Raw genomic sequence first — 48,108 nt, forward strand, 5'->3', positions numbered from 1 at the left:
CTATCTCAACGAGGTCGTGAACTTCGGTCACGGCCACTAACCCAAGCTACTTCTCAAGAGGACTATTCAAATGGAAGCTGAAGCCGCGAAGCTTATCGGCGCTGGCCTCGCCACCTCGGGCATGATCGGGGCCGGTATCGGCCTGGGCACCCTGTTCGGCAACTACCTGCAAGCCGCAATCCGCAACCCGGCCGCCGCCGCCAGCCAGCAGACCATGCTGTTCCTGGGCATGGCCCTGACCGAAACCATGGGCCTGTTCGCCTTCGTGGTCTCGCTGATCATCCTGTTCGCCTAAGCCTGCGACCGAGCGCCCCATGGCGATGCAATCTCACGACGACGCTGCCGCGACGGGTAACGAACCCGCCGCGCCCGGCCATGAGGCCGGGGCCGCGGGCGCTCACGAAGGCGCGGCGGCTGGACACGAGTCCAGCGGCCTGCCGCAATTCGACTTCTCCCAGTGGCCCGGGCAGATCGCCTGGTTCCTGATCATGTTCTTCGTCGTGATGGCGTTCATGCGCTTCTTCACGACGCCGAAGCTGGGCGGAACCATCGAGGCGCGCGAAGGCAAGATCGCCGGCGACATCGCCGACGCTCGCCGCATGAAGGACGAGGCCGACACCCAGGCCCAGACCGCCGCGGCGGAGACCACCCTGGCCCACGCCAGGGCGCGGAAGGTGGCGGCCGACGCTCGGGCCAAGGGCCAGGCCGAGATCGCCGCTCGCCTCGCCGAGGAAGAAGCCAAGCTGGCGGTCGTCGCCGCCGAAGCCGAGGCGCGTATCGGCAAGGCTCGCGACGCGGCCATGGCCAATGTCGCCACGATCGGGCGCGAAACCGCCCAGGCGATCGTGGCGAAGCTCACCGGCAAGGCCGCCACTCCGGCCGAGCTGGCCGCCGTGGCGAAGGGATAGACGATGGAACTGCTGCTCGACACGCACTTCTGGGTCGGCGTCGCCCTCGTCGTCTTCCTTGGCATCCTGGTGTTCGCCGGGGTGCACAAGTTCGCCTGGAAGGCGCTCGGCGACGCCGGCGCCAAGGTCCAGGCTCAGCTCGACGAAGCCGCTGCCCTGCGCAACGAAGCCCAGGCGCTGCTGGACGACATCAAGCGCCAGCGCGATGCGGCCGAGACGACCGCGGCCGAAATGCTGGCCAACGCCCAGGAAGACGCCAAGCGCATGGCGATCGAAGCCCAGGCCAATCTCGAAGACCAGATCAAGCGCCGCGGCGCCCTGGCCGAACGCAAGATCGCCAACGCCGAGGCCCAGGCCGCGGCTGAGGTCAAGGCCGCCGCCGCCGAGTTCGCCGCCCAGATGGCGGAGGACGTCCTGGTCAAGCGGCTGGTCGGCGCCTCCAGCGATCCGCTGGTCGACGGCGCGATCAAGCAGCTGGCGACCAAGCTGCAATAGGCTCGCCGGATCCAGATACGAAAACGGCGGGCCTCGCGGCCCGCCGTTTTTTATTTGGTGCGGCTATTCGGCCGGGGAAACCTGCCGCTTCCTGCGCCGCAGCAGGCGGCGGAGCGGCGAGATCACGCGGGGATGGGCGTGGTGCAGGCGCACGAAGTGGCGCCGCGCCTTGAACGAATTGCGCAGGATGACCATCAGCCCGACCACGATGACCGGAATGCCGCCGGGACCCGGGATCGGGGCGATCAGCACGCCGAGCAGGACGATCAAGGCGCCCAGGGCCACGAAACCAGCGCGCACGAGTCGCGCCGCGAATTCGCGGTTGGCGTCGTCGGGCGCGCGATGAGCGCGCATGCTGGGCATGGCGTAGGACACGTACGTTCAACCTGGGTGTAGCGCCCGCGCGCCGTTCTTGGGGAGGACCGGCGGTCGGGCTTACTTCGATATGAGAACGTACTAGGGAGTCGTAAAGACGACCCTGCAGTTAAATTTCGTCCATTCGTTGCTATTCAGCTGCAATCGGCGCCGGAGACACACCTGCGAGTTCCGGTTTCCACGTCAAGCGGGGTTTCCGGGCCGCCAGGGTCTCGTCCAGCCGCCGCAGGGGCGCGAGGTAGGGCGCCCCCCTGAACCGATCGACATCCCCCGCCTTGGCCGCCTGGGCCAGCAGGACCAGGGCGTGGCAGAACCGGTCGAGCTCCTGCCTGGACTCCGTCTCGGTCGGTTCGATCAGCATCGCCCCGTGCACGACCAGGGGGAAATACATGGTCATGGGGTGGAAGCCCTCGTCGATCATCGCCTTGGCGAAATCGAGGGTGGTGACGTCGGTGCCCTCCAGCCAGGCGTCGTCGAACAGGGCCTCGTGCATGCACGGGCCGTCCGGGAAGGCCGGGGTCATCACGGCCGAGAGCTTGGCCTTGATGTAGTTGGCGTTCAGCACGGCGTCCTCGGCCACCTGGCGCAGGCCGTCGGAGCCATGGCTCAGCATGTAGGCGTAGGCGCGGACGAACATGCCCATCTGGCCGTGGAAGGCGCTCATGCGGCCGAAGGCCTGGGCGGCGTCGCCCTCGGCGCCCTCGACCAGCTTGAAGCCCTCGCCGTCGGAGACCACCCAGGGGGCCGGCGCGAAGGGCGCCAGGGCCGCGGACAGCACCACCGGGCCCGCACCCGGCCCGCCGCCGCCATGGGGCGTGGAGAAGGTCTTGTGCAGGTTGATGTGCATGGCGTCGACACCCAGGTCGCCGGGGCGGACCCGGCCGACGATGGCGTTGAAGTTGGCGCCGTCGCAGTAGAAATACGCGCCCGCCTCATGGGTCAGGCGGCCGATCTCGATGACGTCGCGCTCGAACAGGCCGCAAGTGTTGGGATTGGTGACCATGATCGCCGCCACGTCGGGCGAGAGCTTGGCCGCCAGGTCGGCGATATCGACCCGGCCGTCGTCGGTCTGGGCGATCTCCACCACCGAATAGCCCACGAAGGCCGCCGTGGCGGGATTGGTGCCGTGCGCCGAGGTCGGCACCAGGACGGTGCGGCGATGGCCCTGGCCGTTGGCCTCGTGCGCCGCCTTGATGGTCAGCAGGCCGCAGAGTTCGCCGTGTGCGCCGGCCTTGGGCGACATGGCCACCGCAGGCATGCCGGTGAGAGTCTTTAGCCAATGAGCCAGGCGGTCGATCAGGGCCAGGGCGCCCTGGACCGTCGACTGCGGGCTGAGCGGATGCAGGTCGCCGAAGCCGGCCAGCCGCGCCATCTTCTCGTTGAGGCGCGGGTTGTGCTTCATGGTGCACGAGCCCAGCGGATAGAGCGCCAGGTCGATGGCGTGGTTCTTCTGGCTGAGCCGGACGTAGTGGCGCATGGCCTCGGGCTCGGAGAGCCCCGGCAGGCCGATGGGCGCCGTGCGCACCAGGTCGCCCAGGTCCGACGCGTCGTGCTCGGCGGGCGCGAGGTCGACGCCGGTCTTGTTCCAGCCGCCCATCTCGAAGATCAGGGCCTCGTCCTGCAACAGGCCGCGCCCGCCGCTCAGCGACCGGTGGGAGGTCTCGAGGACGGCCTCGGGACGGGTCGGGCGGCCCACATTGAGCATGGTCATTGGCCGGTCCTCCGGGCGAGGGCGTCAGCGAAGGCGGCGATGTCCGTCGTGGTGGTGGTTTCGGTGGCGGCGACCAGCAGGACGTCGTCCATGCCGGCCTCGGGCGCCAGGCGCGAGAACGGCACCCCGGCGACGATCCCGTCGGTCAGCAGGGCCTCGACCGTGGCCGCTGCGTCGCCCCTCAGGCGAATGGCGAACTCATTGAAGAACCGCGGCGTCAGGATCTCGACGCCCGCGACCTTGGCGAGCGCGTCACGCAGCTCGCGGGCCTTGGAGTGGTTGAGCTCGGCCAGCTCGCGCAAGCCTCGTTCGCCCAGCAGCGACAGGTGGATGGTGAAGGCCAGCGCGCAGAGGCCCGAGTTGGTGCAGATGTTCGACGTCGCCTTCTCGCGGCGGATGTGCTGTTCGCGGGTCGAGAGGGTCAGCACGAAGCCGCGCCGGCCCTCGGCGTCCACCGTCTCGCCGCACAGGCGGCCGGGCATCTGGCGGACCAGCTTCTCGCGGCAGGCGAAAAGGCCGACATAGGGGCCGCCGAAGTTCAGGCCGTTGCCGATCGACTGGCCCTCGGCCACGGCGATGTCGGCGCCCATCTCGCCGGGAGACTTCAGCAGGCCGAAGGAGACGGTCTCGGTGGTCACCACGATCAGCAGGGCCCCGGCGGTGTGTGCGGCCTCGGCGATCTTGCTGACATCGGTCACCACGCCGAACACGTTGGGGGTCTGGACCACCACGCAGGCGGTCTCGGCGTCGATGGCCTCGATCACCGCGGCTTCGGCGTCGATGGCGGCCGGCAGGCGGGTGATGTCCATGCCCTCGGCATGGGCGATGGTCTGGGTGGTGGCGGCGTAGTGCGGGTGCAGGCCGCCCGAGACCACCGCCTTCTTACGGCGGGTGACCCGTTGGGCCATCATCACCGCCTCGGCGCAGGCCGTGGAGCCGTCGTACATCGAGGCGTTGGCGACCTCGAGGCCGGTCAAGGCGGCCACCTGGGTCTGGAACTCGAACAGGACCTGCAGCGTGCCCTGGGCGATCTCCGGCTGGTAGGGCGTGTAGCTGGTCAGGAATTCCGAACGCTGGATCACGTGGTCGACCGTGGCCGGCACGTGGTGGCGATAGGCGCCCGCCCCGCAGAAGAAGGGTCCCGCCCCCGCCGGCCGGTTCATGGCCGCCAAGCTCGAGAGTTCCCGCTCCACCTCCAACTCGCCCGCATGCAGCGGCAGGTCGAACAGGTCGGCCTTGCGGGCGGCGGCGGGAACGTCGGCGAACAGGTCGTCGATCGATCCGACGCCTATGACACCGAGCATCTCGGCGCGGTCGGCGGGGGTAAGCGGGAGATAGCGCATGGGTCTTACAGGGTCCCCAGGAAGTCTTCGTAGGCGGCGCGGTCCATCAGGGCCTCGTACTCAGCCTTGTCGGCGATCTTGATCTTCGCGAACCAGCCGGCTTTTTCCGGTTGGTCATTGACCGTCTCGGGCGCGTCGCCCAGGGCGGCGTTGCCCTCGACCACCTGGCCGGAGATCGGGGCATAGACGTCGGACGCGGCCTTGACGCTCTCGACCACCGCCAGGCCGTCGCCAGCCTTCACGGTCTTGCCAGCCTCGGGAGTCTCGACGAACACCACGTCGCCCAGCTGGTCGGCGGCGTAGGCGGTGATGCCAATGGTGGCCACGTCGCCCTCGAGGACGACCCATTCATGGTCCTTGGTGAAACGCATCTGGGCGGTCCTTCTCAGAGCTTGCGGATATAGCGGTGGGGAACGAAGGGCATGGCGGTGACTTCCGCCGCCTGCGGCTTGCCCCGGACGATGACTTTCAGCTTCGTGCCGGCCGCGGCGAGCGCGGGGGGCACGAAGCCCATGGCGATGGGCTTGCCCAGCGAGGGCGAGAAGCCGCCGGAGGTGACGACCCCGACCACGTTCCCAGCCTCGTCGGCGATTTCGGCGCCCTCGCGGGCCGGGGCGCCTTCCAGCACGGTCAGGCCGACCCGCTTGCGGCTCACCCCCTCGGCCAGTTCCTTGGCGATGCGGGTGGCGCCCGGAAAGTCGCGGGCGTCGCGGCGTTTCTTGGAGACGGCGAAGCCCAGGTCGGCCTCGATAGGGCTGACGGTCTCGTCGACGTCGTGACCATAAAGCGGCAGGCCGGCCTCCAGGCGCAGGCTGTCACGGGCGCCCAGGCCGATGGGCCGGACCCGCTCGTCGGCGCACAGCAGGTTCCAGACCCGCTCGGCCTCGGCGGCTGGGACCGAGAGCTCGTAGCCGTCCTCGCCGGTATAGCCCGAGCGCGAGACGATGACGTCGGTCCCGAAGGCTTCGAACGAGGCCGAGTCCATGAAGACCATCCTAGCGGCCTGGGGCGCATGCTCAGCCAGAACCTCGGCGGCCTTGGGCCCCTGCAGCGCAATCAGCGCCCGGTCCTCCAGGCGGTCGATCCGCACCTGGCCGGCCAGCTCGTTGTCGATGACCTTGAAATCGTTGTCCTTGCAGGCGCCGTTGACCACCACGAACAGGCCGTCGTCGTCGGGCCGGGCGGCCATCAGGTCGTCGATGATCCCGCCCTTTTTGTTGAGCAGGACAGAATAGCGCTGCTTGCCGGGCTTCAGCCCGATGAAGTCGCCGGGGGTGATCTCCTCGAAGGCCGAGAGCGGCGAGACCCCGCGCAGGCGGGCCTGGCCCATGTGAGAGACGTCGAACAGGCCGGCGTTCTCGCGGGTCCAGAGATGCTCCTTCAGCACCCCGTCCCTGTACTGCACGGGCATGGAATAGCCGGCGAAGGGCACCATCCGCGCGCCGGCGGCGATATGCGCGGCGTTGAGCGGTGTGGTCTTCAGGGTCTCGTCGGACACGCTTGGACTCCGGCTGATGATTTCGCGCGCGCACGGGAAGGCTTCCCGCAACGCATGCGCCCCCGCTGTCCCTGATGCCTGAGAGATTTAGAGCCCTCCACGTGTCGGAAGACCCCCTGCTCCTTCGGCGAGCGCCCTCGAACGGGGGCGCCTACTTTCCAGCGTTCATCAGCTCTGCGCGGTCCTTTTGCCTGAGCGTTTCCGGGGCGGTTGCGCCTTCGGCTCCGGACCCCGAAAGGCCCGATCTCTCCCGCGAGAGTCGAGGCGGAACCTGTTCGAACAGGGCGCCCAAGTCAATGCGCCAAGTCGCGCCGGGCCCTACATCCGGTCGGGCGCTTCGATCCCCAGCAGGTCCAGGGCTTGCTCGAGTTGGCGTAGCGTCGTCTGGGCGAGCGCCAGGCGCGAGGCCCGGACCGTCGGCTCGGCGGTCATGATCGGGCAGGCCGCGTAGAACTTGGAGAAGGTCTGGGCGAGCTTGTAGGCGTGCTCGGCCAGGAAGTTCGGCGCCTTCTTGTCATAGGCGTCGGCCAGAGCCTGGTCGAAGGCGTCCAGCAGCAGGACCAGGTCGCGCTCGGCCGGCTCGGAGATGGTGATCTCGCCGGCCTCGACGCCCTCGTCGGCCGCACGGCGCAGGATCGATTTCACCCTCACCGCTTGATAGAGCAGGTAGGGACCGGTCTTGCCCTCGAAGCTGGAGAAGCGGTCCAGGTCGAAGACATAGGACGTGCCGCGGAAGTTCTGCAGGTCGGCGAACTTGAGCGCCGCCACCGCCACCTTGTGGGCGGTCTCTTCGAAGGCCTCGGGATCGAGTTCGGCGCCGAGACCCGCCTCGTGCAGCCGCTCGCGGGCCTTGTCACGGGTCATGACGATCATGTCGTTCAGCTTCAGCACCCCGCCCTCGCGGGTCTTGAAGGGCTTGCCGTCGGTCCCGTTCATGGTGCCGAAGCCCACGTGCTCCAGCTGGCCCTCAGCGGCGTAGCCGGCGATCTGGGCGGCGCGGAAGACGATCTCGAAGTGATCGGCCTGGCGTTGGTCGACCACATAGAGCACCTGGTCGGGGCCGAAGGTCGCGTTGCGGTCGACGATGGTCGCGAGGTCGGTCGTGCCGTACATGGCCGACCCCTCCGACGAGACCACGAGTAGCGGCGGCAGCTCGCGCTTGTCGCCCTGACGGGTCACCCGGATGATCCGCGCGCCCTGGTCGTCGACCAGCAAGCCCTTGGCGTCCAGTTCCTCGACCATGGGGGCGATCAGTTCGTCGACGTCGCTCTCGCCCTTCCAGAGGTCGAAATCGACGCCCAGCGCATGGAAATCGCGCTCCAGGGCCACCTGGGTGACCTTGGCGAAGTGCCCCCACAGGGCGAAGTGGCCGGCCTTGCGCGCCTGGAGTTCGGCGGTGAGCCTGCGGGCGCGATCGCGATAGTCCGGCTCCGACTTGCCGCGCGCGGCGGCCTCCGGATAGAGCCGGTCCAGGTCGGCGAGACTGACCTCGCGTTCGAAGGTGGCCAACGCCTCGGCTTCGACGGCCTCGCCGGCGTTGAGTGCGTCGACCGCCTGCTTCACCGCCGGCTTCTCGTCGGTGACGGCCCCGATCAGCAGGCCCATCTGATAGCCCCAGTCGCCGAAATGGGCGTCGCCCACCACGGTGTCGCCCCGGAACCGGTAGATGCGCTTGATCGATTCGCCGATGATCGAGGCCCGCAGGTGGCCCACATGCATGGGCTTGGCGACGTTGGGCCCGCCGTAGTCGACTAGGACCCTGCGCGGCGCGGCGACCGGCTCGGCGCCCAGCCGCGGATCGGCGGCGATCTCCCGGGCCCGCTGCGACAGGGCCGCGTCGCTGAGCTTGAGATTGATGAAGCCGGGTCCAGCGATCTCCACGCCGGCCAGGCGCGTATCGCCCGCCAGGCCCGCGACGACCTCGGCGGCCACCTCGCGCGGATTGCGCCGGGCGCGCTTGGCGGCCGGCAGGGCGCCGTTGCACTGGAAGTCGGCGAGATCGGGCCGGTCGGACGGCGTCACGCGGCCGAGTTCGGCCGGCAGTCCCGCCGCGGCGAAGGCGGTCCCGACCGCTTCGCTGAGGCCCCGCTTCAGATCGCTCATCGAGGTTCGGCGGCGCCCGCGACCGTGGCCTGGCCGGCGTTCACCCGGAAGCGTTTGCCGTCCCGGTTGAAGGCGGCCATCTGCGGCGTCACGTCGAAGCCGACCAGGATCTCGAAATTGCCGCCGCTGGTGGTGGCCGTGGCGCGCGGAATGGTGATCTGGCCGATCTCCTCGGTGGCGTAGATCCGGTCCTGGCCCTCGGCGAACTTCACCGGCAGATCGAAGTACTGCTTGGTGATGACGCTGTCGTTGCGCTTGGTCACCGCCACCCAGTAGCGGTAGCTCTTGGTGTCGGCGGTCGCCTGCGGGCCCCTGCCCAGTTCGAACAGCACCTCCATCGTCACCTTGATGGGGTCGCTGTCCTTGTATTGGCAGCCGGCCGAGATGCCCTGGATCTCGCCCGAATAGGCGACATTGGCCGAGGCTTCGCGGTTGTCCTTGAACTCCACATAGCGCGCGGCGTCGTAGAGCACCTTCACATAGGGGCAGGGCCCGGCGTTGCGCAGGGCCGGCAGCGGCGCCTGGACGTCGCTCCATTCGCTCTGGCGCTTCTTCTTCTTGGCCGCCTCCTGCTCCTGGCGCTCCTGGTCGTTGGGGCGGCGCTGGGCGGCGGCAAGCTCGGGAACCGCGGTGACGGCCAGGGAGAGGCCGGCGGCGAGCAGAAGGGAACGGCGCATTGGGGGTCGTCCAAACATGAAGGGCTAAGGGCCGTCTCCGGCCCCCGCGGTCGGTCTCCTACTAATGGCTATCGATTGAGGCCGCAACGCGGCTGGCGGCGAAGCCTGCGAGCCCCTAGTTTGTCGCCATGTTGCAAGAGCCCCGTCCCCGCCGTCCGCTCAAGGTCCTGCTGGCCACGCCGCGCGGGTTCTGCGCCGGTGTCGACCGCGCCATCCAGATCGTCGAGCGCGCCATCGAGAAGTATGGCGCTCCGGTCTATGTGCGCCACGAGATCGTCCACAACCGACATGTGGTGGACCGGCTGAAGGCCCTGGGCGCGGTGTTCGTCGAGGAATTGTCGGAGTGCCCCACCGACCGGCCGGTGGTGTTTTCCGCCCATGGCGTGCCCAAGTCGGTGCCCGCCGAGGCCAAGGGCCGCCAGATGCTCTATCTCGACGCGACCTGCCCCCTGGTCTCCAAGGTGCACGTCGAGGCGCAACGGCACTTCGACTCCGGCCGCGAGATCGTGCTGATCGGCCATGCCGGCCATCCCGAGGTCGTCGGCACCATGGGACAGCTGCCCGACGGCGCGGTCACCTTGATCGAGACCGTCGAGGACGCCCGGGCCTACACGCCGAAGAACGCCGCCAATGTCGCCTTCGCCACCCAGACGACCCTGTCGGTGGACGACACCGCCGAGATCGTGGCGGCGCTGAAGGAACGCTTCCCCGAGATCTCCGCGCCCCACAAGGAAGACATCTGCTACGCCACCACCAACCGTCAGGACGCGGTCAAGGCCGTGGCGTCTCAGGCGGAGGTCCTGCTGGTGCTGGGCTCGGCCAATTCGTCGAACTCCGTTCGACTGGTCGAGGTTGCGCGGCGCTCGGGCGCCCAGACCGCCCATCTGATCGATGACGCCGCCGGCCTGGACCTGTCCTGGCTGGAAGGGGTCTCCACCGTCGGGATCACGGCTGGCGCCTCGGCCCCGGAGGATCTGGTCCAGGGTCTGATCGACCGCCTGGGCGAAGCCTTCGAGGTCACGGTCGAAGACGTCGACACCGTACGCGAAACGGTGAGCTTCAAGCTGCCCCGGCTGTTGAGCGCCTAGGTTTCCAGAGCCTGGAAGGTTTTGTTGTAGCGTTTCAGGAAGGCGCGGCCGCGGCCGGCCCGCACCTCGTGGTCGATGTCGAGCTCGGCGGTGGCGGTGACCCCGTGCGGAGTCCGCTCGACATGGATGACGTCGCCCACCTCCAGTTTGAGGACGGCGCGCGTCTCGTCGTCAAAGACGGCCACGACATCGGGCCCTCTCTGCTCAAGCTTCAATGCGATCATTGGGAGCCTCCAACCGGGGCAATCTAGCACGAGCCGATCCATGGCGTCTTGACCGCTCGCTCTGCCTCCCGCATCCCGGCGCCTGCATGGCCGTCTACACCGACATCACCGACGAGGAGCTCACCGAGCTGCTCTCCGCCTTCGACCTCGGCGCGCCCGTCTCGCTGAAAGGCGTGGCTGAGGGCGTGGAGAACTCCAACTTCCTGCTGGAGACCGAGATCGGCCGCTACTTTCTGACGATCTACGAGAAGCGGGTGCGCGAGGCGGACCTGCCCTTCTTCCTGGGGCTCATGCACTGGCTGGCGGACCGCGGTTTTCCCAGCGCTACTCCCATCGCCGACCGGAGGGGCGAGACCCTCAAGCGCGTGCGCGGCAAGCCCGCCGCCATCATCAGCTTTCTGCCGGGGCTTTCCGTGCGCCGCCCCACCGCCGCCCACTGCCGCGAGGCGGGTGCGGGTCTGGCCTGGCTGCATCAGGCGGCCGAGGGCTATCCGAACCGGCGCGCCAACGACCTGGGCCAGGCGGCCTGGACGGGAATGTTCGAGGGGCTTGCGGGTGACGCCGAGGCGCTGAAGCCCGGTCTCGCCGCCACGATCCGCGCCGACCTGGAACGCATCGCGGCGAACTGGCCCGCGGGTCTGCCGACCGGCGTGATCCACGAGGACTACTTCCCCGACAACGTCTTCTTCCACGGCGGGCGGTTCGCCGGCGCCATTGACTTCTATTTCGCCTGCGTCGATGCGCTCGCCTACGATATCGCCGTGGCCTTGAACGCCTGGTGCTTCGAGCCGGACGGCAGCTTCAACATTACCTCCGCGCGCGCGCTAATCGGCGGCTACGAAAGCCGCCGGCCGTTGTCGGACGCCGAGCGCGCGGCCCTGCCGGTCCTAGCCCATGGGGCGGCCATGCGGTTCTTCCTAACGCGGCTGCACGACTGGGGGGCGACCCCGGCCGGCGCCCTGGTCAGGCCCAAGGACCCGCTGGAATACGAGCGCAAGCTGGCGGTCCACCGTTCCGCGCCGGACCTGGTGCTGTTCGGAGACCCCGCGTGACGCCCCAAGTGGTGATCTATACCGATGGCGCCTGTTCGGGGAATCCCGGCCCCGGCGGCTGGGGCGCGGTTCTGATCTCGGGCGACCATGTGCGCGAGATCTGCGGCGGCGAGCCCGCCTCCACCAACAACCGCATGGAGCTGATGGCCGCCATCCAGGCGCTGGAGGCGCTGAAGAAACCCTGCAAGGTCGAGCTGCACACCGATTCGACCTACGTGATGAAGGGCATCTCGGAGTGGATCCACGCCTGGAAGAAGCGCGGCTGGATGACCGCCGACAAGAAGCCGGTCAAGAACGACGACCTCTGGAAGCGCCTCGACACCGCCCGCCTGCGCCATGACGTCGCCTGGCGCTGGGTGAAGGGCCACAACGGCCACGAACTCAACGAACGCGCCGACGCCCTGGCCCGCCAAGGCCTGAAGGACGCCCTCCCCGCCTGACGGAAGCTCCGGCGGGCAAGCCGCCGGAGCCCTGTCCTAGAACCCCTTGGTGATCGCGATCCCATAGAGGCGCGGATCGAGCAGGAAGATGCTGCGCGTCGCGCCCAGGTTCTCGTCGGCGATGTCGAAGCCGACGATGGTGTCCTCGTCCTGAAGATTCTTCACGAAGACCTGGATGTTGAGGTCGAGGTCGGCATTGGCCAAGATCAGGCTGGCGTTGACGTTGTCCCAGGCCCGGATGCCGTCGAAGCTGGCGTTATTGTAGCGCATGAAGCTGTCGGACTGGCGATAGTAGTCGCCCCGTAGCGTGGCGGTCCAGGCGCCGGGCAGCTCCCAGCGATACTGGGCGCCGAGCGACACCGTCCATTTCGGCGCATTGGGCAGCTCATTGCCTTTCAAGTCCTGCAGCACCCCCTCGCCGACCCCGCCGGTATAGAGCGAAACGCCCGGTCCGTAGGTGTAGGCGCCGGCCGCCAGGGCCGCGGCCGTGGCCGGCGCATTGCCCGCCGCCACCAGTCCCGCCGTCACCGAGGCCGCGCCCGAGCAGACCCGGTTGGCCATGGTCGCGGGACCGCCCGGCGCCTGCAGGATGGAGGCCAGGCCCGCGGCGTTGACGATGCAGCCGCCGGTGGTCGAGTTCCCATAGACGTAGGCCGGATTGCCCTGGGTCCGATTGAAGGAGTCGATCACCCGGCCCTTCTCGATGCTGGTGTCGAGATAACCGATATTGGCGTTGAGCTTCACGCCGTCGATCGGCGCCCAGACCGACTCCAGCTCCAGGCCCTTGATCTTGGCGTCGATGTTTTCGTTGAACACCGATTTGTTGACGCTGCGGCCGATCTGGTAGCCCTGATAATCGTAGTGGAAGGCCGTCAGGTTCAGCAGCAGGCGGCCGTCCCACAGGGTGTTTTTGAGGCCGAACTCGTAGGCGTTGACGAATTCCGGCTCGTATTCCGTCTTCAGGCCCAGGATGACGACCCCGGGCGGATTGAAGCCGCCGCCCTTATAGCCCTTCGAATAGGACCCGTAGATCAGGGTGTCGTCGGTGAAGCTGAGGTCCGGCGACCAGTCGACGTTCAGCCGACCCGTGGTCTCTTTGAACTCCACGACCTGCGGCGCGGTGAAGACCGGTCCGCGGCCCGGCGTGAACAGGGTCGAGCCGGAGCCGCGGGTCCATTTCTCATCGTCGGTGTAGCGCAGGCCGAGCGTCGCGCGCAGGGTCTCGGTGGCCTGCCAGTAGAGCTCGCCGAACACCGCCTTGGACTTGAGTCGGTACTCGGTGCGGCTGACGAAGTAGTTGTGGCCCGAGAAGTCCGGCTCCTTCAACGGGTCGACATAGGCGGTCGGCACCAGCAGCTTGACCGCTGCGGTGGCGGCGTTGGCCGCCACATAGGTGAAGTTGAGCGCCTCGTAGTCGAGATAGATCCCACCGATATTGAAGTTGAGCGGTCCGTCGAACTTCGACTGCAACCGCACCTCCTGGGTCCACTGCTCCGAGTGGCCGATCACGCCGGACTCGCTGACCAGCCGGTCCACGCGCCCGATCTGCGGATCGTTCAGGAAGCCGTCCGGGGCGCGCGGACCGATGGGGAAGACCACGGACGAATAGCCGCCCGTCGAGTCGCCGCGGGAGTAGTTCTCGTTCTCGTTATAGCTGGTGAGCGAGGTCAGGGTCAGCGAGGGGGTCATGTCCCACTCGATATTGGCCTCATAGAGTTCGGTGCGGGGCCGATAGGTCGGACGGCCCAGCACCTCTACCTCACGCAGGTCGCGGGAGATCGTCTTACCCAGGAAAGAGTCCACCGGCTGCAGGCCGATCTGTCGCGCCAGGATGCCGGTGAAGGTGGAGAGCTGGTTGGTCGTTCCGAACGCGTTGGGATCGTAGACCGAGGCCGGCAGACAGCCCTGGGTCAGGCCGGCCTGGGCCGCGCCGGTGGGCACGCCGAGCACCGAGGTCAGGCCGACATCCTTGACGCAGAGCTGCTTGCGCGCGCCGCGCGTGTCGTCCTCCGAGAAGCTGTCCCACAGCAGGAAGCCGCGCAGGGTCTCGGTGGGCGTGAACGCCAGGGTCACCCGACCGGCCCAGATATCGCGGCTGTCGATGTCCTGACCGTTCAGGGTGTTGCTGGTGTAGCCGTCGCGCTGCAGGGCGAAGCCCGCGGCCCGCAAGGCCAGCCTGTCGCCGAGGGGCACATTGATGAAGGCCTGGTACTTCAGCGCCTTGTAGTTGCCGAACTCGGCGGTGATCGAGGCGTCGAACTCATCCGCCGGCTTGTTGGTGATGATGTTCACCACCCCGCCGGTGGCGTTGCGCCCGTAGAGCGTGCCCTGCGGCCCGCGCAGCACCTCCACCCGCTCGACATCGTAGAACTCCGCGTCGGCCAGCCGGTTGGCGGTGAGCGGCACGTTGTTGTGGTGGATGCCGACCCCGTCGTCGCCCGACAGGGAGATGAGCTGGGCGCCGACCCCGCGGATCTGGAAATTGGTCCGCAGCGCCCGACGGGTGAAGCTGAGATTGGGCACCGACTGCACGAGCTGGCCGCCGGTGTCGATGCCTTGGGCCTTGAGGGTCTGCTCGCTGAAGGCCGATACAGCGATCGGTACGTCCTGGACCGACTCCTCGCGCTTCTGGGCCGTGACGATCAGTTCGTCCAGCAGCGAGCCCTCGGTATTCTGCGCCTGGGCCCAGCCCGGCGTCGTGCAGGCCAGCGCAAGCGCCGACACAGACACCATCCATGCCTTGGTCATTTCTTCCCTCCCACATTTCTACGGCCCTCATCAGCCGGGGCCGGTTGCGTCCAACGCCAAACAAATTTGACGGAACGCTGAAATGTTGAGCCGGCGAACATTGTTCGGATAGCGATCTTGACCGTGCGGAAGGACACACCATCTAGTTCAAGATTAAACGACTGGAGGGGGCCTATGCCGCCAGCCTTGAAAGACCGTCCCGACGTCGCCGTGTTCAACGAGATCGGGATCATCGAACACCTGATGCGCCATTCGGTGAGCGCGCACCTGCCGCCCGGCGTGACCTACGCCCATTTCGAGATGCTGATGAGTTTCACCCGGTCAGGCGATGGCCAGACGCCGGCGGAGCTGGCGCAGGCGATGATGATGACCAAGGGGGCGATCACCAACATCCTGCAGAAGATGGAGGCGCTTGGCCTTGTCTGCGTGCTGGCCGATGTGAAGGACCGCCGCAAGAAGCGCGTCCGCCTGACCCGGGCCGGGGCCCAGGTCTACGAACAGATCCTGCGCGATATGAAGTGGAAGATGGACGCCCTGCGCGAGGGCTTTACCGACAACGAGTTCCGCCAGGCCCTGCCGTTCCTGCGCTCGCTGCGGACCTTCCTGGGCGAAATCAGCGAGCAGCCCGAACCCGAAGCCTCGATCCTCCGCTGAGGCCGATCACCTCGACATCGACCCCGGCCGGGAGGCTCTCGCCCTCGTCCAGTTCGGCGGCCCACTCCTTGCCGTCGATGAGCACCCGGCCCGAGCGCCCGTCGAAGGGCGCGGCGGCCTTGCCGCGGTGGCCGACCAGACGCGCGACATTGTCATTGATGTCGGCGACCTCCACGGTCCTTGCTGGCCAGAACCGGCGCGCCAGCAGGGTCGAGACGATGGTCAGGCCCGCGAACAGGCCGATCTCCTGGGCCGGCGTGTCGAGCACCCCGCTGAGCAGGCCCACAACCCCGGCCGAGGCCGTGGGCCATAGCAGCCAGCCCGAGCCGGTGGCCACCTCGACCGCGAGGATCGCGGCCCCCAGGGCCAACCAGACCCAGAGTGTGTGATCGGCGTAGATCTGGGCGAACATGTCCATGCTCCTCAGGCTCCGGTGGGCGGAACCGCCGGGCGGCGGGCTGCTGGCGGCGCGGGCGGCCTGGGCGGCGGCGGGGTGTCGCTCTTGATGAACTTCACCAGTTCGCCAACCCCTGCCAGGGAGCCGACCAGGGCCGACATCTCGGCGGGTACGATGACGGTCTTCTGATGCGGGCTCTCGGCCAGCTTGGCGAAGGCCTCGACATATTTCTGGGCGACGAAATAGTTGATGGCGTTGACGTCGCCGCGGGCGATGGCTTCCGACACCATGGTGGTCGCCTTGGCCTCGGCCTCGGCCTCACGCTCGCGGGCCTCGGCGTCGCGAAAGGCCGCTTCGCGGCGGCCCTCGGCCTCCAGGATCGCGGCCTGCTTGGCGCCCTCGGCGCGGGCGATGGCGGCGGACTTCTCGCCGTCCGCCTCGGTGATCACCGCCCGGCGCTCGCGCTCGGCCTTCATCTGGCGCGCCATGGCGTTGGTGATGTCCGGCGGCGGCATCAGGTCCTTGATCTCGATCCGCGCCACCTTGACGCCCCACGGGCTGGTGGCCGAGTCGATCACGTGCAGCAGGCGGGTGTTGATCTGGTCGCGCTGCGACAGCACTTCGTCCAACTCCATGGAGCCGACCACGGTGCGCAGGTTGGTCATGCAGAGCTGGGCGATGGCGTAGTTGAGATTGTCGACCCGGTAGGCGGCCGCCGCGGCGTCCATCACCTGGATGAAGACGATGCCGTCGACCTTCACCACGGCGTTGTCCTTGGTGATGACCTCCTGCTGGGGCACGTCGAGGACCTGCTCCATCATGTTCATCCGCTGGCCGATCCCCTCGATGAACGGCGCCAGGAAGGTGATGCCGGGCTTCAGGGTGCGGGTGTAGCGGCCGAACCGTTCAACGGTGAACTCGCGCCCTTGGGGCACGATCTTGATGGCGGCGAACAGGATCACCAGCGCCAGCACCAAGAATACGAGTGAAGCGGTAAGCTCCATGACAACCTCCCCGAGAACCTGAGGCGAAGCTTAACGCGGGCGGGCAGGCTCCGCCATGTCCGTTGAAGGCTCGGATTCGGCGACCGACACAGCGACCTTGGCGCGGGCCAGGCGCGCGGAGAGGTCCCGCCCGTGGCCGGCCACCGCGACCTGGGCGCGCTTCACCCCCGGGCCGCAGCGGGGGAACTCGCTGCGCCGGGCGACGAAGCCCGCGTTGAAGCCTTCCTTGATCTGGCGGTCCAGCCCGGCGTCGGGCTGTTCGGCCTCGACCAGACGGATCATCCGGTTGCGCCAATACTGGTCGCCGGTCCCGGAACAGGCCTGGCGCAAGGCGTGGCTCTCGCCCAGAACATAGGCCAGTTCCGCCAGGGCCTGGCGCCCTTCGGGGCTGCGCTCCTGGGCCAGGGCCGGCAGGGGGGCGAGGGCGAGTACGGCGAAAATCCAACGCATGGCCCCAGTTAATGCGGCCGGCGGCGGCTTGTCACGGGCGCCTTAATTCCGTCTGCTAGCCAGTGGACTTGAGCGGCCCTGGAGCCCGACCGATGCGCCTCGCCCTGTTCGCCATCCTCGCCTTCCTGGCCGCCGGACCCGCCGCGACCGCGCCGGCCAAGCCCGCCGCCGCCAAGCCCGCGGCCCCGAAAGCCGTCGCCAAGCCTGGCTTCGACGCCCGCGACCCGGCCGCGGTCGCGGCCTTGCTGGCCGGCGCCGGCGTCAAGACGGAGACCGCCCGCGGCGGCGAGGGCCAGGTCGCCATGAAGGTGGTCACCCCCGGCGGCGGCTTCGGGATGCAGTTCGCCAACTGCGACGCCAAGGGCAAGGCCTGCGCCGGGGTGGCCTTCTCCACCGGCTTCGATCGCCAGACGCCGACCCTGGCCCATATGAACCTCTTCAACCGCACCCAGTTCGCCTGCCGCGGCTTCACGGGCGAGGACGGCAAGCCCAATGTCATGTACTCGACCCTGCTCACCTCGCGGATGACCGCCGAGGACATGAAGCAGCACCTCGGTGTCTGGCAGGGCTGCCTGGGGGCGTTCGCCCAGTTCACCCGTGATCCAGCCGGCTTCCTGGCCGCCAACAGCTAGGCGTTCGTGGTCCAGGTCGCCGCGGCGAGCCGCTCCACCAGGAAATCGAACAGCACCTGTACGCGGGCCGGGCGCAGGCGCCCCGGCGGGCTGACCAGGTGCAGGGCCGGCCGCGGCGGGCTCCAGTCGCACATCACCGCCTCCAGCCCGCCGTCCAGCAGGTCGCGCCAGCAGATGAACTCCGGCTGCAAGGCCACGCCCAGCCCGGCGCGGAGGGCCGCGCCCAGGGCCTCCGAATTGTTGACCCGCATCTGCCCGCTGACCGTCACGGTCTCGTCTCCATCCGTGGCGTGGCTGAACCGCCAGGTCTCCGGGCTCTCGACGTTCGAGTAGGTGAAAGCCCGGTGGTGGGCGAGGTCGCGCGGATGGGCCGGCCGGCCATAGGCCTCGAAATAGCCGGGCGCGCCCACTAGCATGATCCGCATCTCGCAGATCCGCCGGGCCAGCAGCGAGGAGTCGGCCAGCCGCGCGATGCGGATCGCCAGGTCGTAGCCCTCGGCTACCAGGTCGATCCTCTCATCGGCCAGGTTGAGATCGACGGAAACCTCCGGATAGCGGGCCAGGAAGTCCGGCAGGATCGGGGCGAGATGCAGCAGGCCGAAGGACATCGGCGCGGCCAGCCGCACCTGGCCGCGCGGGATCGCCGACTGGGCCGCAGTCTCCATCTCCACCGCCTCGCCCTCGGCCAGGATGCGGTTGGCCCGCTCCAGCGCCGCGCGACCGCTCTCGGTCAGCGACAGCCGCCGGGACGTCCGGTGGAACAGGCTGGCGCCCATGCGCGCTTCCAGCCGGCTGACCGCCTTGGAGACCGTGGCCTTGGAGAGGTCCAGCTCGCTCGCGGCGCGGGCGAAGGCGCCGGTCTCGGCGACCTTGGCGAACACCGCCCAGGCCTCGAAGTCGGGAAGTTTCGACATGACGATTTCCGAAACGATTTGTTTCCATCGTTTCTATTTCGAAACCCTGGGGAGCGGCTACCTTTATCTCGACAGCGGCGCTCACCCACGGAGCGCCCGGGAGACAGACCGATGATCGACCATCGACCCTTTGAAACCCTCGGCGGCGCCAACCATGGCTGGCTCGACGCCAAACACCACTTCTCGTTTTCCGAATACCACGACCCCAAGCGTATGAGCTGGGGCGCCTTGCGGGTCTGGAACGACGACAAGATCGAACCCAATTCCGGCTTCCCGCCGCACCCGCACGCGAACATGGAGATCATCACCTATGTGCGCACCGGGGCGATCACCCACCAGGACAGCCTGGGCAATACCGGCCGCACCGAGGCTGGCGACGTCCAAGTGATGAGCGCGGGCACCGGCATCCGCCACGCGGAATTTAATGTCGAACCCGTCGCCACCACCCTGTTCCAGATCTGGCTGCTGCCGACCAAGGCCGGCGGCGAGCCCTCCTGGGGCGCGCGCCCCTTCCCCAAGGGCGACCGGGCCGGGAAGTTCGTCACCCTGGCCAGCGGCCTCGAGGGCGACACCGACGCCCTTCCGATCCGCGCCGACGGCAGGGTGGTGGCTGCGACGCTGAAGGCCGGCGAGAGCGCCGAGTACCAGCTGGGCGAAGGCCGCTACGCCTATCTGGTCCCGGCCACCGGCTCCATCGAGGTCAACGGCGTCACCGCCAAGGCCCGCGATGGCCTGGCCATCCGTGACGAGAAGACGGTCCGGGTCACCGCCCTGGAAGACGCCGAACTCGTCCTGGTCGACGCCGCCTAAGACCCCAGCCTCGCTCGTTCCTCCCCAGCCCGAGCGAGGCCCACGGCGGGCGGAGGCGTCGCACACACCGCGCCTCCGTCCTGCCGCCCCCGCAAAGAAGAACACCGTCAGTCCAGTTGACACCCCTCCCCCCGGACGCATCCTCGCGCCCGCAACAGGGGTGGGGAACGCCATGTCCATGAGCCAAGCCGCGGCGGGCGACCGTCACGTTTCGATAGACGCCGTGCGTGGGTTCGCCGTGCTGGGCATCCTGCTGATGAACATCGTCGGCATGGGGATGCCGTCCTTCGCCTATATCAACCCGACCTATGCCGGTGGACACACCGGCGCCGACCTGTGGACCTGGGCGGCCAACAACGTCCTCACCGACGGCAAGATGCGCGCCCTCTTCACCATGCTGTTCGGCGCCAGCGCAGTGCTGATCGCCGAGCGCGCCGAGGGCGGCTCGCCAGGCCCGCTACAGACCCATTACCGGCGGCTGTTCTGGCTGTTCGTGATCGGGATGATCCACGCCTACTTCCTGTGGTTCGGCGACATCCTGGTCTGCTACGCCCTGGCCGGGCTGGTCATCTATCCCTTTCGCAAGTTCGACGCCCGAGTACAGATCGGCCTCGGCGTGCTGGTGCTGGCCGCCCTGCTGCTGAAGAACGTCCTGGGCTCCCATGAGCTGGAGGCGCTGCACGCCGCGGCGACCGCGCCGGGCGCCACGGCCGCGGCCCTCAAGGCCTGGCAGGAAGGCTCCATGGCGATCATGGCGCCGCCGGGCATGGCGGCTCAGGAGCTGGCGGGCTTCGGCGGTGGGTTCATGGAGGCGCTCAGCGCCCGCGCCAACATGGCCATGATGCTGCAGACCGTGTTCCTGCCCTCCGACACCCTGCCCGAGGCGATCGGCCAGATGTTCGTGGGCATGGGCCTGTTCCGGGTGGGGTTCTTCACCCTGGGATGGTCGAGCCGGGCCTACGGGGCGATGATCGCCGTGGGCTACCTGATCGGCGCCCCGGTCACCGCCTGGCTGGCCTGGATGATCTGGGCGTCCGGCTTCGAGCCGCTCAAGCTGCACGAACTGGAGGTCTGGCAGTCGGCGACCCGGCCGTTCATCGCCCTGGCCCACGCCAGCCTGCTGCTGCTGATCATCCGCGCCGGGATTCTTCAAAGCCTGGTCGAGCGCCTCGCCGCCGCCGGACGGATGGCGTTCAGCAACTACCTGATGACCTCGATCATCACCAATCTGCTGTTCTGCGGCTACGGCCTGGGCCTCTACGGCAAACTCTCGCGCTTCGAGCAACTCGCCGTGGTGCTCGGCGTCTGGGCCTTCATCCTGCTGTGGAGCAAGCCATGGCTGGCGCGCTTCCAGTACGGGCCGTTCGAATGGTTGTGGCGCTCCCTGGTGCGCTGGCGCCTGCAGCCCTTCGTCCGGCCCGCGCCGGCCACGGCGACCGCCTAGGCGCCGACCGTCCCGGGCGTCCGCAGCTTCGAGGCCCGCTCCAGGGCGGCCTCTGCGTCGGCCACCAGCCGGCGAACGATCTCGCCGGCCGGGAGCACCTCGTGGACCCCGCCCGCCGATTGACCCATGGCGAAGCAGGATTTGTCGGGATCCAGGCCCTCGATCTGACCGCCGATCCCACCCATCACCCCGGCCCGGCTCGACAGCATGGCCTGCATCGGGAAGGCCTGGATGTCCTGCGGCCGGGTCTCCCATTCCTCGACATAGGGATTCTTGCGCACCCGCATGGGCTTGCCGGAGTAGGACCGGGTACGGATGGTGTCCTCGTCGGCCGCCTCCAGGATGGTCTGGCGGTAGAGTTCGCCCGCATGGGCCTCGTCGCTGGCGATGAACCGGGTGCCCATCCAGACGCCGACCGCGCCGAGCGCCAGGGACGCCGCCAGGCCGCGCCCGTCATAGAGGCCGCCCGCGGCCACCACCGGGATCTTCACCGCCTCCACCGCCTGGGCCACAAGCGGCATGGTGCCGACCAGGCCGGTATGGCCGCCGCCCTCCCCGCCCTGGCAGATCACCGCGTCGCAGCCGGCCTGCTCGGCCTTCACCGCATGTTTCACCGCCCCGCAGACCACCATGACCTTGAGGCCGGCCTTTTTGAGCTTTTCCATGATCGGCATGGGCACGCCCAGACCCGCCACGAAGCTGGAGGCGCCTTCCTCGATGATGATCTCCACCGAGGCGGTCAGGCTCTCAGGGCTAGCGGCCAGCAGGTCGACCCCGAACGGCTTGTCGGTGAGCGCCTTCACCTTGCGCATCTCGTCGCGGATGAAGTCGGGCGTACGGCCCGCCATGCCCAGCACACCGTAGCCCCCGGCGTTGGAGACGGCGGCGGCCAGCTCGGCGTAGGAGACGCCTCCCATGCCGGCCAGCATGACGGGGTGCTTCACACCCAGCAGGTCGCAGAGCGGAGTATGCAAGGCCATCGAAATCCTCCCGAATTTTATGCCGGGAAGGATGGCGCCGGGCGCGGGCGATGGAAACCATGACCCGACGTCACCGGCCGGCTCAGAAGATCGCGTAGCCGCCGTCGATCAGGAAGCTGTCGCCGGTGTGGAAGCTGGACGCATCCGAGGCGAGATAGACCGCCATGCCGCCGAAGTCGGCGGGTTTGCCCCAGCGACGGGCCGGCACCCGCTTGATGACCTGGTCGTTGAACTTGTCGTTGCCCTGGGCGCCGGCCGTCATGTCGGTGGCGATCCAGCCTGGCAGGATGGTGTTGGCGCGCACGCCATAGCGGGCATGCTCCACGGCGATGGCGCGGATCATCGAGATCACTGCGCCCTTGGTGGCGGCGTAGGCCTCGTTGCGCGCCGCGCCGTCGACCGCGGAGAGCGAGGAGATCGCCACCAGCGAACCGCCCGCCTTGTCCCCCGATCCGGCCCGCTCGACCATGTGCTTGCAGGCCTCGCGGAAGGTGAAGAACACCCCGTCGAGATTGACCGACAGCACCCGCCGATAGGTCTCTGTGGAGAACTCGGAGAAGGAGGGCGCCCCGCCGCCGACCCCGGCGTTGGCGATCACCGTGTCGACTCGGCCCATCTTGGAGACCGCCTCGACCATGCCGGCCCGGACGGCCTCCTCGTCGGCGACATCGATCACCTGGGTCAGGACGCGGACGCCGGCGTCCCTGAGCCGGTCCTCGGCGGCGGCGTTTTTCTTCGGATTGGAGCCCCAGATCACCACGTCGGCGCCGGCCTGGGCCATGGCCTCGACCATACCGAACCCGATGCCGCCGTTGCCGCCTGTGACCAGCGCCACCTTCCCCGTCAGATCGAATGGCTTATAGGCCATGGCCGCCTCCCTCGTATTTTTCGAACACTTGTTCGGGAGAAGGACCCCCTGACGTGGGGGCCGTCAAGCTGGGGCGAGGCGGAGCGGTTGACTTCCCTGCCGTCCGGGTCGCGCGATGGCGGCGGGAGGACCGCCGCCATGATCACGCTCTACGACCATCCGCTCTCGCCCTACGCTCAGAAGGTCAAGATCGCGCTGCGCGAGAAGGGCCTGGCCTTCGAGACCGTGTCGCCCGGCGGCCTGGGCGCCGGCGGGGCCCAGGGCGAGTTCGTCGCCGCCAGTCCGCGGGCCGAGGTGCCCGCCCTGGTGGATGGCGACGTCTCGGCGTTCGATTCCACTATCATCCTGGAATATCTCGAGGATCGGTATCCCGCCCCGCCGATGCTGCCCGCCTCCCCCGCTGACCGCGCGCGGGTGCGGATGCTGGAAGAGGTGATGGACACCCATTTCGAGGCCATCAACTGGGGCCTATCGGAGATTCGCTGGTTCCGCCGCGCCGAGGGCGAACTGGCCGAGACCCTGCTGGCCAAGGCCGCCAAGCAGACCGCGGGCTTCTTCGCCTGGTTGGAGGGCCAGCTCGGCGACCGGACCTGGTTCAACGGCGAGAGCTTCGGCTGGGGCGACCTGGCGGTGGTCCCCTACCTCAACGGCTCGGTCGGCCACGGCAATCCGCCCGCCAAGGGTTCGAAGCTGTCGAACTGGCTGGCGCGGGCCAACACCCGTCCCTCGGTCGCCGCGACCTCGGAGGAAGCCGCCGGCTCGGCGCGCGCCTCGGCCATGCCCAATGTGGCCGAGCTGGTGGAGAAAGGCCTGTTCAAACGGGAATACCGCGACCATCGCCTGGAATGGATGATCAAGAGCGGCGGCGCCGAGGTGGTCCTGCGCGGCCTGGAGCGCAAGAACATCCGCTTCAGCCCGGACTTCGGCTAGGGCGAAGACCATGCTTTGTTGCGCCGAACATTGAGGTGGAGACCGGGATGCTGCTCGAGGGTTTGAAGGTCGTCGAGATGGCGACCTGGGTGGCGGGGCCGGGCTGCGCCGGGATCATGGCCGACTGGGGCGCGGAGGTGATCAAGGTCGAGAGCCCCGACGGCGACGCCACCCGGGCCTTCTATCCCGACACCGCCGAGAGCCCCGGCAACCCGATCTTCTCCATGGAGAACCGGGGCAAGAAGGGCGTGGTGCTCGACATCGCCAAGCCCGAAGGCCGCCGCGCCCTGATCGCCCTGCTGCGCCAGGCCGACGTCTTCATCACCAATGTGCGGCCGGGCTCCCTGAAGCGTATGGGGCTCGACTATGAGAGCCTGAAGGGTGAGCTGCCGCAACTGATCTATGCCGCGGTCACCGGCTACGGGCTGACCGGGCCGGAAGCCGATGTCCCGGCCTTCGACATCACCGCCTTCTGGACCCGCAGCGGGGTGGCGCGCGCCATGATCCCGCCGGACCAGGAGCCCTTCCCCTCCCGCCCGGGCTTCGGCGACCACACCACAGCGCTGGCCACCCTGTCGGCAGTGCTCGCCGCCGCGCATGAACGCACCGCCACCGGACGCGGCCGGCTGGTGGAGACCAGCCTGATCCGCGCCGGCGCCTACGCCATCAGCTGGGACCTGTCGCTACAGCTCCGCTACGGCCAGGTCGTCACCGCCCAGCCGCGCGATGAGCGCCCGGTCGCCATCTCGGGCTTCTTCCGCACGGGCGACGACCGCTGGGTCTGCATCGTGCCGCGCACGCTCGACTGCTTCACCAACATGATGATCGCGATCGACCGGCCGGAGATCCTCGCCGACGAACGCTACGACCTGCCGATCGAGGACCTGGCGATCGTGCGGGAGGTCCGCGCCATGATTGACGAAGCCTTTGGCGGCATGACCCTGGCCGAGGCCTCCGAGCGCCTCACCGCGGGCGACCTGGCCTGGGCGCCCATGGCCACCCTGGCCGAACTGGCGGAGTCCGACATGGCCCGGGAGGCCGGCTGTTTCGAAACCGTCGCCGACGGCTGGGGCGGCTCGTTCCGCGCCCCCGCCGCCCCGGCCCGCTTCCCGGAAGGCGCACCGCCGGTCGGCCGCCCGGCGCCCAAGCTCGGGGAACACACCCGCGAGGTGCTGGAGGCCGCGGGCCTGAGGCCGGACGAGATCGAGGCGCTGCTTTAGCCGCCGGTCGTCACGGCCCGCCGGAAGATTGGCCGGCGCACGGCTTCAGCAAATCGAACCGCGTAGTCGGGATGCTCGGTGCCCATCCAGCGGTCCCAGTGGGTGAAGTAGAGGCCGTAATTGTAGCCGGCCTGGGCGTGGTGCAGGTCGTGGTGGGTGACGGTGCTCAGCCAGGGCAGCAGCGGCCGGCCGTCGCGGGTCGCGGGGAACAGCTCGTAGCCCGAGTGACCGATGGTGTTGCGCACGATCTGGTGCAGCATGAACAGGCCGGCCACCGGCCAAGCCGTCGGGACTAGGACCATCCAGACCGGTACGAACAGCGCGTTGATCGCCGCCTCACCCAGGTCGAAGCTGTAGGCGGTGAAAGGCGAAGGGTTGTTCGACCGGTGATGGCGCCGGTGGAAGACGCGGAACAACCGCCGGTCGTGGATCATCCGATGGGTCCAGTAGAACCAGGCGTCGTGGGCCAGGACCATGAGGCCGAGGCTCACCCAGAACCAGATGGGTCCCCAGGCCTGGGCGATCCGGGGTCCGGGAAGCCATCCCATCCGTTCCAGGCCGAAGGTCATCAGGCCGACCGTGGAGAAGATGGCGATCGAGCGGACCGAACAGCCGAACTCGGTTAGGAGTTGCCGGGCCGAGGGTGTCTCGTCGCGGATCTTCCGGGCTCTCAGCACTGGCGCCAGCAGAACCCAGAGCACCAGCCAGACGCCGACCGCGAAGACCACATAGCGGGTCAGGTCGGTGCGCATATTGGCCAGCCACTGGAAAATGACGGGCGGCAGGTCGAGTTCGGTCATGTGGCGATCCTCCGGCGAATGCGAGATGCCGCAAGACTGCTGAGGGGACGTCGCGCCGTCTCGCCGATTGCGAAAATGACCAGGGTTTTCAGGTTTCGCCGCGAATTTCGGGAATCGGCGAGTTTCCGGACTGACGCCAGGCGGTGGGGGTCACGCCGGTCGCGGCCTTGAACGCGCGATTGAACGGACCGAGCGAACCGAAGCCGAGATCGTAGGCAATGGACGAGACCGGCTTGCGCGCCTGATCGGGATCGCCCAGCGCCGCCTTGGCCGCCTCGACGCGCCGGGCGTTGACGAAGGCCGCGAAGTTGCGATGGCCCAGGACCCCGTTGATCAGCCGCCGAAGCCGATGCTCCGGCAGTGACAGATTGTCGGCCAGGGCGCCTATGGTCAGGTCCTCGCGCCGCCAGACCTCATCGTCATCCATGGCGCGATAGAGGCGAGCCAGGGCGGCCTCGTCGACGGCCTCGAGGCCTGGAGCGCCCTTCAACGCCTGAGCCGCGGCCGGCCGCTCGCCGCCCAGCAGGGCCGGGTCAAGCCGCAGCAGGGCGAGCGCCCCGGAGATCGCCAGGGCCGCCAGGGCGAAGGCCTGCACCAGGGGCATGGGCGGCTGACGCTCGCCGAAGGCCGCACCGAGGTCCCACGCCGAGATCAGCAGGACATAGGCCGCCGCCGCGCCCATGACCGGCGCCCGCAACCGCCGCCTCTGCTCGACGAGGTCGCCTCGCCAGCCACGCCAGATGACGAAGGCCGCGTGCAACACCAGCAAGATGGCGAAGAGCCCGAAGACGAGCCAGATGGCGCCGCGCACCGGACTGGGGTCGGGTGAGAACCGGCCCGCCAGCCCCAGGACGACGGCGACCACCGGCGGGATCAGCCGCTGCGGCGGCAGCTTGGCGTCGTCGCTGAACAGGGTGACGGCGAAGGCCCAGAACATGCCCGAGCCCAGAACCGAGAGCAGCCAGACCACGGCCTCGACCGGTCCCAGCCGTCCCTGAAGGACCTGGCAATTGGCCAGGGCATGGCCGATGGCGGTCGCGAAGAACACCGCCCCGACCCACCGTGCCGGCGCTGGCTGGCGCGACAGGGCCAAGGCCGCGCCGGTGACCGCGAAGACCCCGATCGCCGCGCCGCGCAGCAGACCGTCAAGGATCAGCGGATCGACCATCGGAGGCCCTAGGTCGCCGTCCAGCCGCCGTCGATGGACAGCGCCGCGCCGGTGGCCGAGGCGCCCATGTCGGAGACCAGGTACAGCAGCATGCCGGCCAGGTGGCCGTACTCGACGAACTGCTTGTTGGGCTGGGCCGCCAGGATCACGTCCTCCATGACCCGGTCCTCGGGGATGCCGCGGGCGATGGCCTGGTCGCCGATCTGCTTCTCGATCAGCGGGGTCTTCACATAGCCGGGGCAGATGGCGTTGGCGGTGATACCGGTGCGGGCCAGCTCCACGCCCAGGCCCTTGGTGAAGCCGACGACGCCGAACTTGGCGGCCACATAGGGCGCCTTGAAGGCCGAGGCGACCAGGCCGTGGGCCGAGGCGATGTTGACGATCCGGCCCCTGCCCTGGGCCTTCATGATCGGAATGGCCGCGCGGCTGGCGTGGAAGGTGGAGGACAGGATCACCGCGATCAGGGCGTCCCACTTCTCGGGCGGGAACTCGTCGACCGGGGCCACGTGCTGGATGCCGGCGTTATTGACCAGGATGTCCAGCCGCCCGAATTCGCGCACCGCATAGTCGATCAGGTCGGTGATCTCCTCGGGCTTGGTCATGTCCGCGCCGTGATACCGGATCGCGGCATTGGTCCGTTCCTGCAGCTTACGGCGGTCGTGCTCGATCTGGGCCGGGTCGCCGAAGCCGTTGAGGACGACGTTCACCCCCTGCTCGGCCAGGGCGCCGGCCAGGGCCTGGCCGATCCCGCTGGTGGAGCCGGTGATGACGGCCACGTGGCCTTGCAGCCCATAGTCGACGGCCATGGCGTCAGTCCTTCTTCTTGCGCAGTTCGGAAACCAGCGGCGGCTGAGGCCGCGAGAACACCCATTCGGTGTCGGTCGAGGCGCTCTTCTGGAACTTGTAGCCCTCGGAATCGAAGGCCCTGAGGTCGGTGGCCCGTTCGATGCGGTGGTCGATGGCGTAGCGGGCCATCAGGCCCCGCGCCTTCTTGGCGTAGAACGAGATGATCTTGGACTCGCCGTCCTTCTCCTCGAAGAACTTGGCGGTCACGAGCGGGAGCTTCAACGCCTTCACGTCGACCGCGCCGAAATATTCCAGGCTGGCGCAGTTCACCAGGGTCGGGTCCTTCTGACCCGCGGCGGCCTCGTTGAGCGCCGTGGCGATCCTGTCGCCCCAGAAGGCGTAGAGGGTCTTGCCGCGTTTGGTCTTCAGCGAGACGCCCATCTCCAGGCGGTAGGGTTGGATGATGTCCAAGGGCCGCAGGACCCCGTACAGGCCCGACAGGATACGCAGGTGGGACTGGGCGTAGGCGAGGCCCTTCTTGTCCAGCTCGCGGGCCTTCAGCCCCGAATAGACGTCGCCATTGAAGGCGAAGGCCGCCTGCAGCCCATCCTCCATGGCCGGATCGAAGGCCTGGAACCGCTCGCGGTTGAGCTGAGCCAGGTTGTCCGACAGATCCATCATCCGCTTCAGGTCGGAGGTCTTGAGCTTCTTGGCGGTCACGGCCAGCTCGGCGATGTCGGCCGCCATTTCCGGTGTGGTCATCGGCAGGGCGGCCGCGGGCGCGGTGAAGTCCAGCGCCTTGGCCGGGGAGATGACGATCAGCATGCGGGGCTCAGAACAGGACTCGCGGATTCATGATCCGCTTCGGATCCAGGCTCTGCCTTATGGCGGAGAGCGCCGCAACCTCGACCGGGCTTTTGTAGCGCCGCGCCTCCTCGGTCTTCATGGAGCCCAGGCCGTGCTCGGCCGAGATCGAGCCGCCCATGGAGGCCACGATGTCGTGGACGATGCGCGAGCCCTCACCACGCCGGGCCGAGTGGACCGCATCGTCGCCGCCGTCGGGGCGGATGATGTCGTAGTGGATATTGCCGTCGCCCATATGGCCGAAGGCGGTGACCCGACAGCCGGGGACAAGGGCCTCCATGGCCGCTGTGGCCTGCGCGAGGAAGTCGGCGACGCGGCTCACCGGCACCGAGATATCATGCTTCCAGGTGGCGCCCTCGGGTTTCTGGCCCGGCGACTGGTTCTCGCGGATCGACCACAGCGCCTTGGCCTGGGCCTGGGTCTGGGCGACCACCGCGTCGCGGACCAGGCCGTCCTCGAGGCCCCCGGACAACAGCCGCTCCAGGGCCGCCTCGGCTGCGCCGGGCTCGCCCGAGGCGATCTCGATCAGCACATACCAGGGATGAATCTCGGCCAGCGGATCGCGCTGGTCGGGGATGTTTTTCAGCACGAACTCGATCCCGCGCCGGCCCATCAGCTCGAAGGCCTCGACCCCCGTCCCGGCGGTGTCCTTGGCGCGGACCAGCAGGTCGAGCGCGGCCTGGGGCGTGTCCACGGCGGCGATGGCGGTGGCGCGGGAGACCAGGACCGGGAAGAGCTTCAGGCTGGCAGCGGTGACTACGCCCAGCGTGCCCTCGGCGCCGATCAGCAGCTGCTTGAGGTCATAGCCGGTATTGTCCTTGCGCAGGCGCTTGAGGCCATTCCAGACCTCGCCATTGGGCAGCACCGCCTCCAGGCCCAGGACCAGCTCGCGGGTGTTCCCGTAGCGCAGGACCGCGGTGCCGCCGGCATTGGTGGAGACCACCCCTCCAATGGTCGCGGTGCCCTCGGACGCCAGGTCCAGGGGAAAGCGCCGGCCCTTGGCGAGCGCCGCCTCATGCACCGCCGCCAGGGTCACTCCGGCTTCGGCGACGATCACGTCGTCGAAAGCGTCGATGTCGCGGATGGTCCGCAGGCGCTCGGTGGACAGCAGGATCTCTCCCAGCGGGATCTGGCCGCCGACCAGGCCGGTATTGCCGCCCTGGGGGGTGATCGGCACGCCGGCCTCGAAACAGATCCCCACGACGGCGGCGACGTCCTGGGTGGATTTCGGCAGGGCCAGGAAGGGCGTCTCGCCGACCCAGCGGTCGCGCCATTCGACCAGCTTGGGCGCCAGCCGCTCGGGGTCCTGGCTCCAGCCGCCTTCGCCCAGCACGGCCTTGAGGCGCGAGAGCACATCGGCGGGGACGGAGATGGTCATGCCCTAGCCTAGCCCCTCGCCCCTAGCCGACAAAGCCCGCCGCGCGCTTCAGCCGGTCGTTTATCGCCTCGCCAAGGCCCTCGTGCGGGATGGGGGCCACGGCGATGGCGGCGGGATCGGTGCGATCGGCTTCACGGAGGTAGCTGAACAGGTTCGCGGCGGCTTCGCGCAGGTCGCCGGCGGGGCTGAGGTTCCAGCGGTGCTCGCCGGGACCGAAGGCCAGATAGGCCTCGCCAGGCTCAGGCGTCGAAACCTCCAGTCGCACCGGGGCCTTGGGCGAATAGTGGCGCGCCAAGCGGCCCGGCGAGCGCCTGGCGTCGGCCTCCGCCTCGGCCAACGGACCGATCAGGGCCTCGATCTGCGCGCGGGTCACCGCGCCCGGCCGCAGCAGGCGTGGTGTGTCCAGCAGAGCGACCACGGTGGACTCCAGGCCGATCTCGCAGGGGCCGCCGTCGAGAGAAGCTTCCGCCTTGGCGCCGGTCTCCTCCATGGCGTCGGCATAGGTGGTCGGGCTTGGACGGCCGGAGCGGTTGGCGGAGGGGGCGACCACCGGCCCGCCGAACGCGGTCAGCAGGGCGCGGGCCAGGGGATGAGCCGGCACCCGCAGGGCGACGGTGTCGAGGCCGGCGCGGGCCAGGTCGCAGACCACGGTGTCGGGTCGGATCGGCAGGACCAGGGTCAGCGGCCCCGGCCAGAAGGCCTGGGCCAGCCGCCGCGCTCGGTCGTCGAACACCGCCAGGGTCTCGGCCGTGGCCAGGTCGGCCACGTGGCTGATCAGCGGGTTGAACCTCGGCCGGCCCTTGGCCTCGAAGATCGCCGCCACGGCGGCGGGATCGGCGGCGTTCCCGGCCAGGCCATAGACGGTCTCAGTGGGCAGGATGACAAGCTCGCCGGCGCGCAGGGCCCGCGCCGCGGCGGCTAGCGCCGCCTCGCCGTGAGGTCCACGCTGATCGTGACCTTGGCCGGTATCTGGTCTGTGTTCGTCCACTCGCCCTGCCCGACGCCGAAGGCCGTTCGGTCGAGGCTGGTTACACCGGTGAGCCGCGCCGTGTCGCCGTCGATCTTCAGGGTGAAGGGCAGGCGGAGCGGCTTGGTCGCCCCGCGCAGGGTCAGCTCGCCTTCAGCGACATAGCGATCCGTGCCGGTCTTGCGGAACCGCCGGGCGGCGAACACGGCCTTGGGATGGGACGCCGCGTCGAACCAGTCGCCGCTGGGCAGCACCTCGTCACGCTGGCTGTCGCCGGTGTCGGCGGAGGCGACCTCGATCTCCACCCGGACGTTGGAGCGGTCCAGGGCGTCGGGGTCGAACACGATGTCGGCGCGCCAGCGCTGGAACCTGCCCTCGATGGGCGTTCCGCTGAAGGCCGTGGCGAAGCCGAGCGTCGAGCCCGGCGCGACGGCCCAGCGGCTGGGCTCACCTGGAACCGTCGGAGCCGCGACGGGGGCCGGCGTTGCGGTCGCTGGGGTCAACGCCGCGACAGGCGCGGCGGCCGGGGCAAGTCTCGAGACCGGGACGGGCGGCGATACCAGGAAGCCCGTCGTCGTGATTGCGCCGGCGGCCAGGAGGATGGCGACCAGTCGCGGCTCCAGCCAGCGGCCGGCCTTGGCGCCGGGCGCCATGCGAGCCAGCACCGGCTCGTCGCGGGAGAAGAGCTGATGCTTCAGGGCGCCGGCCACGTGCAGGGCCAGCAAGCCCCAGGCGGTCCAGGCGAGCGACTTGTGGACCCCGTAGGCCACGAGGTTCCAGGCGCTCTTGGCCGGGGCGGCCAGCTCCGCCAGGCCAGGGACGTGGGGCCAGGGGACCACCCCATAGAGCAGGGTCGGGATGGTGATCTTGCTGGTGGAGACCACGACCCAGCCGCTCAACGGCAGGCCGATCATGATGACGTAGAAGCCCCAGTGGGTGGCGACCGCCAGCCGTCGTTCCCACGGCGCGAGGGTCTCGGGCTCCGGCGGGGGCCGGTGGGTCAGGCGCCAGGCGAGCCGCGCGAGGCTGAGGGCCAGGATGGTGACGCCCACCGACTTGTGGAGCTGGATGAGACTGAAGCCTTCCAGGGTGGTCCTCAGCCCATGGCCGCGCCAGCCGAGGATGAGCTGGAAGACGATAGCGGCGGCGATCAGCCAGTGGAGGACGATCGCGACCAGGCTGTAGCGGTCCCGAGTCACGCGCTACTTCTTCACGAACTCGACCTCGAACGCGAGGTCCAGATCGTCGCCTGCCACGCTGCTCATGGTGGTCAGGCCGAAATCCGAGCGCTTGATGCGGGTGCTCCCCGAAAAGCCCATCCGCGTGCCGGCGCCCAGCAGGCCCGGTCCGACCCCGTTGAACACCACGTCCAGGTCCACCGGCTTGGTCACGCCCAGGAAGGTCAGGTCGCCGCGGACAACGCCCTTGGCCGGCTCTCCCTCCACCTTGGTGGCGGCGAAGGTGATGGTCGGGTGCTTGCCGACGTCCAGATAGCTTGAGCCCGTCAGGGTTTTGTCGAAGCCCGGCACATTGGTGCGCAGGGAGGCCGCGTCGACGGTGATGGTCGCCTGGGTCGCGCTCCAGTTGGCGGGATCATAGGTGAAGCCGCCCGCCAGCTTTTCGAACCGGATGATGAACTTCGAAAACCCGCCCATGTGCGGGACCTTGACCAGCAGGCTGGCGTGGCGCGGATCCAGCGCATAGTCGCCGGCCGGGACGCGGGCCGGGTCCTGGGTGGTGGGATCGGCGACCGCCTGGCCGGCCAGGGCAAGGCCGAGAGCGATTGCGGCGAGCATGGTCCTGACCATGGCGGCTCCCTGGCGTGCTGACGCGGCTGGCTTGGCCGCTCCCTTAGCTTAGCCTAGAACGCGCCAGCAATAAGGAGTTCCCGATGACCTTCCGCGCCCCGGTTCGCGATCTCGCGCTCGCCCTTCGGACCGCCGGTCACCCGGCTCTGGTTGGCCAAGCCTTCCCCGAACTGGACGACGACACCGTCGCCGCGGTGCTGGAGGCCGCGGGAGCCTTCGTGGAAAGCGAGCTGGCGCCCCTGAACCGCAAGGGCGATCAGGTCGGCGCGCGCTTCGAGAACGGGGTGGTCAGCGCGGCGCCCGGCTTCGCAGCGGCCTACCAGGCCTTCGTGGCCGGCGGTTGGAACTCGCTGTCAGCCGATCCCGAGCACGGCGGCCAGGGCTTGACCAAGGCCATGGAGCTGGCGGTGTTCGAGATGGTCCACGCCTCGAACATGGCCTTCGGCCTTTGCCCCATGCTGACCCAGGGCGCCATCGAGGCCCTCGACCTGCACGGGACCGAGCGCCAGAAGCGGCTGGTCCTGCCCAAGCTGGTCTCCGGCGAATGGACCGGCACCATGAACCTGACCGAGCCGCAGGCCGGTTCGGACCTGGCCGCCGTCACCACCCGGGCCGAGCCGGACGGTGAGGGCGGCTATCGCCTGCACGGCCAGAAGATCTTCATCACCTGGGGCGACCACGACGCGGCGGATAATATCTGCCACCTGGTCCTGGCCCGCCTGCCCGACGCACCGCCCGGCGTGAAGGGCATCTCGCTCTTCCTGGCCACCAAGCGGCTGGTCGAGGACGACGGCGGGCTGGGGATAGCCAACGACCTGCGCCCCGGCTCCATCGAGCACAAGCTGGGCATCCACGGCTCGCCCACCTGCGTCATGCTGTTCGAAGGCGCCAAGGCCGAGCTGGTCGGCGAGGTGAACAACGGCATCGCCCATATGTTCGTGATGATGAACGCCGCGCGCCTGCAGGTCGGCGTCCAAGGCGTGGCCATCGCCGAGCGCGCCTTCCAGCAGGCGCTCGCCTTCAGCCAGGAGCGTCGCCAGGGCCGCGCGGCCTGGTCCGCCGACGGCGCGATCTACGGCCACCCCGACGTGCGCCGCACCCTGCTGATGATGAAGGCCAAGATCGAGGCCGCCCGCGCCATCTGCCTGACCACGGGGGTCTGCGCCGACCTGGCCAAGCTGGCCCCCACCGAGGCCGAGCGGACCACCGCCCGCCAGCGCCAGGAACTGCTGACCCCCATCGCCAAGGCCTGGTCCACCGACATCGGAGTCGAGGTCGCCTCCCTGGGGGTGCAGGTCCACGGCGGCATGGGCTTCATCGAGGAGACCGGCGCGGCCCAGCACTATCGCGACGCCCGCATCGCCCCGATCTACGAAGGCACCAACGGCATCCAGGCCATCGATCTCGTGGGCCGCAAGGTCCCGATGGAGGGCGGCGGGGTCATGGACGCCCTGTGCGCGGAGATGCACGCCTCGGTCGAAGATCTGGCCGCCGCCCCGGGTCTCGCGGCCGTGGCCGCACGGCTCGACGCCGGGATCGCGGCCCTGGAACGGGCCACCGACTGGCTGCTGCAGAACAAGGGGACCAACGCCCTTGCAGCCGCGACGCCCTACCTGAAGCTGGCCGGCGACGTGATCGGCGGCTGGATGCTGGCCCGCCAGGCGCTGGCCACGGCGGCCGGCTCCGATGATTGGTCGCAGAGCAAGTCAGCGCTCGCCCGCCTCTATGCCGGCCAGGTCCTGGCCCAGGCGCCGGGCTTGGCGGATGGCGTGATGGACGGCGCCGGCGACCTGGAAGGCGTCACCGCCCACGCCTTGGGCGGTTAGGCCAGAACTGGATCGTCGAAGGTCACCCGGAAGAAGGCGGTCTCCACCCCTTCGATGCCGAAGTCGTTATCGTTGACGAGGATCAGCTCGCGATCCGAAAGCACCGCCATGCCCTCCAAGTCCGGGGCGATGTCCCTCGCCTCGTCGGTGGAAAAGACCAGGGTCTTGGCCAGCGGCCGCAGGCCGATCCCCGCGAAGTCGCCGGGATCGATCTCCTCCAAGGTGGGCCGGGTCTCTATGTCCAGGTGTTCGGGCGGCGTCTCGAACCCCGCCAGATCGACTCGGTAGATCTTGGCCGTCCGGGAGATCCGCTCCAGCACCAGCAGCCGGTCGGGACCGATCCAGGTCAGCTCGCAGATCTTCAGGTCCCGGCGCTTGACGTCGCCTTCCCTGGCGTCCCGCTCGAAGCTGCGCGGCCGATCGAAGGGGTAGAGGTACTGGCCGACCACCCGCCCCGTGGCCGCATCCAGCTTCCAGATCCTCGCGTGGCGCGCGGTGTCGTCGGCCGCCTTGTCCGGATGGGCGAGCGGGCTCTGGAAGGCGGTATAGAGCCAGGCGCCGTCGGCCGAGGCGGCCACCGACTCGAAGCCGCGATTGAGCCGCCGCCTCGCGGCGATGGCCGGCAGGACGGGTGTCAGCGGCGGATCGCAGTGGCCGGTCACACCCTCGGGGACCCAGCGTGCGGTCACCATCCCATCCGGCGCGACCTTCATCAGCGAGGGACCGTATTCCTCCGCCGCCCAGAAGCTGCCGTCGGCCAGGACGGCCAGGCCCTCGGTGTCAGCCCCGCCATCGGCCTCGCGCAATGTCCCGTCGAGGTCGAAGGTCGGCTCCATCTCCGCCTCGCCCCCGCCTGGCAGGGGCAAGCCCGAGAGCGGGCGTCCGTCAGAGCGCCGCAGCGGTATGGCGCGGACGAACGCGATGTCCCTCCCTACGACCTGCAGCTCGGCGATGGTCGGACCGACATCGGGCAAGGGCATGATCTTGGCGCCCTCGATGTCGGCCAGTCGCTCCAGGTGGTTGAGACCATAGTCCTTCACCGCCGCCTTGATCTTGAGGTTGGGTCCTCGGTCGCCGATGGCCCAGAGCCTGTCGGGCGGATCGCCCGGCGCCCGCGCCAGGCCTGAACTGAGCCCCAGGGTCACCCGCAGCACGCCGCGCGGCAGCGGGATCTCCGCCAGCAGATGATCGCGCCACCCGAGCCGTTCGACCTTGTAGCCGCCTGTCATGGCGCCATTGGCGCAGGCGGCGCGGCTTTGTCTAGGCCGCCGCCAGCCCGGGCGCGTCGTGCAGGGCCGGATCCAGGCCGCGCCCCATCAGGTCGATGAAGTTGTCGCGGTAGAAGGCCCGCTTGGCCCGATCCGAGGCGCCCTCCAGCGCGTCGTTGAAGCGTTTCAGCGGATTGCGGCCGCCCTCGATGTGCGGGAAGTCGGACGAGAACAGGCACATCTCCTCGCCCGAATTGGCGATGATCCAGGCGGTGTCCTCGTACGGATAGGGGGTGGCGCGGAACTGGCGGCGCAGGATCTCGCTGGGCTTGGCCGAGAGCCGTTGCAAGCGCTCCTCCTTGCCGAAGGCCGCGGCGCCGGAATCCATGAACCGCATCAGGCTGGGCAGCCATGAGGCGCCCAGCTCGATGGCCCCAAACTTCAGCCGCGGGAACCGGTCGAACACCCCGTCGATCACCAGGGCCGACAGGGTCTGCCAGAGCGACAGCGGGATGGCCATGAAGGTGAGCGAGGTGAAGTTCTCCGCCCCGCCGTGGAAGTCCAGCACCTGGGGACCGCCGTTGACCAGGTAGTCCTTGTGCATCTTCTCCTCGCCGCCGACGTGGAAGAGGATCGGGATGCCGGCCTCCTGGACCACCGCCCACAGGGGATCGAGGTCGATGTGGCTGGGCGAATGGCCCCTAGGGTGGCGCGAGGGGATGATGATGCCCTTGCAGCCCATGGCGATGGCTTCGCGGGCGATCTGCGGCGCGCGGGCCATGTCGATCAGCGGCACATAGCCGGTGGCCAGCAGCCGGCGGTCCACGGAGCAGAACTCGCTCATCATCCGGTTGTGGGCGCGGGCGGCCTCCACGGCGAGATCGGCCTCGCCCATCTCCTCGAGACCGTAATTGCTGAGCGAGGCGGTGGTGAAGACCAGCTGGCTGGCGAAGCCGAACAGGTCCAGCGCCTTGGGCCGGTCCTGGCTGCGGAAGGCGCCGAGCGCCTGGTAGTTCTTGCGCAGCAGCAGGTTGGCCTCGTCGCCGGCCCGGAACTCCGGATCCTCCTGCTGGGCCGCGGCCTTCTCGAACCACTCGGGCAGCACGTCCTTCTTGCCGGTCGCCTCGACGAAGGCCGCGCGGACCTTGGGGTCCAGATAGCGGTGCAGCGTGCCCGGCAGCTCCATGACATGGCTGTCGGCGTCATGGATGGTCTGGCCTTCGACATAGGGCATGGCGTCCTCCCGGCGATCTTGTGGTCGCTCGGCGCGAAGTGTGCGGACGCCACGATACCGGAGTCAAGAAAGCCGGAGGCGCTGGTCGGCGCCTCCGCCTCGTCGACCTAGAGTTGGGCCAGCAGATAGTCCGCGGCCGAGACCTTGAACTCGCCGCCCTGCTCCACGTTGAGCTCCTTCACCACGCCGTCGTCGACCAGCATGGAATAGCGCTGCGAGCGCGCGCCCATGCCGAACTTGGAGCCGTCCATGTCCAGGCCCACGGCCTTGGTGAAATCGCCGTTGCCGTCGCCCAGCATGATGATGTCGTCGCCCACGCCCTGGTTCTCGCCCCAGGCCTTCATGACGAAGGCGTCGTTGACCGACAGGCAGACGATGCTGTCGACGCCCTTGGCGCGGAAATCGGCCACGTGCTCCTTGAAGCCCGGCAGGTGGCGGGCCGAGCAGGTGGGGGTGAAGGCGCCGGGCACGGCGAACAAAGCGACCTTCTTGCCGGCGAACACGTCGTCGGTGGTCATGGGCCGCGGGCCCTCGGCCGTGCCGGCGGCGAAGGTGGCGGCGGGCAGCTTGTCGCCGACTTTGATGGTCATCTTGCTTTCTCCCGAATGAAGTTGTGCAGCAGATAACGCGGATGCGTTCGTCTTCAACGCCCTTATCTCGCATCCAGGCTTGAAAGCGCCGCGTTCCGGCTCAAATCTGCAAGGAATGGAAGACGGTTCGTTTCTCTCCGGCCAGATCCTGATCGCCATGCCGGGTATCGGTGACCCTCGGTTCGAGCGCGCGGTCGTGCTGATCTGCGCCCACGACGAGAGTCACGCCATGGGCATCGCCGTGAACCGGCCCGTCGAGGGCCTGACCGTGCCCGACCTGTTGAAGCGGCTCGAGGTCAAGTCGACCATAGAGATCCCGCCCGACCTGGTGCTGATGGGCGGACCGGTGGAGCGCGAGCGCGGCTTCGTGCTGCACACCAACGACTACATGGCCGGCGACCACAGCCTTCCCATCGGCGACGACGTCTCGCTGACCGCCACCCGCGAGGTGCTGGAGGCCATGGCCGGCCACAACTCCGCCCCGCGCCGTTCGGTGCTGGCCCTGGGCTATGCCGGCTGGGGGCCGGGCCAGCTGGAGCGGGAAATCCGCGAGAACGTCTGGCTGACCTGCGAGGCCGACGAGAGCCTGATCTTCGACGGCGACCACGGGCAGAAGTGGAGCAAGGCGCTCGCCAAGCTGGGCGTCGACGCCAGCCTGCTCAGCGCCACGGCGGGACGGGCCTAGCCGCGCGCCTTCACGGGCGCCGCGCCGTCCACATAGCTTTCGTTGAGATAGACCTCGGCCTCCTGCGGCGACAGAGCCGGGGCGTAGCCGAAGCCCTGACCGTAGTCGCAGCCGAGCGACAGGAGCTGGCGAGCCATCTGGGCGTTCTCGACGCCCTCGGCCACCACCTCCAGGGCGAGGTCCTGACCGAGCTTGACCACTGAGGAGACGATCTTCGCCGAGCCCTCGTTGGTGGCCATGGTCCGCACGAAGTAGCGATCGATCTTCAAGGTGTCGAAGGGCAACCGGGTCAGGTAGCTGAGCGACGAGAAGCCGGTGCCGAAGTCGTCCAGGGCCAAGGCCGCGCCCGCCTCGCGCAGGTTGCGCAGCACCAAGGCGGCTCGGTCGGGATCGCGCATGACGTCGCCCTCGGTGACCTCCAGCTTCAGCGCGCCCGGGGGCAGCCCGGTCTCGCGGCGGATGGCCAGGACGTCGGAGATCAGGTCGGGACGGTCGAGTTCGCCGGTCGACAGGTTCACCGCCACGGTGAGTTCTCCGGCGGCGCGGTGGTCACGGCGCCAGACGGCGAGCTGATGGCCGGCCTCGCGCATCATCCGCGCGCCCAGCTCGCTCATCAGCCCCATCTCCTCGCAGAGCGGCAGGAACTGGTCGGGGGTCAGCAGACCGCGGCGGGCGTGGCGCCAGCGGACCAAGGCCTCGAAGCCCGACAGGGCGCCGGTCGAGAGCCGCACGATGGGCTGGTAATAGGCCACGATCTCGCCGCGCCCCATGGCGCCGCGCAGGTCGCTTTCCAGAGCCAGGCGGGACAGGCCATCGCTTTCCAGGCCGCGGCCGTAGGCGGCGGCCCCGCCGCGTCCGCTGCTCTTAGCGGACTCCACGGCGAGCTCGGCCCGGCGCAGCAGCTCGGCGGCCTCGGGCGCGTCCTCGCCGCCGATCGCCTCGACGGCGCCGATGGAGAGGGTGGGATGGATGTCGAAGCCGGCCACCCGCAGGGGCTGCTCCAGGGCCTGGCGCAGGATCTCCGCGGCGCTGGGCGTGGAGGTGGGCGCCAGGACCGCGAATTCGTCCTCGCCGACCCGGGCCAGCAGGGCGTCGGGCGGGAATGCGGCGGCCAGGCGCGAGCCAAGGGCGGCCAGGACGAGGTCGGCCCGCTCGTGGCCCAGGGCCTCGTTCAGGCGGCGCAGGCGGTCCAGGTCGGCGACCACCAGCTCGTGATGACCCGGGGTCTGGAGCTGTTCACGAGCCCGGGTGACGAAGCTCTTGCGGTCCAGCAGTCCGGTGAGATGGTCGAGGTCGGAGGCGGCGAACTTGGTCTCCGGCGCGATCACGCCGGCGGCGCGCAGGCCCTCTTCCAGCCAGACGCCGCGCCAGATGCAGACCCCGCCGCCGCGCATCCGCAGGCGCACGGCGATTTCCGACCCCGGATCCTGCACCCGCAGGACGTCGTCGGCCATGGCCCGGTCCTGGGGCAGGGCCAGCGCGCGCATGGCGGCGGAAGAGCATTCGGGGGCGAGCGGGCCCAGACCAAGCGACCGCGATGCGCCGGTCAGGCGCAGACGATCCTTCTCCGGCTCCCAAAGCCAGAGCACCACATCGGCGGCGCCCAGCGCTTCGAGCGTCGTGGTGGCGTCCCAGATCCAACGATCGTTCGGCATCGCCTCAAGACGCTACAGGCCAACGCGTCGGTCAGACCGACACTCCGTTGTCCGGTCCCTCATGCGCCCGCAAGGGCGACACCAGGCCGAACAGGACATGGTCTCGCCAAACGCCGTTAATTTTCAGATAAGCCGAGGCGAGCCCTTCTTCCTTGAACCCGGCCCGGTTGAGCAGGCGCCGCGAGGCGTCGTTTTGCGGCCGGCAGGCCGCCTCCAGGCGATGGAGCGCCAGGGTGCGGAAGGCGAAGACCGTCAGCATCCGCACGGCCGCCAGGGTTTGTCCTTGTCGGGCAAAGGGTTGGCCGCACCAGTAGCCCACCGACCCCATCTGGGCGACGCCGCGGCGCACATTCGAGAGCGTGATCCCGCCGGTCAGGGCGTCGTCGGAAGCCCGAAACACGAAGAACGGATAGGCCGTGCCCGCTTCCCGGTCGCGGCCGTAGGCGGTCAGTCTGCGTCGGAAGGCCGCACGGCTAAGGTCGTCGGCCGGCCAGGTCGGCTCCCATGGCTGCAGGAAATCCCGCGAACGCGCGCGCAGGTCGCGCCACTCGGCATAGTCGGTCGTCCGGGGCGGACGCAGGCGCACGCCTTCGCCCTCGATTCGAAGGCCGCTCTCGGGCGCGATCCAATCCAGCAGGGCCATGGTCTGAAAATCGCGGGATTTCAGCCGGCGTCAACCCGCCGCTGCGCGCGCCCTAGCCGAACAGGGCCTGGCGGAAGGCGTCGGCGGCCTTCAGCGCCGCCCTGGGCCCCAGCACGCTGACCGCGCAGCGGCCCGGCGCCAGCATGGTCGCCCCCAAGGCCTCGAGGTCGGCCGCCGTCACGGCGTCGATCTGCCCGGCGAGGTCGGCGGGCCGCAGGGTCTCACCGAACAACAGGACCTGGCCGGCGGCCTGTTCGGCGCGCGCCAGCGGCGATTCCCGCGACATGAACATGGAGGCTTTGAGCTGGGCCTTGGCGCGGGAGAGTTCGGCGGCCTCGACCCCGGCGGCCATGCCCTGGATCTCGGCGGCCGCGACCCGGGCCAGTTCGGCCGCGTCCTTGGCCGCACAGCCGGCGAACACGCCCAGCAGGCCGGCGTCGGCATAGGTCTCCGAATAGGCGTCGACGGCATAGGCCAGGCCGCGCTTCTCGCGGGCTTCCTGGAACAGCCGCGAGGCCATGCCGCCGCCCAGGATCTCCGCATAGAGCCGCAGGGCGAAATAGGCCTCGTCGCGGACGCCAACGGCCGGCAGCAGGAAGACCAGATTGGCCTGCTCCAACGCCTTCACGGCGCTCTGGGCGCCGCCCTCGAACACCGGTGGCGTGGGCACGGCCGGTCCTTGCCCGCTGGCCCCGCCGAAGTCGCGCTCGACGAGCGCCAACAGTTCGTCCTCGTCCACTGCGCCGGCGGCCGTGACGATGAGGGCGTCCGGCGCATAAATGTTCGCCCGCCAGTCCGCCAGCGCTCCAGGCGTCGCGGGCGCGATCGAGGCGTCCGTGCCCAGGATCGGGCGGCCGAGGGGCTGGCCCGCATAGGCGGCGGCCTGGGCCATCTCGAAGACGATGTCGTCGGGGGTGTCGGCGGCCTCGGCGATCTCCTGGCCGACCACGTGGATCTCGCGGGCCAGGTCGCCGGCGTCCATGGTCGGGCGCAGGACCAGGTCGGCGATCACGGCGCTGCCGAGGTCCAGACCGCCCTTCAGGGCGCGAACCTGGAAGCTGGTGCGTTCATAGCCGGTGGCCGCGTTGAGCTGTCCGCCTTGGGCCTCGATCACCTCGACGATGTCGCGGGCCGAACGGGCGCCGGCGCCCTTGAAAACCATGTGCTCCAGCAGGTGCGACCAGCCGGAGCGGGCCTCATCCTCGAACCGCGCCCCGCGCCCGGCGACGACGGAGAGGGCGAGCGTCTCCAGGCCGTCGATGGGATCGCAGACCACCCGGACCCCGTTGCTCAGGGTGTGGACTCTAGGCAGGCGCGTGGCCTTCGGCGAAGGCCTGGACATAGGCCTTGATGGTGTCGGCGTCGGCCGGCAGGCGATCGTAGCGTTCGGCCTTGCCCGCCAGGTGCGCGGCGGAGCGCGGCATGACCGGCGTCTCGCCGGTGGCCGCGGCCACGGTGTCGGGGAACTTGGCCGGGTGGGCGGTCGACAGCACCACGACCGGGCCGGTCAGGCCGGGCGCGCGGCGCATGCCGGCCACGCCGACCGCGGTGTGGGGATCGATCAACTCGCCCGTCTCGCGCAGGGTCGAAACGATGGTCCGCGCGGTCTCGCCCTCGCTGACCGACACGCCGACGAAGGTCTCGCGCATGGCGGCATAGGCCTGGGGCGGGATGTCGATGATCCCGGTCTCGCCGAAGGCGGCGAAGGCGCGGGCGGTCTCCAGGCCGTCATGGCGGGCGCACTCGAAATAGAGCCGCTCGAAGTTCGAGGCCGACTGGATGTCCATCGCCGGCGACTGGGTCGGTGCGGTGACGCCGCGCACGTAGCGGCCCCCCTCGAAGGCTCGCGCCAGGATGTCGTTGGAGTTGGTGGCCACCACGATCTTGTCGATCGGCAAGCCCATGCGCTTGGCCACATAGCCGGCGAACCCGTCGCCAAAATTGCCGGACGGCACCGCGAAGGAGACGCTCCGATGCGGCGCGCCGAGCGCCACGGCGGTGGTGAAGTAGTAGACGCACTGGGCGACGATGCGGGCGAAGTTGATGGAATTGACCGCCGCCAGGCCGACCGATTGCTTGAGGCTGGCGTCCTGCAGGGCGGTCTTGAGGATGGCCTGGCAGTCGTCGAAATCGCCGGCTACCGCCACGCAGGCGACATTGCCCTCGGCGGCCGTCGTCATGAAGCGGCGTTGGACTTCGGAGATCCGTCCGTCCGGGAACATCACCACGATGCGCGTGTTGGCCCGGCCGCGGAAGGCCTCGACCGCCGCGCCGCCGGTGTCGCCGGAGGTGGCGCAGAGGATGGTCTGGGTGCGCTTCTGCTCGCCCAGAACATGGTCCGACAGCCGCGCCAGCAGCTGCATGGCCACGTCTTTGAAGGCCAGGCTTGGGCCATGGAACAGCTCGGCGATGAAGCCCTGCGGCGCGATCTGCTTCAAGGGCACGACGGCCGAGTGCGAGAAGGTGGCGTAGGCCTCGGCGCACATGTCGGCCAGGGTGTCGCGGGCGATCTCGTTGTCGACGAAGCGCGACAGGATCTCGGTGGCGACCGCGTGATAGGGCTGGCCGGCGAAGGCGGCGATCTCGTCCTTGGAGAGGGTCGGCCAGGTCTCGGGCACATAGAGCCCGCCGTCGGGGGCGAGGCCCGACAGGATCGCATCGATAAAGCCGACCGAGGGCGCCTGCCCCCGCGTGGACACATACCGCATCAAGCTTTCCACCTTCTCCAGAGCACGGCGGCATAGACGCCGACCAGGGCCGCGGCAAGGCCGAACCAGGTGAGCGCGTATTCCAGGTGGCGGTTGGTGATCTCGGCGGGCAGCGGCGCGGGGACCAGGGCCTTCCACTCCGGGTTGGTCGGGGTCTCGGCCATTAGGAACAGCGGGGCCGGCGCGGGGGCCTTCAACTGGGCGGCCATGGCGGCGATGTCGCGGGAGTACCAGTGGTTGGCCGCCAGGTCGTTGGGCGGGGTCACGAAGCTCGGCTTCTCCGGCGCGCGGAACACCCCGACCACCTCGACCGGCGCTGCGGCCGTGGGATCGACCGGCGGGCGGGAAGATATGGTGTCGGCCACGAAGCCGCGGTCCACCAGGATGGAGCCATAGGTCCCGCCCTCCAGCGCGCAGGCCGAAACCAGGCGCACCCCCGCCTGGCCGCCGCGCACGCCATAGACCTCGAGATAGGGCGCGGCGGCGAGGCCCGGACAGACCACGCGGGCGCGGGCGTATTCGAGGTCCTCACCAGCCTTCAGCTGCTCCAGGAGCGGGCTGAGATCGCCGGCGGGCGCCGACTGCAGGGCCGCGACCCGGGCCAGCAGGTCCTGCTTCCAGGCCAGGCGCTGGAACTGCCAGCCGCCCAGAGCGATGAGGATGCCGAGGGCGACCAGGACGCTGAGGGTGAGGCCGATCGGAAGCCGGCGGTGCGCCTTGTCAGTCATGCCGCGCTTCGGACGCCCGGTTGGAGAACTGGGCCGCCAGCATGACGCCCTTCAGCGGGCGCAGCAGGCCAAGGCAGACGCCGAGCGTCAGGGGCAGGAAAATCAGGATGTGCACCCAGATCGGCGGCGAGAAGGCGATCTCGGTGAACAGCATGGCGAAGGCGCACAGGAAGCCGGCGATCAGGATCACGAACACCGCCGGCCCATCGCCCGAATCGGCCTTGGCCAGGTCGTAGCCGCAGCTGTCGCAGGACGGCGCGACCTTCAGGAACCCCTGGAACAAGCGCCCCACTCCGCAGTTCGGGCAACGACCGCGAAGGCCCGCCAGCAGCGGATTGGGGCTACTCATGGTCAGTGGCCGCCGACTCCGCCGAACACCACGTAGATGAAGGCGAACAGGAAGAGCCAGACCACGTCCACGAAGTGCCAGTACCAGGCGGCCGCCTCGAAGCCGAAGTGCTGCTTGGGAGAGAAGCCGCCGTTCATCAGCCGGATCAGGCAGACCGTCAGGAAGATGGTGCCGATCAGGACGTGGAAGCCGTGGAAGCCCGTGGCCATGAAGAAGGACGAGCCGTAGAGGCCCGAATTGGCCTGGTCCTCGGCGCCGAAGAAATAGTTGTGCTGCAGGATGTGGGAGTACTCGTAGGCCTGGATCGAGGTGAACAGGACCCCCAGCAGGATGGTCAGGATCAGGCCGATCTGGGTGCCGCGGCGGTCGCCCTGCTGCAGGGCGTGGTGGGCCCAGGTGACCGTGGTGCCCGAGAGCAGCAGGGTCAGGGTGTTGACCAGGGGTAGGTTCCAGGCGGGAACGGTCTCGATGCCGGCGGGCGGCCAGGTGGCCCAGGCCGTGCGGACTTCCTCGATGCCGGACAGCGTCCGCGCCTCGTGGAAGAGGGCCATCTCGAAGAAGATCCAGAACCAGGCGACGAAGAACATCACTTCGGAAGCGATGAACATGATCATGCCGTAGCGCAGGCCGATCGCCACGACCGGAGTGTGGTCGCCCGCGTTGGCTTCCTTCACCACGTCCGACCACCAGCCGACCATGGTGTAGAGCACGCCGGCCAAGCCGGCGAAGAACAGCCACGAGGTGCCCTCCGGCAGGCCGAACAGGCCCTTCATCCAGGCCACCCCGCCCAGCGCCATCACCGTGGCGGAGGCGGACCCCACCAGCGGCCACGGGCTCGGGTTCACCAGATGGTAGTCGTGCTTGACTTCGCCGTGGGCCATTTCGGTCCTAACCCCTTTTGTATCTCACTGACGCCCGTCCCTCTCTCGAACGGACGTAAGACATTTCGCGTGACGCTATAGCCCCGCCCTGGCCGTTCCGCCAAGGGCCGAAGGATGCTTTGACGGCGCGGCCTGCGCGGCCTTGGCCTCCGCACTGCCGCCGACCGCCGGGAAGAAGGTGTAGGAGAGGGTCACCTCCCCCTTGGTCTTGGTCTCGAAGTCCTTCGCGTATTCCGGATCGACGAAGTAGACGACCGGGAATTCGATGGTCTGGCCTGCCGGGATCGTCTGGTCGGTGAAGCAGAAGCACTCGAGTTTCTGGAAGTAGGCGCCGGCCGATTCGGGCACGACATTGTAGACCGCCCGGCCGGTGAGCGCCTTGGTCCCGTTGTTCGTCACCTTGAAATAGGCCAGGCCCGTCTGGCCGATCTTGATGGTCTGGGAAGTCTGCTCCGCCGTGAAGGTCCAGGGCAGCTCGCGGACGTTGGCGTCGAAGCGGATGGTCAGCATCTGTTCCAGCACCTGGTCCGGCGCGGCCTCGGCCTTGCGGATGGTGCCGTCGAAGCCGGTGAGCTGGCAGAAGGCCTTGTAGAGCGGCACCGAGGCGTAGGCCATGCCGACCATGCCGAAGAACAGCGCGCCGCAGATCAGCGCCACGCGCTGGTTGCGCCTGGCCTCGGGCGAGGGCGTCGGCTTAGAGCGGGCGGTCGGCAACACTGGCTCCCAGGCGGACGACGGTGACGATGAAGACCAGCACCACGAACAGCACCAGTCCGAGGGCGAGCGCGATATTGCGGCCCCGACGGGCCTTGGCCTCGGCTTGCGGGTCTTGAACAGGCTCGCTCACTGGAAGGCTCCGACGGCGGGCAGGTCGAGCAGGTGCTCGGCCAGCAGGGTGGCGAACAGCAGGGTTAGGTAGAGGATCGAGAAGGCGAACAGGTTTCGCGCGTCCTTGGAGCTGGCCTTCACGTCGTAGAGACCGTCGTCGTTGCGCTCGCCGATCCGCTCGCCCGCGCGGCTCTTGAACACCCGCCAGGCGAGGACAAGGAACACCAGGCCCCCGGCGGCCGCCACCGCCAGGTAGGTCAGGCCGCCCAGGCCCGTGAAGGCCGGCACGATGCAGATCGGGGTGAACAGCAGGCTGTAGATTAGGATCTGCTTGCGTGTGGAGGCCGCGCCCGCGGTCACCGGCATCATCGGGACGCCAGCCTTCTCGTAGTCCTCGCTGGTGTAGAGCGACAGGGCCCAGAAGTGCGGCGGGGTCCACATGAAGATGATGGCGCACAGCAGCCAGGCGTTCAGCGGCGCAGCGCCAGTGGCCGCGGCCCAGCCGATCACCGGCGGCAGGGCGCCGGCCAGCCCGCCGATGACGATGTTCTGCGGCGTCGAGCGCTTCAGCCACATCGTATAGACCACGGCGTAGAAGAAGATGGTGAAGGCCAACAGCGCCGCCGCCAGCCAGTTGGTGGTCATGCCCAGCAGCATCACCGAGAACAGCGACAGGACCACGCCGAGCGCCAGGGCGTCGGCCCCCTGCACCTTGCCGGAGGGCACGGGACGGGCGCGGGTGCGGCGCATCTTGGCGTCGATGTCGGCGTCGTACCACATGTTGAACGAGGCCGAGGCTCCGGCGCCCACGGCGATGCAGAGGATGGCGATGGCGCCCAGCACCGGGTTCACCGGGCCCTGGGCGCAGACCAGGCCGGTGATGGCGGTGAAGATCACCAGCGACATCACCCGCGGCTTCAGCAGCTGGACATAGTCCTGCCACCGGGCCGGAGAGGATGCTCTGGAGAGGGCTGGCGACATGGCCATCTAGTTACTCTCAAATCCCTCGCAAAACGACCGAAGGGCGCGCGCCGGATTGTCCCAGCCCGCGCCCCTCGTCCTGCGTCTTTTTGGGGCCAAGCCGACCTAGTGCAGGTCGGGCCTCACTACCGGAAGTTCGTTGAACTGGTGGAACGGCGGCGGGGAGGACAGGGTCCATTCCAGCGTTGTCGCGCCCTCGCCCCACGGATTGGCCTCGGCCTTGCGGCGCGAGATCATGGCGTCGAGGAGCACCAGCAGGAAGACGCCCACGCCCACCAGGGTGATTGCGTAGCCCATCGACGACACCTGGTTCCACAGGGTGAAGGCGTCGGGATAATCCACGTAGCGGCGGGGCATGCCCTGCAGGCCCAGGAAGTGCTGCGGGAAGAAGATCAGGTTCACGCCCACGAAGGTGATCCAGAAGTGGGCCGCGCCCAGCCATTCGCGGTACTTCACGCCCCACATCTTCTCAAACCAGTAGTAGAAGCCGGCGAAGATCGCGAAGACGGCGCCCAGGCTCAGAACGTAGTGGAAGTGGGCGACCACGTAATAGGTGTCGTGCAGGCTGTAGTCGACGCCGGCATTGGCCAGCACCACGCCGGTCACGCCGCCGACCGTGAACAGGAAGATGAAGCCCATCGCCCAGAGCATCGGCGTCTTGAAATCGATGGAGCCGCCCCACATCGTGGCGATCCAGGAGAAGATCTTCACGCCCGTCGGCACCGCGATGACCATTGTGGCCGCCACGAAATAGGCGCGCAGGTTGATGCTCATCCCGACCGTGTACATGTGGTGCGCCCACACGACGAAGCCGATGAAGCCGATGGCCACCATGGCGTAGGCCATGGCGAGGTAGCCGAAGACGGGCTTGCGCGAGAAGGTCGACACGATGTGGCTGACCATCCCGAAGCCGGGCAGGATCAGGATGTAGACCTCGGGGTGGCCGAAGAACCAGAACAGGTGCTGGAACATCACCGGGTCCCCGCCGCCGGCGGCGTCGAAGAAGTGGGTGTTAAAGTTCCGGTCGGTGAGCAGCATGGTGATCGCGCCGGCCAG

At 68.8% G+C, this 48,108-nt stretch carries 50 protein-coding genes, 1 pseudogene and 1 riboswitch; of the genes and pseudogenes, 14 read left to right on the forward strand and 37 right to left on the reverse strand.

Annotated elements, in window-relative coordinates; translation table 11 throughout:
* The first annotated feature begins 70 nt into the window (after positions 1-70).
* From Q8Q88_RS15055 to Q8Q88_RS15065, 3 genes are read left to right on the forward strand one after another with little or no spacing between them, the layout of a single operon-like run.
* The gene (locus Q8Q88_RS15055; protein WP_254834544.1) at positions 71-295 is read left to right on the forward strand and encodes a F0F1 ATP synthase subunit C; all 225 of its coding nucleotides are present in this window, start codon (positions 71-73) and stop codon (positions 293-295) included.
* Positions 296-314: 19 nt separating this feature from the next.
* Positions 315-908 carry a hypothetical protein gene (locus Q8Q88_RS15060; RefSeq protein ID WP_305676005.1) on the forward strand — a complete coding sequence of 198 codons (594 nt, stop codon included), beginning with the start codon at positions 315-317 and terminating at the stop codon, positions 906-908.
* A 3-nt stretch (positions 909-911) separates the two neighbouring features.
* Positions 912-1,403 (forward strand): ATP F0F1 synthase subunit B, encoded by a 492-nt coding sequence (locus Q8Q88_RS15065; RefSeq protein WP_305676006.1) that lies wholly within the window; start codon positions 912-914, stop codon positions 1,401-1,403.
* 63 nt (positions 1,404-1,466) lie between these two features.
* Here Q8Q88_RS15065 and Q8Q88_RS15070 read toward each other — a convergent pair whose 3' ends face one another.
* The 7 genes from Q8Q88_RS15070 to Q8Q88_RS15100 form a co-directional block, all read right to left on the reverse strand.
* Positions 1,467-1,778, reverse strand: a complete 312-nt coding sequence (locus Q8Q88_RS15070) for a hypothetical protein (protein WP_305676007.1) — start codon at positions 1,776-1,778, stop codon at positions 1,467-1,469.
* 130 nt (positions 1,779-1,908) lie between these two features.
* Positions 1,909-3,489 carry an aminomethyl-transferring glycine dehydrogenase subunit GcvPB gene (gene gcvPB / locus Q8Q88_RS15075; RefSeq protein ID WP_305676008.1) on the reverse strand — a complete coding sequence of 527 codons (1,581 nt, stop codon included), beginning with the start codon at positions 3,487-3,489 and terminating at the stop codon, positions 1,909-1,911.
* The gene (gcvPA, locus tag Q8Q88_RS15080) at positions 3,486-4,832 is read right to left on the reverse strand and encodes an aminomethyl-transferring glycine dehydrogenase subunit GcvPA (RefSeq protein WP_305676009.1); all 1,347 of its coding nucleotides are present in this window, start codon (positions 4,830-4,832) and stop codon (positions 3,486-3,488) included. The genes gcvPB and gcvPA overlap by 4 nt, the downstream gene beginning before the upstream one ends.
* 5 nt (positions 4,833-4,837) lie before the next feature.
* The gene (gene gcvH, locus Q8Q88_RS15085; protein WP_305676010.1) at positions 4,838-5,203 is read right to left on the reverse strand and encodes a glycine cleavage system protein GcvH; all 366 of its coding nucleotides are present in this window, start codon (positions 5,201-5,203) and stop codon (positions 4,838-4,840) included.
* 14 nt (positions 5,204-5,217) lie between these two features.
* Positions 5,218-6,330: a glycine cleavage system aminomethyltransferase GcvT gene (gene gcvT, locus Q8Q88_RS15090; protein WP_305676011.1), complete on the reverse strand. Its 1,113-nt coding sequence runs from the start codon at positions 6,328-6,330 to the stop codon at positions 5,218-5,220.
* A gap of 169 nt (positions 6,331-6,499) precedes the next feature.
* Positions 6,500-6,593, reverse strand: a riboswitch (glycine riboswitch).
* Positions 6,594-6,648: 55 nt separating this feature from the next.
* Positions 6,649-8,433 (reverse strand): arginine--tRNA ligase, encoded by a 1,785-nt coding sequence (gene argS / locus Q8Q88_RS15095; RefSeq protein ID WP_305676012.1) that lies wholly within the window; start codon positions 8,431-8,433, stop codon positions 6,649-6,651.
* Positions 8,430-9,110: a Tat pathway signal sequence domain protein gene (locus Q8Q88_RS15100; RefSeq protein WP_305676013.1), complete on the reverse strand. Its 681-nt coding sequence runs from the start codon at positions 9,108-9,110 to the stop codon at positions 8,430-8,432. The genes argS and Q8Q88_RS15100 overlap by 4 nt, the downstream gene beginning before the upstream one ends.
* A gap of 128 nt (positions 9,111-9,238) precedes the next feature.
* On the opposite strand from Q8Q88_RS15100, the gene ispH reads away from it, so the two are divergent.
* The gene (ispH, locus tag Q8Q88_RS15105; RefSeq protein WP_305676014.1) at positions 9,239-10,198 is read left to right on the forward strand and encodes a 4-hydroxy-3-methylbut-2-enyl diphosphate reductase; all 960 of its coding nucleotides are present in this window, start codon (positions 9,239-9,241) and stop codon (positions 10,196-10,198) included.
* Here the strand turns inward: ispH and Q8Q88_RS15110 are convergent.
* A complete protein-coding gene (locus Q8Q88_RS15110) occupies positions 10,195-10,422 on the reverse strand; it encodes a hypothetical protein (RefSeq protein WP_305676015.1) in 228 nt (75 codons plus the stop codon). The genes ispH and Q8Q88_RS15110 overlap by 4 nt on opposite strands.
* Positions 10,423-10,508: 86 nt before the next feature.
* On the opposite strand from Q8Q88_RS15110, the gene thrB reads away from it, so the two are divergent.
* Complete coding sequence (gene thrB / locus Q8Q88_RS15115; protein ID WP_305676016.1) at positions 10,509-11,474, forward strand: homoserine kinase; 966 nt, start codon at positions 10,509-10,511, stop codon at positions 11,472-11,474.
* On the forward strand, positions 11,471-11,914 hold the full coding sequence (rnhA, locus tag Q8Q88_RS15120) for a ribonuclease HI (RefSeq protein WP_305676017.1): 444 nt from the start codon (positions 11,471-11,473) through the stop codon (positions 11,912-11,914). Before thrB ends, rnhA begins: the two co-directional genes overlap by 4 nt.
* A gap of 36 nt (positions 11,915-11,950) precedes the next feature.
* Here rnhA and Q8Q88_RS15125 read toward each other — a convergent pair whose 3' ends face one another.
* Positions 11,951-14,662, reverse strand: a complete 2,712-nt coding sequence (locus tag Q8Q88_RS15125; protein ID WP_305676018.1) for a TonB-dependent receptor — start codon at positions 14,660-14,662, stop codon at positions 11,951-11,953.
* 174 nt (positions 14,663-14,836) lie between these two features.
* Between Q8Q88_RS15125 and Q8Q88_RS15130 the strand changes: the two genes are divergently transcribed.
* Positions 14,837-15,316 (forward strand): MarR family winged helix-turn-helix transcriptional regulator, encoded by a 480-nt coding sequence (locus Q8Q88_RS15130; RefSeq protein ID WP_305676019.1) that lies wholly within the window; start codon positions 14,837-14,839, stop codon positions 15,314-15,316.
* Here the strand turns inward: Q8Q88_RS15130 and Q8Q88_RS15135 are convergent.
* The 3 genes and pseudogenes from Q8Q88_RS15135 to Q8Q88_RS15145 form a co-directional block, all read right to left on the reverse strand.
* Complete coding sequence (locus Q8Q88_RS15135) at positions 15,276-15,728, reverse strand: NfeD family protein (protein ID WP_305676020.1); 453 nt, start codon at positions 15,726-15,728, stop codon at positions 15,276-15,278. The two genes, Q8Q88_RS15130 and Q8Q88_RS15135, sit on opposite strands and share 41 nt — an antisense overlap.
* A 30-nt stretch (positions 15,729-15,758) precedes the next feature.
* A pseudogene (locus Q8Q88_RS15140) lies at positions 15,759-16,717 on the reverse strand (SPFH domain-containing protein); the annotation flags it as partial.
* 30 nt (positions 16,718-16,747) lie between these two features.
* Entirely contained in the window at positions 16,748-17,167 is a 420-nt protein-coding gene (locus Q8Q88_RS15145; protein WP_305676022.1) for a TIGR02301 family protein, read from the reverse strand.
* 92 nt (positions 17,168-17,259) lie between these two features.
* Here Q8Q88_RS15145 and Q8Q88_RS15150 point away from each other — a divergent pair, with 92 nt between their 5' ends.
* Positions 17,260-17,799, forward strand: a complete 540-nt coding sequence (locus tag Q8Q88_RS15150; RefSeq protein WP_305676023.1) for a YbjN domain-containing protein — start codon at positions 17,260-17,262, stop codon at positions 17,797-17,799.
* On the opposite strand, the gene Q8Q88_RS15155 is transcribed toward Q8Q88_RS15150, so the two are convergent.
* On the reverse strand, positions 17,796-18,713 hold the full coding sequence (locus Q8Q88_RS15155; RefSeq protein ID WP_305676024.1) for a LysR family transcriptional regulator: 918 nt from the start codon (positions 18,711-18,713) through the stop codon (positions 17,796-17,798). The genes Q8Q88_RS15150 and Q8Q88_RS15155 overlap by 4 nt on opposite strands.
* 111 nt (positions 18,714-18,824) lie before the next feature.
* Here Q8Q88_RS15155 and Q8Q88_RS15160 point away from each other — a divergent pair, with 111 nt between their 5' ends.
* Positions 18,825-19,523: a pirin family protein gene (locus tag Q8Q88_RS15160; RefSeq protein WP_305676025.1), complete on the forward strand. Its 699-nt coding sequence runs from the start codon at positions 18,825-18,827 to the stop codon at positions 19,521-19,523.
* Positions 19,524-19,695: 172 nt separating this feature from the next.
* Positions 19,696-20,967 carry a DUF418 domain-containing protein gene (locus tag Q8Q88_RS15165; RefSeq protein WP_305676026.1) on the forward strand — a complete coding sequence of 424 codons (1,272 nt, stop codon included), beginning with the start codon at positions 19,696-19,698 and terminating at the stop codon, positions 20,965-20,967.
* Here the strand turns inward: Q8Q88_RS15165 and Q8Q88_RS15170 are convergent.
* Positions 20,964-21,947, reverse strand: coding sequence for a nitronate monooxygenase family protein (locus tag Q8Q88_RS15170; RefSeq protein WP_305676027.1), 984 nt, complete (start codon positions 21,945-21,947; stop codon positions 20,964-20,966). The two genes, Q8Q88_RS15165 and Q8Q88_RS15170, sit on opposite strands and share 4 nt — an antisense overlap.
* Positions 21,948-22,029: 82 nt before the next feature.
* Entirely contained in the window at positions 22,030-22,815 is a 786-nt protein-coding gene (locus Q8Q88_RS15175) for an SDR family NAD(P)-dependent oxidoreductase (protein WP_305676028.1), read from the reverse strand.
* Positions 22,816-22,953: 138 nt separating this feature from the next.
* Between Q8Q88_RS15175 and Q8Q88_RS15180 the strand changes: the two genes are divergently transcribed.
* Both Q8Q88_RS15180 and Q8Q88_RS15185 read left to right on the forward strand, forming a co-directional pair.
* Entirely contained in the window at positions 22,954-23,745 is a 792-nt protein-coding gene (locus Q8Q88_RS15180) for a glutathione S-transferase family protein (RefSeq protein ID WP_305676029.1), read from the forward strand.
* Between the two features lie 47 nt (positions 23,746-23,792).
* Positions 23,793-24,965, forward strand: a complete 1,173-nt coding sequence (locus Q8Q88_RS15185) for a CaiB/BaiF CoA-transferase family protein (RefSeq protein ID WP_305676030.1) — start codon at positions 23,793-23,795, stop codon at positions 24,963-24,965.
* Here the strand turns inward: Q8Q88_RS15185 and Q8Q88_RS15190 are convergent.
* From Q8Q88_RS15190 to Q8Q88_RS15225, 8 genes are all read right to left on the reverse strand, one after another.
* Complete coding sequence (locus tag Q8Q88_RS15190) at positions 24,962-25,765, reverse strand: sterol desaturase family protein (RefSeq protein WP_305676031.1); 804 nt, start codon at positions 25,763-25,765, stop codon at positions 24,962-24,964. The genes Q8Q88_RS15185 and Q8Q88_RS15190 overlap by 4 nt on opposite strands.
* Positions 25,766-25,853: 88 nt before the next feature.
* Complete coding sequence (locus Q8Q88_RS15195) at positions 25,854-26,933, reverse strand: AraC family transcriptional regulator (protein WP_305676032.1); 1,080 nt, start codon at positions 26,931-26,933, stop codon at positions 25,854-25,856.
* Between the two features lie 8 nt (positions 26,934-26,941).
* Entirely contained in the window at positions 26,942-27,739 is a 798-nt protein-coding gene (locus Q8Q88_RS15200; protein ID WP_305676033.1) for a 3-hydroxybutyrate dehydrogenase, read from the reverse strand.
* A 4-nt stretch (positions 27,740-27,743) separates the two neighbouring features.
* Positions 27,744-28,544 carry a peroxide stress protein YaaA gene (gene yaaA, locus Q8Q88_RS15205; RefSeq protein WP_305676034.1) on the reverse strand — a complete coding sequence of 267 codons (801 nt, stop codon included), beginning with the start codon at positions 28,542-28,544 and terminating at the stop codon, positions 27,744-27,746.
* 7 nt (positions 28,545-28,551) lie between these two features.
* On the reverse strand, positions 28,552-29,961 hold the full coding sequence (locus Q8Q88_RS15210; RefSeq protein WP_305676035.1) for an FAD-binding oxidoreductase: 1,410 nt from the start codon (positions 29,959-29,961) through the stop codon (positions 28,552-28,554).
* Between the two features lie 22 nt (positions 29,962-29,983).
* On the reverse strand, positions 29,984-30,949 hold the full coding sequence (locus Q8Q88_RS15215) for an L-threonylcarbamoyladenylate synthase (protein WP_305676036.1): 966 nt from the start codon (positions 30,947-30,949) through the stop codon (positions 29,984-29,986).
* Positions 30,880-32,127, reverse strand: coding sequence for a YceI family protein (locus Q8Q88_RS15220; protein ID WP_305676037.1), 1,248 nt, complete (start codon positions 32,125-32,127; stop codon positions 30,880-30,882). Before Q8Q88_RS15220 ends, Q8Q88_RS15215 begins: the two co-directional genes overlap by 70 nt.
* Positions 32,128-32,130: 3 nt before the next feature.
* Positions 32,131-32,736, reverse strand: coding sequence for a YceI family protein (locus Q8Q88_RS15225; RefSeq protein WP_305676038.1), 606 nt, complete (start codon positions 32,734-32,736; stop codon positions 32,131-32,133).
* A gap of 83 nt (positions 32,737-32,819) precedes the next feature.
* On the opposite strand from Q8Q88_RS15225, the gene Q8Q88_RS15230 reads away from it, so the two are divergent.
* On the forward strand, positions 32,820-34,562 hold the full coding sequence (locus Q8Q88_RS15230; protein WP_305676039.1) for an acyl-CoA dehydrogenase: 1,743 nt from the start codon (positions 32,820-32,822) through the stop codon (positions 34,560-34,562).
* Here the strand turns inward: Q8Q88_RS15230 and Q8Q88_RS15235 are convergent.
* The 3 genes from Q8Q88_RS15235 to Q8Q88_RS15245 form a co-directional block, all read right to left on the reverse strand.
* Complete coding sequence (locus Q8Q88_RS15235) at positions 34,559-35,791, reverse strand: esterase-like activity of phytase family protein (protein ID WP_305676040.1); 1,233 nt, start codon at positions 35,789-35,791, stop codon at positions 34,559-34,561. The two genes, Q8Q88_RS15230 and Q8Q88_RS15235, sit on opposite strands and share 4 nt — an antisense overlap.
* Before the next feature lie 31 nt (positions 35,792-35,822).
* Positions 35,823-37,004: an amidohydrolase family protein gene (locus Q8Q88_RS15240; protein ID WP_305676041.1), complete on the reverse strand. Its 1,182-nt coding sequence runs from the start codon at positions 37,002-37,004 to the stop codon at positions 35,823-35,825.
* 107 nt (positions 37,005-37,111) lie between these two features.
* A complete protein-coding gene (locus Q8Q88_RS15245; protein ID WP_305676042.1) occupies positions 37,112-37,594 on the reverse strand; it encodes a peroxiredoxin in 483 nt (160 codons plus the stop codon).
* 115 nt (positions 37,595-37,709) lie between these two features.
* Between Q8Q88_RS15245 and Q8Q88_RS15250 the strand changes: the two genes are divergently transcribed.
* A complete protein-coding gene (locus tag Q8Q88_RS15250; protein WP_305676043.1) occupies positions 37,710-38,279 on the forward strand; it encodes a YqgE/AlgH family protein in 570 nt (189 codons plus the stop codon).
* Here the strand turns inward: Q8Q88_RS15250 and Q8Q88_RS15255 are convergent.
* From Q8Q88_RS15255 to Q8Q88_RS15305, 11 genes are all read right to left on the reverse strand, one after another.
* Entirely contained in the window at positions 38,276-39,934 is a 1,659-nt protein-coding gene (locus tag Q8Q88_RS15255; RefSeq protein ID WP_305676044.1) for a bifunctional diguanylate cyclase/phosphodiesterase, read from the reverse strand. The genes Q8Q88_RS15250 and Q8Q88_RS15255 overlap by 4 nt on opposite strands.
* A gap of 31 nt (positions 39,935-39,965) precedes the next feature.
* A complete protein-coding gene (locus tag Q8Q88_RS15260; RefSeq protein ID WP_305676045.1) occupies positions 39,966-40,577 on the reverse strand; it encodes a GNAT family N-acetyltransferase in 612 nt (203 codons plus the stop codon).
* 52 nt (positions 40,578-40,629) lie between these two features.
* Positions 40,630-41,919 (reverse strand): pitrilysin family protein, encoded by a 1,290-nt coding sequence (locus tag Q8Q88_RS15265; RefSeq protein WP_305676046.1) that lies wholly within the window; start codon positions 41,917-41,919, stop codon positions 40,630-40,632.
* Positions 41,882-43,285, reverse strand: coding sequence for a threonine synthase (thrC, locus tag Q8Q88_RS15270; RefSeq protein WP_305676047.1), 1,404 nt, complete (start codon positions 43,283-43,285; stop codon positions 41,882-41,884). The genes Q8Q88_RS15265 and thrC overlap by 38 nt, the downstream gene beginning before the upstream one ends.
* Complete coding sequence (locus Q8Q88_RS15275) at positions 43,285-44,013, reverse strand: SURF1 family protein (RefSeq protein WP_305676048.1); 729 nt, start codon at positions 44,011-44,013, stop codon at positions 43,285-43,287. The genes thrC and Q8Q88_RS15275 overlap by 1 nt, the downstream gene beginning before the upstream one ends.
* A complete protein-coding gene (locus Q8Q88_RS15280; RefSeq protein WP_371129868.1) occupies positions 44,006-44,305 on the reverse strand; it encodes a DUF983 domain-containing protein in 300 nt (99 codons plus the stop codon). Before Q8Q88_RS15280 ends, Q8Q88_RS15275 begins: the two co-directional genes overlap by 8 nt.
* Positions 44,306-44,364: 59 nt before the next feature.
* Positions 44,365-45,243: a cytochrome c oxidase subunit 3 gene (locus Q8Q88_RS15285; protein WP_305676049.1), complete on the reverse strand. Its 879-nt coding sequence runs from the start codon at positions 45,241-45,243 to the stop codon at positions 44,365-44,367.
* 75 nt (positions 45,244-45,318) lie between these two features.
* Positions 45,319-45,960 (reverse strand): cytochrome c oxidase assembly protein, encoded by a 642-nt coding sequence (locus Q8Q88_RS15290; RefSeq protein ID WP_371129867.1) that lies wholly within the window; start codon positions 45,958-45,960, stop codon positions 45,319-45,321.
* A complete protein-coding gene (locus Q8Q88_RS15295) occupies positions 45,938-46,090 on the reverse strand; it encodes a hypothetical protein (RefSeq protein ID WP_305676051.1) in 153 nt (50 codons plus the stop codon). The genes Q8Q88_RS15290 and Q8Q88_RS15295 overlap by 23 nt, the downstream gene beginning before the upstream one ends.
* Positions 46,087-47,058, reverse strand: coding sequence for a heme o synthase (gene cyoE, locus Q8Q88_RS15300; RefSeq protein WP_305676052.1), 972 nt, complete (start codon positions 47,056-47,058; stop codon positions 46,087-46,089). The genes Q8Q88_RS15295 and cyoE overlap by 4 nt, the downstream gene beginning before the upstream one ends.
* Before the next feature lie 99 nt (positions 47,059-47,157).
* Positions 47,158-48,108: cbb3-type cytochrome c oxidase subunit I (locus Q8Q88_RS15305; protein ID WP_305676053.1), on the reverse strand; the 951-nt coding region annotated here is incomplete at its 5' end.

It is taken from the genome of Phenylobacterium sp. (assembly GCF_030697925.1).
Lineage (GTDB): Bacteria > Pseudomonadota > Alphaproteobacteria > Caulobacterales > Caulobacteraceae > Phenylobacterium.

What these genes read in the sequence shown, in the direction of transcription:
- Q8Q88_RS15285 (WP_305676049.1), bottom strand. Translation starts at nt 45,243, where the DNA reads ATGGCCCACGGCGAAGTCAAGCACGACTACCATCTGGTGAACCCGAGC.
- cyoE (WP_305676052.1), bottom strand. Translation starts at nt 47,058, where the DNA reads ATGGCCATGTCGCCAGCCCTCTCCAGAGCATCCTCTCCGGCCCGGTGG.
- Q8Q88_RS15250 (WP_305676043.1), top strand. Translation starts at nt 37,710, where the DNA reads ATGGAAGACGGTTCGTTTCTCTCCGGCCAGATCCTGATCGCCATGCCG.
- Q8Q88_RS15190 (WP_305676031.1), bottom strand. Translation starts at nt 25,765, where the DNA reads ATGACCGAACTCGACCTGCCGCCCGTCATTTTCCAGTGGCTGGCCAAT.
- thrB (WP_305676016.1), top strand. Translation starts at nt 10,509, where the DNA reads ATGGCCGTCTACACCGACATCACCGACGAGGAGCTCACCGAGCTGCTC.
- Q8Q88_RS15155 (WP_305676024.1), bottom strand. Translation starts at nt 18,713, where the DNA reads ATGTCGAAACTTCCCGACTTCGAGGCCTGGGCGGTGTTCGCCAAGGTC.
- Q8Q88_RS15185 (WP_305676030.1), top strand. Translation starts at nt 23,793, where the DNA reads ATGCTGCTCGAGGGTTTGAAGGTCGTCGAGATGGCGACCTGGGTGGCG.
- Q8Q88_RS15180 (WP_305676029.1), top strand. Translation starts at nt 22,954, where the DNA reads ATGATCACGCTCTACGACCATCCGCTCTCGCCCTACGCTCAGAAGGTC.
- Q8Q88_RS15225 (WP_305676038.1), bottom strand. Translation starts at nt 32,736, where the DNA reads ATGGTCAGGACCATGCTCGCCGCAATCGCTCTCGGCCTTGCCCTGGCC.
- thrC (WP_305676047.1), bottom strand. Translation starts at nt 43,285, where the DNA reads ATGCGGTATGTGTCCACGCGGGGGCAGGCGCCCTCGGTCGGCTTTATC.
- gcvPB (WP_305676008.1), bottom strand. Translation starts at nt 3,489, where the DNA reads ATGACCATGCTCAATGTGGGCCGCCCGACCCGTCCCGAGGCCGTCCTC.
- gcvH (WP_305676010.1), bottom strand. Translation starts at nt 5,203, where the DNA reads ATGCGTTTCACCAAGGACCATGAATGGGTCGTCCTCGAGGGCGACGTG.
- yaaA (WP_305676034.1), bottom strand. Translation starts at nt 28,544, where the DNA reads ATGCTGATCGTCATCTCCCCGGCCAAGGCGCTGGACTTCACCGCGCCC.
- Q8Q88_RS15265 (WP_305676046.1), bottom strand. Translation starts at nt 41,919, where the DNA reads ATGTCCAGGCCTTCGCCGAAGGCCACGCGCCTGCCTAGAGTCCACACC.
- Q8Q88_RS15165 (WP_305676026.1), top strand. Translation starts at nt 19,696, where the DNA reads ATGTCCATGAGCCAAGCCGCGGCGGGCGACCGTCACGTTTCGATAGAC.
- Q8Q88_RS15275 (WP_305676048.1), bottom strand. Translation starts at nt 44,013, where the DNA reads ATGACTGACAAGGCGCACCGCCGGCTTCCGATCGGCCTCACCCTCAGC.
- Q8Q88_RS15160 (WP_305676025.1), top strand. Translation starts at nt 18,825, where the DNA reads ATGATCGACCATCGACCCTTTGAAACCCTCGGCGGCGCCAACCATGGC.
- Q8Q88_RS15100 (WP_305676013.1), bottom strand. Translation starts at nt 9,110, where the DNA reads ATGCGCCGTTCCCTTCTGCTCGCCGCCGGCCTCTCCCTGGCCGTCACC.
- Q8Q88_RS15235 (WP_305676040.1), bottom strand. Translation starts at nt 35,791, where the DNA reads ATGACAGGCGGCTACAAGGTCGAACGGCTCGGGTGGCGCGATCATCTG.
- Q8Q88_RS15255 (WP_305676044.1), bottom strand. Translation starts at nt 39,934, where the DNA reads ATGCCGAACGATCGTTGGATCTGGGACGCCACCACGACGCTCGAAGCG.
- Q8Q88_RS15200 (WP_305676033.1), bottom strand. Translation starts at nt 27,739, where the DNA reads ATGGCCGTCGACTATGGGCTGCAAGGCCACGTGGCCGTCATCACCGGC.
- Q8Q88_RS15260 (WP_305676045.1), bottom strand. Translation starts at nt 40,577, where the DNA reads ATGGCCCTGCTGGATTGGATCGCGCCCGAGAGCGGCCTTCGAATCGAG.
- Q8Q88_RS15150 (WP_305676023.1), top strand. Translation starts at nt 17,260, where the DNA reads ATGCGCCTCGCCCTGTTCGCCATCCTCGCCTTCCTGGCCGCCGGACCC.
- Q8Q88_RS15210 (WP_305676035.1), bottom strand. Translation starts at nt 29,961, where the DNA reads ATGACCATCTCCGTCCCCGCCGATGTGCTCTCGCGCCTCAAGGCCGTG.
- Q8Q88_RS15060 (WP_305676005.1), top strand. Translation starts at nt 315, where the DNA reads ATGGCGATGCAATCTCACGACGACGCTGCCGCGACGGGTAACGAACCC.
- ispH (WP_305676014.1), top strand. Translation starts at nt 9,239, where the DNA reads ATGTTGCAAGAGCCCCGTCCCCGCCGTCCGCTCAAGGTCCTGCTGGCC.
- Q8Q88_RS15130 (WP_305676019.1), top strand. Translation starts at nt 14,837, where the DNA reads ATGCCGCCAGCCTTGAAAGACCGTCCCGACGTCGCCGTGTTCAACGAG.
- Q8Q88_RS15195 (WP_305676032.1), bottom strand. Translation starts at nt 26,933, where the DNA reads ATGGTCGATCCGCTGATCCTTGACGGTCTGCTGCGCGGCGCGGCGATC.
- Q8Q88_RS15125 (WP_305676018.1), bottom strand. Translation starts at nt 14,662, where the DNA reads ATGACCAAGGCATGGATGGTGTCTGTGTCGGCGCTTGCGCTGGCCTGC.
- Q8Q88_RS15145 (WP_305676022.1), bottom strand. Translation starts at nt 17,167, where the DNA reads ATGCGTTGGATTTTCGCCGTACTCGCCCTCGCCCCCCTGCCGGCCCTG.
- Q8Q88_RS15065 (WP_305676006.1), top strand. Translation starts at nt 912, where the DNA reads ATGGAACTGCTGCTCGACACGCACTTCTGGGTCGGCGTCGCCCTCGTC.
- argS (WP_305676012.1), bottom strand. Translation starts at nt 8,433, where the DNA reads ATGAGCGATCTGAAGCGGGGCCTCAGCGAAGCGGTCGGGACCGCCTTC.
- gcvPA (WP_305676009.1), bottom strand. Translation starts at nt 4,832, where the DNA reads ATGCGCTATCTCCCGCTTACCCCCGCCGACCGCGCCGAGATGCTCGGT.
- Q8Q88_RS15135 (WP_305676020.1), bottom strand. Translation starts at nt 15,728, where the DNA reads ATGTTCGCCCAGATCTACGCCGATCACACACTCTGGGTCTGGTTGGCC.
- Q8Q88_RS15170 (WP_305676027.1), bottom strand. Translation starts at nt 21,947, where the DNA reads ATGGCCTTGCATACTCCGCTCTGCGACCTGCTGGGTGTGAAGCACCCC.
- Q8Q88_RS15175 (WP_305676028.1), bottom strand. Translation starts at nt 22,815, where the DNA reads ATGGCCTATAAGCCATTCGATCTGACGGGGAAGGTGGCGCTGGTCACA.
- Q8Q88_RS15240 (WP_305676041.1), bottom strand. Translation starts at nt 37,004, where the DNA reads ATGCCCTATGTCGAAGGCCAGACCATCCATGACGCCGACAGCCATGTC.
- Q8Q88_RS15230 (WP_305676039.1), top strand. Translation starts at nt 32,820, where the DNA reads ATGACCTTCCGCGCCCCGGTTCGCGATCTCGCGCTCGCCCTTCGGACC.
- Q8Q88_RS15245 (WP_305676042.1), bottom strand. Translation starts at nt 37,594, where the DNA reads ATGACCATCAAAGTCGGCGACAAGCTGCCCGCCGCCACCTTCGCCGCC.
- Q8Q88_RS15055 (WP_254834544.1), top strand. Translation starts at nt 71, where the DNA reads ATGGAAGCTGAAGCCGCGAAGCTTATCGGCGCTGGCCTCGCCACCTCG.
- Q8Q88_RS15110 (WP_305676015.1), bottom strand. Translation starts at nt 10,422, where the DNA reads ATGATCGCATTGAAGCTTGAGCAGAGAGGGCCCGATGTCGTGGCCGTC.